This window comes from Intrasporangium sp. Soil_C_50 (assembly GCF_057656595.1).
Genome location: NZ_JBDGKB010000012.1, coordinates 1 through 55,702, shown reverse-complemented (window position 1 = coordinate 55,702; position 55,702 = coordinate 1). Strand labels below are relative to the sequence as shown.

Here is a 55,702-nt window from a genome sequence, read left to right as displayed (position 1 = left end):
AGCAGAGCCGGTCGACAACGAACATCACTGCACGGCCCAGACACCAGCGTCACGTGGCCACTTGAAGCGAGCATGCCGAAAGGGTGAACACCCCTGCACATCTCCGGACGTCACGCCCAGATGGTGCCGGATCACGCCGCGGTGCAGCATGGGTGACGCCTCGACCTCGGCATTGGAGTCGCCTGCACACACCGCGTCACCCACCAGGGGCCCATGGCCACTCTCGGAACACTCTGGCAGCTGCTGCACCTTCCCGCTCGAGCGCAGCGAGCACCTGGCGGCCACGGCAGGACGCATGCCCGAAGTGGGAGGCTCGCAGTTGCTTCGGTGGCTGCCGATGCGTGTACGTTGGAATGAATCTGGGCACGATGACGCACGGCACGAAACCCCGCACGGGGAGGCCGGTTCTCAAAGCGTGAGGAGTCGTGAAGGCATCCTCGAGCCATCTGGGACCGCCTGCCCTTGAGGAGGTACCTCCCATGACCGAAGCGCGCCCGACAGAACCAGCCAGCAGCATCCCCTCGAACCACGTCGAGGACGCCCTCGACCCCGGCCACGCCATGAGCACGATGCTGGAGGCCGCAGCCACGGTGATCCCGCACATCGACCACCTGGGCACGATGGTCCACCACACGTCCGCGCCGGTTACCTGCGCCGTCTCCGACCCGTTCGCCGCACAGATGCAGGCCCTGCACCTGGAACTCGGGGAGGGCCCGGGCTTCGAGGCGGTTGCAACCGGACTCCCGGTCATCAGCGACGACATAGCAGGCGACGCGCGGTGGCCCGCCTACGCGCGAGCCGCGGCCGCACGAGGCCTGCACGCCCAGCTCTCCGTGCCCCTGCTGTGGGAGGACCGGGCCCTCGGTGCCCTGTCCCTCTACTGGACCGAGCCTCACCTGCTGGACGCGGCCACGCTCACGCTCGCCCAGGGCTTCGCGGCTCAGACGGCTGCCGTCGTCGGCCTGGCGCGCGAACGTGAACACCTCACGTACGCGCTGAAAACCCGCCAGGTGATCGGCAACGCGGTAGGTGTGCTCATGGAGCGGCACCACCTCGAGGCGGCGGCGGCCTTCAGCGTGCTGCAGCGCATCTCCCAGGACAGCAACACGAAGCTGCGCGACGTCGCCGAGCAGTTCCTGGGGACCGGACAACTCCCGGAACCGACGCCCCGCCGCAGGTCCGCCGCTCGCTAAGACCCGCAGGCACCTGTCACGCCAGGTCGCAAGGGGTCCCGCCGCTCGTTCGGTCGGCTCAGAGGGGCTGGAGCGCACCCGGAGGATCGAGGGGGTGGGTCATAGGGGGCAGGTTCGCCCATTGGGGTGGGAGCAGGAAGCGGTCGCGGGGCTGGTGCTCGTAGTAGCCGGCTACTTGGGGCAGGGGCGTCTGGCGGGTCTGCCAGGTCCTGCCCTGGTCGAGACTGACGACAAGCTGGTCCGTGTCAGGGGTGACGCTCTGGTAGTAGGCGACCTCGCAGTTCGGTCCGCCTTCGGCCATGGAGATGGTGTTCGGGCCTGCTGGGATGTCGGCGCTGCTGAAGGAGCCGTCCCGCTGCTGGATGAGCAGCTGCGGCCTGGTGCCGGCCATGGCCAGGCCCCAGAGTCCGCAGCCGGGAGCGGTGGGGGTGGTCCAGCGGACGTCGGACGCCTGGGGGAGCGCGAGCCGCTGCAGGGTCTGCGCGTTCTGCTCGAGGGTGCACAGGCCAACCCCGTCAGGGCACTCGACGCTGGGCAGCCCGAACGTGCTGGCGGGCCGGGACAGCACGACGAGGCGCACCGGCTGGGTCATGGTTGCTGACAGCAGGTAGGGGCCCGGGTTCTGGTGGGCCCAGTACCAGAGGCCCGGACTGATCTCGCGGAGCAGGCCGCCCTGGGGCTGCCCGCCGAGCTGGCCTGCGTCGGTGACCGCCGCGAGCGTGATGAGCCGATGTCCGGCTCGGTCGGCGACGGCGATGGCTTCCCGGCCGAGGCAGTCGACGTGGTTGGGCAACGGGTGGACCTTGCAGCGTTTCCACACGGTGAGCACCGTGCCGGCGTCGGTGTGGGACTCGACCTGCTTGAGGACGAACGCGTCGGGGTGGCCGACGATCTGGTCGGCCCTCCAACTCGGGACGAGGAGCTGCGGGGCCGGCACGGCCGGGACCTCCTTGTGCCGCAGCTGGCTCAGGCCGGTGATGGCCAGCGCCAGGGCGAGCACCGCTGTGACGGCGGCCGCCACCGAACGTGCCGCGCGGCGTCGGTGCGCGTGGCGCTGCCTGGCGATCATGACCTCGAAGGGGGACTGCTCGATCGACCGCTCGGTCTCGCGGGCGAAGCTGCGAAGGTCAGACATGGTCGGCCTCCTCGTGGTCCTCCTCCTGCTCGTGGTGAGCGTCGCGGTGGGCGTCGTGCACGCCGAGCTGGTCTGCCATCTGGGCGCGGGCACGTGAGAGCCGCGCCTTGACGGTCCCTTCCGGCACGGACAGCTCACTCGAGATCTGGGCGACGCTCAGGTCGGCGATGTAGTGCAGCACAACCGTGACGCGCACGGGCATGCTCAGCCGGCCGAGGGCCTGCACCAGTGCGACATGGTCCTCAGGGGCGTGCGAGCCGAGGTCGACGCTCAGCTCGGACCGGAACTTCGGCAGGACTCGTTGGGCGACTCGGGCCCGGCGCCATCGATGACGCATCTGGTTGAGGGCCACGGTCCGCAGCCAGGCTTCCTTGTTCGCGGCCTCGGCGAACGCGGCTCGGTGTGTGAGCGCGGTCAGGAATGACTCCTGCACGACGTCCTCGGCCTCGAGGCGGTTGCCGCACACCGCCACCATCTGGGTGACCAGACGCCGGTAGGACACGTCGTACACCGCGCGGACCGCGTCGCCGTCGTCCTCCATGCGCTGACCACCTGCCGAGTCCCCCTGTCGATGCTTCCACTTCACACGAACCCGCCGCGGCGGTTTCGGTTGCATGCGCGTCGGCCTTCTCGGGTGCACCGTCCAGGCTGGGCATGCAACCGAAGCGCGGCTTGGGGGCTCGTGGGAGTCATGGGCCGCAACCGCGGCCACTGGAGCTGGATGCGGGGACGCGAGGGATCGGTAGGTGGATGGCATGGATGAGGAGGTTGTCCGAGCGGTGTACGAGCGGTCCTACCGGTCCCTCGTGACGCACTTCATCGCCCTCACGGGCAGTCGATCCGACGCCGAAGACCTCGTCCAGGAGACCTTTCTCGCCGCGGACGCGCACCGGTCCGACTTCGCCGAAGCCGCGGACAAGGACGCCTGGCTCCGAGCGCTGGGCCTTGCGCTGCTGCGACGTCGCCGGCGATGGTCCCGCCTGGCCGGGATCCTCGGGCCCAGGTTCCGGGCGGAGGCGAACATCGACCTCGGGCCCGAGGCCGCCGAGGACCACGTCGCGGTCATCGACACGCTCCATCGGCTCAGCCTTCAGGTGCGCAACACCGCCGCGCTCCACTACCTCGGGCACCAGAACGTCACACGGATCGCGCGCGAGCTCAGCGTTCCCGAGGGTGTCGTCAAGGGACGCGTCGCCCGAGCCCGGGCCGAGCTGGCGAGCCTGTCCGCGATCACCGGGACGCCGCCCTCGGCCGCCTTGTCCGGGTTCGCCAGCGACACGCAGCGGTTCCTCGACCAGCCGCCGTTCGCGGTCATGCTCGAACACCGTCGGAAGATTCGGCGTCGGAGGGCGGCCGTTGGTGCCACCGCCGCCACCGCCGCCGGGCTCGCCCTGGTGCTCGCCGTGGCCGGCCTGGGCCGGTTGCACCAGGTGCAATCCAGCACGGCAGTGCCTGCGCCGCTGCTCCTGCCCGACTGGACCGCGGCGCAGGTTGTCGCCGACCCGGATGCTTTCGTCGTGACCCAGCTCGAGTCCAAGGCCCACCCGTCGGTCGGGCTGACCGTGTGGAAGCGCTGCGCGATACCTCGAGCCGACCATGACTGCCTCGGACGCGAGGCCATCACCGTGTCCGACGGCGCCGGCCACCGCCTCGACACGTTGGGCGCCGTCACAGGCTCCAGCCAGCAGCCTGCCTATGGCGACGACGGCCTGTTCCGCGAGGTCGGTGACGGGCTCTGGTACTGGGCCCACCAGCACCCGGGCCCCTACCTGGTCTCGGCCGCCATGACCGAACCGGTGCCGCTGAAAGTCAGCGACCGCCCCGTTGCGAGCAGCTTCGGGGTGCCCAGCATCGAGTGCCCGGACCGGGTCGGACTGTGCACGCTGGACGTGAAGGCCCGGGCGGTGGAACGGCTCGCCCACCCCGACGTCCCCGATGCCCGCTGGGCCACACCCACCGCAGCAGGCTGTGGCCTGTGGGCGCTGGCCGGGGTCGGCGGAAACGTGCGACTGGTCATCCAGCAGCGCGACGGTGCATTCGCGACCATGGACATCCCGGACGACAGCGACGCTGTCGCGATGGCCGAGGGCGGCCCCGGCTGCGCGATCGGCTACTACCAGAGCATCGGACTGGACGCATGCGTGCTGGTCGTCAGCCTCGATGAGGGCCGCACCTGGCAGGCCCGGGAGACCCCGATGCCCCACGTCGGGGGGTACCTCGAGGTGAACCCCCGACCCAGGCTCCTGCTCCCGCCCCACTGGCAGAACCTCTTACTGATGAGCCGCCAGGTCGGGCTTCCCGGCCCGCTCCATCCCCTCTGACCCAGAGCCGGGTTCGGCGCTGAGGCTGCCGGCGCCGAGGCATCGATCGCGCACGGAGGCAGTCGCGAATGACATGCAACCGCAGGCCGCCCCTGGGGCTCGTCCACCATGACGGAAACGTTCCGTGAGAAAGGAACGGCCATGTCCCAGAACAGAACCCTCGGCGTGCCTGTTGCGGGCGGCCTCGTCGTCACCATCCTCGGCCATCGGGTACCAAGCTCCGCTTCATCGAGGGCGGCTCGACGCCCGGATGTCGCCAAACGAAGGTTGGATCGCCGATGAACAGCCGGCGCCGGCGCTGCGGGATCGCGGCCTTGGTGGATCGCGGCTCTGGCCGTCGCGGCCCTCAGCGCCTGTTCGACGGTCGCCGGTCCAGCACCGATTGTGACGAATCCGTCGACGGCGTCTCGCACCTTCGTACTTGCTGGAGCGCGGATACGTCTGTCGTCATTGCACGGGCGGATTCTGCTCCGCGCGCGAGTGGGCGCTGTCCGTCGAAACGCCTGAGCGGCGTGGGCGCGGCTCCACGTCACGTGAACAGGGCGTCCTGCCGCGTCATCCGCCGCCTGCCGCTCGCGCCACATGCGGCTGAGCGGATGTGTGAGAGCGTGCGCCTACTGGCCGCAGAAAGCCATCGCTGACAAGATCAGCGCCGTGAGCAGTGAGATCTCGCCAGGGGCAGAGAATCTGATCTCCCGGTTGCTGGATGAGCTCAAGACGTACCCGGGTGATGAGCACTCCAGGTACGCAGAGACGACACTTCCCGGCGGCGACGAGTCGGACATCCTGGATGTCCTGATCCAGACCGCCGAGTCGACCTCGACGTTCGCGCTCTGGTACGGCGAAGGCCTGCCGAAGTCGTGTGACGACAACGGATTTGCGGCTGTCGCACAATGCGTCCGCGCACCCGACGGCAGCATCATTGCGTGGTACGAGGAAGTGCGCGCCGACGAGAACGAAGAACCGTACGAGCGCGTCCGCATCCTTGTCGCTTTCCGGTCTGATGGCCTCGTCGTCACGCTGAACAGGTATGCCGATGCTGGACCCATCGCGCCCGTCGACCCGTGGGAGTTCGCTTCACTTCAGGCTCTCGCCCTCGCTCCGGCATGGGGGAACGCGGCCGGCTGAGCGCGCCATGCCCGGCGAATCGGACCTCGTGCCCGCTTGCCCGTCGCAACGGGAGCAAGCCCGCTCAGTGGCACGCCCGGTCGGCGGCATGACCAGACGTTGCTTGGTCGTGTCAGCGGGGAGCCTGAGGGGTCAAGTCCGAATCGGTCTTGACCTGCCCTCCATGCCCAACGATCAACAGGTTCAAGGGCAACGGAGGACGCGGTGAACGAAGCCGTCGCGCGGGTCGTGATCGGCAAGACCCGCAAACGGTGGCGGCCGAGCTCGTGGCGGACCTGGAACGGATCTATGCCCGGAAGAAGGCCGCCGACAAGGAGCTCAAGGACCTCGTGACTGCGACGGGGAAATCTCTGGACCTGCACGGCATCGGCCCGTCGGGGGCGGCGCGGTTGCTCGTCGAGGTCGGGGACCTGTCGCGGTTCCCGGACCGCAACCACTTCGCGTCCTGGACCGGGACCGCCCCTATCGACGCGTCCTCCGGCGACCACGTCCGCCATCGGTCTCACGTGGCGGGAACCGGCAGATCAACCGGGCGCTTCACATCATGGCCACCGTGCAGCCACGCACCCCGACCGAGGGCCGCGCCTACTTCGACCGGAAGAAGGCCGACGGGAAGAGCTCGATGGAAGCGATGCGCTGCCTCAAACGACGGCTGTCCGACCTCGTCTTCCGGACCATTCTCAGCGACTACGTCGCCAGCCGGATCACCACCGTGAAGGGCCAGGTGACGGGCCCGGGAGGGCACCGGGGCAACGTCTCTGACTCCAGTGTGACCGGCTCACAACCCCACGCCGGCTCTTCGGAGAAGCCACTTCCCGGACCCGTCACCACCCAGCGTAGAACGCCCCTGCCCACCGCGTCTTGACACAAAGGGAGCCATGACCGGGCGAGCGTAGCCGCCCTCAAGGCTCGTCACCGTGAGTTCTCCATTGCGCCGCGACGGTCATCGAACCTTGATGGGGGTGAGGTGTCTCGGTAGAGACCGCATTGCTCACTGACGCCCGGTTCTCTCCAAACAATGACGTCCAAGCAGCCCGCCAGAGGGCCCCCGACGTGTCGCGATACTCGGTGCGGCTTCAGCCAATGCGCTCGACCGAGCCGCACCGCGGAACCGACATGACAACCCCCGTTGCGTGTTCACGCAGCCTGATCGCGTGGCCCTACCTGCCGGGTGCCTCCACTGCTACGTTCGCGCCAACCTGAGCCGGCGGCGCAAAGTCGCCGGACGGGGAACTGCTAGGGAGTCGGAATGGTGTTTCGCAGATGGGCAGCCCTTGGGCTGGTTGGAGCGGCTTGCACGTTGGTGACAGGAGTCGGCCCTGCCTCGGCGGCCATTGACCCTGGCGGGGGTTCCGGTTGTGGAGACGTGGCGGTCAGCCAGTCATACACAACGGGTTACGTGAACATCTCCTTCCAGATCTACTGCTCTTTCGACGTTTACGGGATGGAGCACAACTTCACCGGTCAGCGTAACGGCGCCGCCGTTACAATCAAGAGCGCGATGACCTGCCGGTCGACGACGAACACGCTGAGAAACTGCACCAAGACCATCTCGATTCCAGATCCTTCGGGCACCCAGAAGTTTCAGGCGCTAGACGAGTGGATGGTGTGGCAGAACCCGTACACCAACAAGACGATTGCCTCGGGCAAGACGTTTTCCAACGTCTTCTATCACTAGGCGGTTCTTTCACCTCCAGGGACAATCAGGGAATCGTCTGGCGTTGCTTTGCTGATTCATCGCCAGACGGTTCCCTTTGTTCGATCTGGCCCCGCCCGGCTCGCGTCACCGCTATCAACCAGGTGCCTTCCTTAGGAGCGTCGCCCGCCCGGCACGAGGCATTGTCGGCCACAGCGGGCCGCAGTGTGCGGTCGATCTGGCAACCTTGGCCCTGCGCGACGGGCTGGTCATCGGGGTGATCGACCACGGTTGGCGTCGGAGCCGATGTCTTTCGTCAGCCTTTTGTGGCCCCGACCGCCCGCTCCTTGAGGGCCTTTCGGAGGTCGCCCAGATCAGACATGTTGCCTCGTCGTGGCGATGGAGGGCCGCGGCCCATTGACGCGGCCGGCTACGACTTCCGAAGAGGCGCTCCAGGGTCTGCGGGTTCGGCTGGAGTCCGAGGGCCTGTATCTGTTGTGCAACCGGTTCCCCCGCGACGCTTTCCTTTCCTCCATGTCCCGTCAGATGAGCAACGGCCTCAGCTGCTACCTCGTCCTCCCCGGGCGACCCGTTGACCCGGAGCGGATCGTTCGTTGCCTGGACCCGGCGGACGCCAGTGACGTGGTCTCGGCATCGGAGGCAGACAGCTTCATCGTGAAGTGGAAGGACTCCGCCGCCGCGCCGGCGCTCGTGCGATGCTCCATTCGAGGGTGCTGTGAGAGGTTCACTCGAAGGATCACGCGGTGACCGCACCTGCATCCAGCAGGCACACGCCACCGGTGTCGTCGTACACCAACGCTATGGACTCAACTCCCTCGCGGCTCGCAGATCCAGCGTCCTTCGCTGCTCGGCCGCATTCGCGTCCTATCGCCGCCTGTCGGGCGCGTTTCACCCACATAATGGCGAGCCGCTGACGCAGGGATGGCCGCGGGAGGGGCTGACTCAGGGCGTGAGGAATTTGGCGGCGATGTGGGCGAACTCGGCATGGTACTGAAAGATCGCGCCGTGGCCGGCATCGGGGTAGATGATCAGTTCACTGTCTTTGATTCGGTGGTGCAGGTCCTCGGAGAGGGCGCTGGGCACCATGCGGTCGTTGTCGCCATTGGCAAGCAGGGTTGGCTGCGTGAAGGTCGACAGGTCCGACGGGGCGGACCGGCCGAATGCCTTGATCGCCTTCAGCTGGGTCCGCAGGGCCGTTATGCTGACCGGCTTGTCGCGGTCGACGGTGCGTTCCTCGAGCCGATTGACGAAGTCCTTTCCGGCGGCCTTCCCGATCGTGTTGCGGTTGAAGAAGAGGAACTCCTTGGGGTCCGCGCGGGCCAGCGTCGCACGGAGGATGTCCCAGTAGGTGACGCCGACGACCTTGTCGATGTCCTTGCCGCCGCGAGGTCCGGTTCCGGTCAACACGAGCTTGCGGACCAGATCGGGATGTTTGACGATCAGATCCTGGGCGATGAAGCCGCCCATCGAGAAGGAGAAGATGTCGATCTCTTGGAGTCCGAGCGCCGCAAGGAACTCGTACGCATGGTCGGCCGCCTCCTCGATGGTCGTGGCGACCTCGCCGGTCGATGCCCCGACGCCGCGCTGGTCGAAGGTGATGACACGCCGGTTCCTGGCAATGGCGTCGACGATGCGAGGGTCCCAGTTGTCCAGGTTTGCAGCCAGGTGCACGAAGAACACCACAGGAATGTCGCCCTCGGGGCCCAGTTCTCGGTAGGCGTAGGTAGCCCCCGGTGCGGCGACGGTGCGGGTCGGGGCCAACGCGTACGAGGTGATCACGGGGTCGCCGGTGTTGGGAGTCATCGGGTGACCACGACCTTTCCGTGCGCCTTGCCTTGCTCGACGTACGCCATCGCCTCCGGGGTCTGGTCGAAGTCGAAGGTCCGGTCGAGCACGGGTCGCAGGGCGCCGTCGTCGTACAGGGCGGCCAAGGCCTTGAGCCGTGGTCCGTCGGCGCGCATGAAGAAGAACGTGTAGCGCACCCCGAGCTTTTTCGCCTGCCTACGGACCTTGCGGGACAGTACGGCCATGACCGGCGCGAGGACCGGGTGGCCGAGCTGCCTTGCGAAGGCGGGGTCGGGTGGGCCGACGACGCTGATGGCCAGGCCACCGGGCTTGAGCACGGTCAGGGACTTCGCCAGGTTGAGGCCTCCGAGCGAGTCCAGGACGACGTCGTAGCCGCCCAGCACGTCGGCGAAGTCCTCCTGGGTGTAGTCGATGACGTCGTCGGCGCCGAGCTGCCGGACCTTGTCCCGATCGTTGCTGTGAGCCGTGGTGGCGACGTGGGCGCCGAGGTGCTTGGCCACCTGGATGACCGTGGACCCGAGCCCACCGGCGCCGGCGTGGACGAGCACCTTCTGGCCGCGGCTCACGTGGGCGACGCCGACCATGGCTTGCCACGCGGCCAGCGCCACGAGGGGCACGGCGCCGGCTTCCGCGAAAGTCAGCGACCGCGGCTTCAGGGCGACGTCGTCGGCATCGATGGCAATGAACTCGGCGAAGGTCCCGATCCGCAGGTCACGCGGGCGGGAGTACACCTCGTCACCCACGGTGAACGTGCGCACGTCGGCCCCGACCTGGGTCACCACTCCTGCGACGTCATGACCCAGGACGAACGGCGGCTTGTACTTCAGGAGCTGTTTGAACTCGCCGTTGCGGACCAGCTTGTCGAGCGGGTTGATGCTCGCTGCACGGACATCAACGAGGACATCGCGTGGGCCAACGGTGGGGACCGGAACCTCGCTCGGCTGGAGCGTGTCGGGGCCATAGCGCGCGACGGTGAAGGCTTTCATTCGGGCTCCCAGGTCAGTGTTGAGGGCGGGGAACCGGAGGCTCCGGCCAGGCTCATCGCGTTCTCATAGGCGCACGAGAGGATCTGATGGGACAGGTCCGGATCGGTGACAGCCCGGGCCATCTGGAGCGAAGAGACCAGCAGTGCGAACAGGCCGATCGCGCGCACTCGTGCGCCAGGCGTGCCGGCAGCGTCGAGGTGGCGCTCGATCGCGTCGATGAGCGCCCGCGCACCGTCGGTGTAAGCCTGCCGGGTAACGATGTCCTGACGACCGATCTCATCGAGCAGCGCCGCCGAGGGGCAGCCGTTGCCAGGGTCGTCGCGGTGCTCGGGCGAGAGGTAGTTGCGCACAAAGGCCTGCAGGGACCCAAGCCCAAGAGGCAGTGCCTCGACCACCGCGACCTGGGCGGCGAGCTGCTCTGAGACAACGGTGGCGATCAGGGCATTCTTCGACGCGAAATGTCCGTAGAACGCGCCATTGGTCAGTCCGGCGTCGGCCACCAGTGCGGACACGCCCGACCCGTCGAACCCGTCGCGCTTGAACCGCCGTCCCGAGCTCTCGATCAACCGGCGCCGCGTGCCGTCTTTGTGGTCGGGGGCGTACCTGCCCATGCACCATCCCTTCTCGTCGGTAGAACTGGTGCGAGCATAGCATTACGATCGCTCTCCAACAGAGCCCGGGGACGGGAGGGACTGCCGCCGCCGCCACAGCCCGTGTCCGCCTTGGCGCTCGACCCGGCCGGGACCGCGAGGCGCGGGCGGTCGCACCCATCCGGGTCCCGAGGAACGCGACCGAGCGCGCGTCGGTGGCGTCGGTCTTGCGGCCCTGCCCGGTCGCGAAGACCCGGGCCCGCGCGGACAGCATCGGCGGTACGTCGACGACGTGCTCACCGGCGGGGTGAGCGGTTCGCGACGTGCCGCCCGATCCCGTTGCAGCCCCCCACGGCCCACGTGCGCATGGTCCACCCGCGCACGTAGGCGATCATCGCGGCGAAACCCTCGACGCCCCTGGCGAACCGGCGCGTGTTGCTGCAAGCTTCGGCCGCCCTGACTTCAGCAGAGGGGCCCAGGCGGTAGCGCGCCCATGTGTGGCCCGGTGGGCGCGCAGGAGTAACCGCTCTGTGTTTGCGGCGGTGTCTGTGCCTGTGGGCGGCTCAGGCGTCGACGATGACCGGGATGATGAGGGGGCTTCGGCGGGCCTGTCGGTGCACCCACGTGGACATTGCTTGCCGGACGAGCTCCTCGACCTGCTCGAGGTCCTCGATGCCTTCCTTGGTGGCGTTGGTGAGGGCCTTCTGGATGGCCGGGGTGGCCTTGGCGAAGTCGCCGGGTGCGTGTTCGAACCCGTGGGCGAGGTAGTCGGGCTCCTCGGTGAGCTTGCCGGTGTCGGGGTCGACGATGCACACGATGGTGATGACCCCTTCCTCGGCGAGGGTGCGGCGCACGTGCAGGGAGGCCTCGGTGGCGCCGCCGACGGTCATGGCATCGACGTAGACCAGTCCCGCGGGGACGGCGCCGGTAATGCTCGCCGTGCCGTCCACGAGGTCGATGACGGCGCCGTCATGGGCGATGAGGGCGCGCTTCGCGTCCACACCGGTGCGGATCGCGAGGTCGGCGTTGGCCCGCAGGTGACGCCACTCCCCGTGGACCGGCAGCACGTTCGAGGGCTGGACGATGTTGTAGCAGTAGGCCAGCTCGCCGGCACTGGCGTGGCCCGAGACATGCACCTTGGCGTTTCCCTTGTGCACGACTTTGGCACCCCAGCGGGTGAGCTCGTTGATGACCCGGTAGATGGCGTTCTCGTTGCCCGGGATCAGGGAGCTGGCCAGCAGCACCGTGTCGCCCTCGGTGACACGGATTGGGTGGTCCCGGTTGGCCATCCTCGACAGGGCGGCGAGCGGCTCACCTTGCGATCCCGTGCAGATCAGGGCGATCTGTTCGGGGGGTAGACGCTCGAGCTGCTTCAGGTCGACGACCAGACCCTTGGGGATGTCCAGGTAGCCGAGCTCGGCCGCGATACCCATGTTGCGCACCATCGAGCGGCCGACGAAGGCCACTTTCCGTCCGTGTGCACGGGCCGCGTCGAGCACCTGCTGGATGCGGTGGACGTGGCTGGCGAAGCTCGACACGATGACCCGGCCGGGCGTCGTCCGGAACACGGCTTCGATCGCCGGGGTCAGCTCGCCCTCGGATACGGTGAAGCCGGGCACCTCCGCGTTGGTCGAGTCGACCAGGAAGAGGTCGACGCCTTCCTGCCCGAGGCGGGCGAAGGCGCGCAGGTCGGTCACCCGGCCATCGAGCGGGAACTGGTCCATCTTGAAGTCGCCGGTGTGCAGCACGAGGCCAGCGGCAGTGCGGATGGCGACGGCGAGCCCGTCGGGGATCGAGTGGTTGACGGCGACGAACTCGCAGTCGAAGGGCCCGAAGGTGCGTCGGTCGTCCTCGCTCACCTGCATGGTGACTGGGGTGATGCGGTGCTCCTGAAGCTTCGCCTCGAGGAAGGCGAGCGTCAGGCGGGAACCGACGACCGGGATGTCCGGCCGCTCGCGCAGCAGGTAGGGCACGCCCCCGATGTGGTCCTCATGACCGTGTGTGAGCACGATGGCGTCGACCTTGTCGAGGCGGTCTCGGATCCACGAGAAGTCAGGCAGGATCACGTCGACGCCCGGCTGGTGCTCCTCAGGGAACAGGACACCGCAGTCGACGATGAGCAACCGTCCGTCATGCTCGAAAACCGTCATGTTCCGGCCGATCTCACCCAGGCCACCCAGGGGAACGATTCGCAGGCCGTCGCGTGGCAGGGCGGGAAGCTCCTGAGACCGTCGGGAGACGCGTCCCCGGCCACCACGGGCCCGCTGCCGGCGACCGCCATCCGCGCTCACAGGCGACCTCCGGGACCCGACGTGACGGCCTCGCGGACCAATCGGCCCGGGGCCCGCTCGGGCACTGACCGGCCGAGTCGGGTGTGCAACTGCGATCTCATGGTCATCCTCCTCGTACTTTGACAGCGGCCAGGCGGCGACGAAGCGAGGTGTCGCACGCCCACCTGTAGGCGCTGTCGTCAGGGCAGGTATGTCGCAGCGAGAGTAGTTCCAGGAGCCTCCCTGCTGCCTGTCGGCCGACGGGAACCCTTGGTCGTTGAGTCCTCACCCATCGGGGTGTCGACGACGTACAGACTCCGCGGGCGTGTCCCGGCGGTGAGGGAGCCGCCTCTGCTCCCGGTGCTTGTCACCTCGAGCGAGAGGCACTGTTCGTCGCGGCCGGCCCATTCATTGGGGATCAGCACGGGGCCTTCGATACTGCGGTGCGAGCGGCCAGCGCCGGAAGTCCACCCGCAGCAGCAGCCGCAGCGCCATAGTGGTGCAGTGAGGGAGAGCGCAACGTTCGAGGAGCTGATCGGCGACGTCCTTGATGCCGTCGAGAACGCCTCGCCCCTGGAGGCCGTCGAGGCGGTGACGGCCACGCTCGGGCACCGCCTCCGGGCGTCGGCGTCCTTCTTCCTCGTCGCCGACCTCGCCGGCGGCGCGCTGGTGCGCATGTCGCACGGCTCCTCCGACGGGGCGCTGGCGCGTCAAGGGCTCAGCGGAGCGGAGGGCGCGACCCGCACCCAGGATGGGGAGCAGTCGGTCAGCGTGCCGATCACTGGCCCGGTCGAGACGGCGATGCGCACCCAGACGGTCCAGGTCCTCCCGGCCGCCGTGGTGGATGGCGTCGACGACAGCCGCGGGCGGGTCGTGCTGGCCCCGGTCACCGAGCGCGGCGAAGCCTTGGGGCTGCTGCAGGTGGCCCTGCCCGAGGCACCGGACGCCAAAGGTGTGGCCGAGATCGCCCGGGTCGCGCACCTGCTCGCCTTCGTCGTCATCGCCAACCGGCGGCACACCGACCTGTTCGAGCGCGCCGAGCGCAGCACCCTGTTCTCGCTGCCCGCCGAGATCCAGCGGCGGCTGCTGCCGTCGGCGTTCACGTGCGAGGCGGCGGCCTTCACGCTGGCGGCGTGGCTCGAGCCAGCGGCCTCTGTCGGCGGTGACACGTTCGACTACTGCCTGGCCCGCGACACGCTGCACCTGTCACTGACCGACGCTGTCGGCCACGGCGTGGGCAGCGCGCTGACCGCGACCCTGTGCGTGGGGAGCCTGCGCAACACCCGCCGCATGGGCGGTTCGCTCGAGGACCAGGCGAGCGAGGCGAACTCCATCCTCTTTCAGCAGACGGCCGGCTCCGGCGCGGAGCACTTCGCCACCGGTCTGGTGGGCCGGGTAGACCTGGCCACCGGGACCCTCGCCCTCATCAACGCCGGGCACGTGTCCCCGTACCTCTGGCGGGACGGCCGCGCCTCCGCAGTCGAGCTCACCCCCGACCTCCCGTTCGGGATGTTCCTCGAGACGCAGTACCGCCGTACCGACCAGACCTTGCGCCCCGGGGACCGACTCGTCATGGTCACCGACGGCATGCTCGAACGGAAGGCTGCCTCGCTCGACCTGCGCGAGGAGATCACCCGCACCCGCGAGCTGCACCCCCGGGAGGCCAGCCGGCGCCTGACCGCGATGGTGCTCGAGCGCTGCAACCAGGTGCTCGCCGACGATGCCACCGTCATGGTGCTGGACTGGTACGGCCGGCACGGGCAGCCCCGCCGGACGAGTGCCGGAGCCGAGACGTGGCGAGCGAGCGCCAACCGCGACGGGAGCGAGACGCAGCGCTGAAGGCCGACACCCCGCTGCGGATACGCCCCGCTGCGGAGACGCGGCGGTGCGGCAGCGCGGTGGCGCCCAAAGCCCCTTCCTGACGACTAGACACCCCGACGAGCACCATCGCCCCAACCAGTCACAACGCGCAATCTGTCAGGAGTGAGATGGGTCTTGTAGCCGGTCGCTTCATGGTGCGGTCGATTCGCAACCGGGGCCGATGTGGTGGTCGGCTCGAGGGGCTGAGTCACAATGGACAGGCGCGACCTACCGCGCGTGGAGGTGCAAGAGATGCCGACCAACCCCAGCTCGGACTCGAGCGGCCCCCTTCCTCCGGACTGGGCCCTGGCGCAGGCGATGAAGGACCGCGACGACGACGACTCCGCGGGAGCCCTGCAACGAGCGTGGGACCTCGTCCAGGACTTCGAGGACGAACGCCACGACGAGGATGACGACCCCGACCAGGGTGGCGAGGGGTGACGTCGCCAAGTACCGGTCCGTGGAGCGCCTCGCGCACCGGCCAGCCGTGCGCGCCGGGGCGGACCGTAGCGGCGATCCAGTTGGCCGGTGACGAGATCGGCTTGCCGCTCGAACGCCTGGCGACCTTCTCCGCCACCGTGCGCAACGCCGCACAGGCCCTGAGCCGCCGGCTCTGAGGCCCACGCGACGGGACGCCGGTGAAGGGGCCGGACTCCTTCCTGGTCCGGCCCCTTCAGCCTGCCCGACGCCACCGGCTCCGCGCGAGCGCCCGTGCGCCGCTGCGGCGTCAGTGCGTGGGAACCGCCGCCGCGAGCGTCCGCCTCTCGGCCGGCGTCGGCGTGAAGCCCGAGCTGAGCTCCGAGCGCAGGGTCTGGGTGTTCAGGGCGCCCTGCCAGCGGGCCACGGCGATGCAGCACACGATGTTGCACAGGGTGCTCGTCAGGGCGCGGGCCTCGCTCATGAACCGGTCGATGCCCACGATCAGGGCGACGCCGGCGACGGGCACGCTCGGCATCACCGTCAGGGTGGCCACGAGGGCGACGAACCCGCTTCCGGTGACTCCGGCGGCGCCCTTGGAGGTCAGCAGCATCATGCCGAGCATGAGCAGGATCTGCCCCCACCCGAGGTGGATGTCGCACGCCTGGGCGATGAACATCGACGCGAGCGTCAGGTACACGGCGGTGCCGGTGAGGTTGAACGAGTAGCCGGTCGGGACGACGAGGCCGACCACGCCTCGCTCGCAGCCGAGTCGCTCGAGCTTCGTGAGCAGCCGGGGCAGGACGGGCTCGCTCGAGGAGGTGGCGAGGACGATGAGGATCTCGTCGCGGAAGTACTTCAGCACCTGCACCAGGCTGAAGCCGGTGGCCCTGGCGACGATGCCGAGGCCGACGACGACGAACACGACGCACGCCGCGTAGAACGCGAGGATGAGCAGGCCGAGGTTGCCGATGGAGTGCGCCCCGTACTTGCCGACGGTGAAGGCCATCGCCCCGAACGCGCCGATGGGGGCCAGCTTCATCAGGAAGCCGAAGACGACGAAGAAGACGCGGCTGAAGCTGTTGATGACGTCGAGGGCGAGCGCGCCGGCCGGCCCCAGGCGGGTGAAGGCGAAGCCGCACAGCAGCGCGATGACCAGCACCGGCAGCACCTCGCCGTCGGCGAACGCCCCGACGAACGTGTTGGGGATGAGGCTCATGAGGAACTCGGCCGGGCTGGTGTCGCCGACCTGGCTCGAGTACTTCGCCGCGACACTGGCGTCGAGGTGGGCGGGGTCCACGTGCATGCCCGTGCCGGGATGCAGGATCAGGACCGCGGCGAGGCCGAGGGCCAGCGCGAGTGCCGTGAGGGCGTAGAAGAGCCCGAGCGAGCGCAGGAGCGTGGGCCCCACCCGCTTGGCGTCCGACATCGAGGTGATGCCACTGACGATGGTGCAGAACACGATCGGCGCGATCATGAACTTCACGACCTTGACGAACGCGTCACCGAGAGGTTTGAGGCCGGCGCCCAGGTCGGGCCACAGCGCGCCGACGAGGATTCCCAGCGCGACACCGATGAGGACCTGCACGTACAGGTGCCCGAGGATTGACTTGATCTTCATTGAACAACTTCCTGGGTCTGCTCCGCGGCGTGCACGGAGGTCTTTGATGGTAGGCGGATCCGTCACGCCACGGCGCCGGCGACCTCGATGGTGGCGACGGCCAGGCGGCGGGCTGCTCGGTCGAGCGCGACCTCGACGACGCGGCCCTCGGCGTCCGTCACGACCTCGGTCGTGACGACGCCGGCGGGGGTGCCGATGCGCAGCCGGCGGATCTCGCCGGCCGCACCGCTCGGAAGGCTCGAAGCCACAAGGGAACCCGGCACGGTCGCTGCAGCGGACAGGGCCACGGCCGAGGTCAGCCCGATGGCCGGGTGCGGCGCCAGCATCGACAGCATGCGCACCCGCAGGTCGTGCGTGTCCGCGGGGACGACGGTCCCGTCCGTCGCGGTGAAGGTGCCCGGTGGGGCGACGATGCCGACCTTGGGGATGGCGTTCTGCGGTGGGGAGTCCGGGGTGCAAAGGCCCATGGCGACGCCGGCTGCCGCCCTGGCCGCGAGCAGCGAGGGCAGCTGCGCGCCCAAGGGGTCCGCCATCGAGGAGAGGTCGACGTGGAGGTCTGCGGCGTCGAGGAAGAGCGCAGGGGCGCCGGCGTCGACCATCGTCCCCTCGAGCGTCCGGCCCCCGACGACCAGGGCGTCACGAGCGTGGCCGGTCGGCAGCAGCTCTCCGGCCGTGAGTCCCCACGGGGCCTGGAAGGCCAGACCGACGGGGACGCCCAGCGCGGTGCTGCCGGGAACCCGGGCCTGGCCGGAGGTGGGGATGCGGCGCCTCGGCGTCGCGATCGATCCCGTGAGCACGGCACCGGTGTTGACGTTGCGCATGCTGACCCGCGTCACGACGTCACCGGCGGGCACGAGCCCGGCCTGGACGGCGTACAGGGCGACCGCCGTGGCGCAGTTGCCGCAGTTGGAGCCGAGCTCGATGGTGGGTTCACCGATGCCGACCTGGGCGAAGAGGTAGTCCAGGTCGGCCGGCCCGTCGGGGGTCGCGGTGATGATCGCCGCCTTGGACGTCGTCGACGTACCGCCGCCGACGCCGTCGAGCTGCCGGGCATCCGCGGCACCGAACGCGTCGGCCACGAGGCGGAGCATCTCCTCGCGACTGGAGGCGTGCCGGGCGACGTCGTGGGCGTCGAAGAGCCAGCACTTGCTCGTGCCGCCTCGGTACCAGTGCCCGCGCAGTTCCACGGTTGTCTCCTTCGGGGATGTGGCCGGCCGGGTGGCCCGCTCCTCCTCCACGATCGCCCGCTCATGCATTCAGCACAATCGAAGGAAAGTCGACCAGTGTCTATCTTTGCTAAAGTCTGCGGATGGCTGACCTGGACCTGCGACGGCTCCACGTGCTGCGCGAGGTGGCCCGCCTCGGCTCCCTGACCGCGGCCGCCACCGAGCTGTCGTTCACGACGTCGGCGGTGTCGCAGCAGGTGTCCAAGCTCGAGCACGAGATGGGAGTGCCCCTCCTGGACCGGCACCCGCGCGGCGCGGTGCTGACCGAGGCCGGCCAGGCGCTGCTGCGCTACGCCGAGGACATCGACAGGACCGTCGAGGCCGCCCGCGCGGAGATGGAGGAGTTCGCGCAGCTGCGTCGGGGACAGTTGCGCATGGGCACGTTCCCGACGGTCGGCGCGTCACTGCTCCCGGACGTCGTCCTCGCCTTCCGCGCGCGCCACCCGGACGTCGCGGTGACCGTGGTGAGCGCCCGGCGCGCCGGCCTCGTCGACCGCCTGAAACGGCGCGAGATCGAGCTGACGCTGCTCTGGGACTACCCATGGCAGCCGATCAGGGACGCGGGGCTCGCGACGGTCACCCTCATGAGCGACCCGACGCTGCTGCTGCTGCCGCGAGACCATCCCTTCGCCGGCGCGGATGCCGTCCCGGTGGCAGCGCTCGAGGACCAGATGTGGATCGTGCGTGACGAGCATCCGGTGGCCGACGTGCTGCGACGCGTCTGCCGCAGTGCAGGATTCGAGCCCGAGGTGGCCTTCGCGGCGAACGACTACCAGGAGACCCAGGGGATGGTCGCGGCCGGCATCGGGATCGCCCTGGCGCCTCAGCTCGCGCTCAGTGCGCTACGCCCGGACGTCGTGGCCGTGCCGCTGGAGAAGGCACCGAGCCGGCGAATCCTGCTGGCACACTTGGCCGGTCGGCAGCTCAGCGCTGCCGGGCGCGAGGCGACGGCGGTCTTCCGCTCGGTCGCGAAGACGCGAGAGTCCTCCCAGAACCCTGCCTGAACCGATCTGAAGAGGCGCGTCAGGGAGCTGCGTGCCAGCGGACCGGGCCGGCGACGATCGGCGGCCGGCCGACTACGCGGTCGTTGCCCCGTCGTTGCCGTGGCCTCGGGCGTGCCGCAGCGGCCTGCTGGTCGTACGCGGCTCTGCGGACAGGGTCATGCAGCACCGCATAGGCGGCGAGGACCTGCTGCAGGGTCGTGTCGGACGACACGCGTCCCTGCTCGTCACCCGGGTCCCGCGTGTCCGGGTGGTGCCGCCGAAGCAGGACGCGGTAGGCACGGCTGATCTGGGCCTGGGTCGCGGTCGGTGACAGCCCCAGGGTGGCGTAGAGGTCGGGCTCCGGTGAGGGCATGATCCTTCCGCTCATGGGCGAGATCGGGGTGATGTCGATGTCGTGGCCCCGGCCAGATGCAACGGCCGGGGCCACGTGTGCGAGATGAGTTCGTCCGGCCCGCCGAAAGGGTGCCATGAGGCGCGCGCCGGGCTTCGTGCGTCAGACGCTCTCGGTTCGGATGTGCCGGCGGGGCGAGCGATCACCTCGTGGGGATTGACTCACGTGTGCCGATCACCTGCCTTCCCTGTCATGGTCCGTCCGGGTTGGGTCTCGTGGTTCTCGGTGGTTCTCGGTAGTTCTCGGTGGTTCTCAGTGGTTCTCGATGGGTCTGCGGCTGACAGGCGGGGGTCCGCGCTCCCGCGCCGAGCGGTCGATGTCGCCGTCCCGTGCTGGCGGGCCGAGGCCGGGCGAACCGCCGGCTGATCGGCGGGCTCGGCCGCCGCCTCGCCACCCGCCGGCGTCACGACCTCGGGGCACTCGGGCCGGCGGCTCGGGCCATTCTGCGGCGATGATCGCGTCGAACTCGGCCGCGACCAGGTCCGCGTCGGCGCAGATCAGGTCGTAGAACTGCTCGTCGACCGTCGGCGCTGCGCGGTCACCAGTGAGGGGTGCGGTGGGCATGACCGGTCCTCTCGCTCACCGGGTCAGGCGTTGATGGCCCGCCGGTCCTCGCCCTTGGTCGCAACGGCGATCTTGCGCGGCTTGGCCTTCTCGGCGACCGGGATCTGCAGGGTCAGCACACCGGCGTCGTAGCTGGCGCTGATCTTCTCGGTGTCCAAGTTGTCGCCGAGGATCAACTGCCGGCTGAAGATCCCGCGCGGTCGTTCGGCCGCGATGAGCTCAGCGTCGCTGGCTCGGGCCGGGCGTTCGGCCTTGACGGTGACGACGTTGCGTTCGACATCGAGGTCGATCGAGTCCGGGTTGACCCCGGGCAGGTCGAACTCGACATGAAAGGTGTCCCCGTCGCGCCAGGCGTCCATCGGCATGACCGATGGGCGGGCGAGGGTGCCGTTGGTGCCGAAGACCTGCTGGGTGAGCCGGTCCAGATCACGGAACGGGTCGGTGCGCATCAGCATCGTGTCCACCTCCATCACTCCTGTTCTCTCGGATGCTCCGTGGGCCACAGACCCCATTCAGGATCTGTGGCGTGCGCTATAGATTTGATATAGCACCTGTGGGATGCTGATGCAAGAGGTGGATTCAGAAGAGTTCAGCGGAAGGACAACTGGTCGTGGATGTCGCGGGTGCTCCAGCACCGGACCCGGCCCGCGGCGTGTACGGGATCTCGGTCGCCGCGGAGCTCGCGGGCACCGGGCTGCAGAACCTGCGCGCCTACGAAGCGCGCGGGCTGTTGAAGCCGGAACGCACCGCGGGAGGTACCCGCCGCTACAGCGCCGACGACATCGACCGGCTCCGACGCATCGGCGACCTGCTCGAGGCGGGGCTGAACCTGGCCGGGATCGCCATGGTGATCCCGCTGCAGGACGAGAACACCCGGCTCCGCTCGAAGTACAAGAGGCAGACCGCGAAGGAGGAAAAGCCATGACTGCCAATCGCATCCGACGCACCGACGACATCGGGCAGGTCAGACACCCTCGCCTCGCCGAGGCCATCGAGCCGATCCCCGAGTCCGACCGGCTCGCCGGCTCACCCCCGTCGATCCGGCGGCCAGCCCAACGGAGGACCCAACGGCCGACGACGAGGACTACCCACCCGACTTGAGCAACTCCCAGTAGCCGCAGTCCCCGACCAGCAAACGATCTCGCTGACCGCAACTCCTCGAAGGAGACGTCGACGATGACCATCACCGTCCATAAGCCCGAGGCCGATCAGGCGGCGCTCGGCTCGATGAGCATCCGTGAGCTCGTCATCGAGCTCGCTGCCCTCGAAGACGACCCGACCGCACCTGCCGGCGTCACCGATGGCACGCACGCCCGCCACGCCGCGGCCCCTGCGGACGGAGCATCCGCTCGCGAGCGCGCGATCAGGGACGAGCTGCGGCAACGCCGGCTCGCACTACGCGACCGAGCCTGAGCCGACCAGCGCGGCCGTCTCCGCGCTCGTCACGCCCGTTCACTTCGCCGCCAGCCGCCCGTGCCGTCCGCGGCGCGACGAACGGAGCGAGCATTCGGCTGTCCTCACGGCCGGGGCAGGGCAAGGTCAACCAGCAGGCCGGGGTGATCGGTGGTTCCCTGCATCTCGAGGACGGAGCGAGATCGCACCTCGGCACCCGGGCTTGCCATGACGTTCTGGACGGCATCGTCGTCAGCGCGCTGGTAGCCACCGGGCAGGCATGCCAAGGCGCTCGGCAGACCACGTGCCGGGAGGTTGAGGTCGGCGCCGACAACGGTCAGTGCGCCGCGGCGGCTGATTGCCGGCACCACCGATCCGAGCAGGTATCGGCACTGCTCCAGCGCGACGGTCGGGCTGGTGCTGGCCGTGTGCGTGCTGCAGGCCGAGAACCGTGCCATATCGAGGCACGCCCAGACTCGTTCCTCCACATCGCCGGGGTCTTGCACCGGGTAGACGCCGCTGAGGCTACGGGCGTCAGAAGCCGACAAGGGCACCACCACCAGCACGGCGTCACCGAAATCCTGGCCGTTCTGGCACAGGACGGGGGCGTGGCTGTTTCGGTCCTCGGCGGACGCGAACGCCGAGGCGATAGCGGCACCGGGCCGGGTAGCCGCCATCGCCGGCTTCAGGACGCGAAGGTCGTCGCGGCACACCTCGTTGACGCTGACCATGTCCGGCCGATGCTGACGGACCAGCGCCGCCGCCAGGCTTACCGCCCGCCCCCCGGTGTAACAGGCAGCGCGCCCGCTGTTGCACAGGTTCATCTGCAGCACGCGCAGGTGCGTCGCCAGCGGACCCGTCGTCGCCCGGCTCGTGCCGGCCGGGCTGCTCGCCGCGTGGCCAAGGTCGCATCCGGCGAGGCCGCTGACGGAGAGAGCCAGGAGCCACGCCACAGCGACTCGGGCCGGGCCGCGGCTGAGCTCCACGGGCATACCCACCATCGAACCCGGCGGTCGCGGGGCGCGCAATCGCGCCTATTCGCCGCGAGCAAGGCGCGGACGCGACGTGGGCGGAGCGGACACACCTACGCGGGTGTCGTGATCTTGGCCTGGAGTCAGCACGACACCAAGGCAAGTGTTCCCAGTGGATGGCTCAGCCTCCCGACTCGATGTCGACCAGAACGAACCCGTCCTGGGTGCTGGCGACCAAGCGCCCCTCTCGATCAGCGCCCAAGGCCTCGACAGCGTTGGGAACCAGCCCGTCGGCGTGACTACACGATGTACTGCCTTTGAGCAGGCGCAGGCGCCCACCCACGGGGGTCCTCGCCAGCGGCCTGGTTCGCGATTCCGAGGACGCACAGCCCGGCTGAGTGCAAGTCTGGGCTCTGGTTCAAGGACCGGTCGAGTCCAGGGGTGGTGGCGCGTTGAAGCAACAGCGCGTCGGCCTCGACCGCGGTCGTCGAGCCCAGGTGTGATGGGGGCCGGTCCGGGACGCAGCACGTTCGGGTGCACCGTCCCGGATGACGGCGATGGCTCCGGCGCGTCGGCAGCGCGGCGAGCGGGCGTTCACATCGCAGAGACCGTGATCCGACGCATTGCCATCAGCGCGGAGTGGTCGCACAATGAAACGCGCCGCCGCGCGGGCCGCGTGTTTGGAGCTCCGAGCGGCGGCGCTTGCCACCCCCTACCCGGTGGGCTGGGCGCGAGACCGATCCCTGTAGTGGGTGGGTGCGGTTCCACGAATCAGGACGTCAGGCGACGTCTGAGACAACGTCATCCCGCCACCAGCGGTGCGAAGCCAGATCCTCGGCTGCGGGCAGAGACTCCGAGCGCCGACGCGAGTTCAGCTGGTTGAACCGGGCATCCACCTGCGTACCTCTGCTGCCAGTGGCACGTCCGCCTCGAGCTGGCACAGCACGCCGGTGGTGCCGGCTGCCACGCGCTGCAGCAGGAGGTAGGGGATGGGGATGTGCAGCTGCCGCTGCACGCGCGAGGTGGGTGAGCGGGGGTCGGAGAACCGGGTGGCCACCGAACGCATCCACGCCGGGGTGAACGTGAAATGTTCGCTGCGCAAGGGCTCCACGATCGGATCGAGCGCGTCGAGGAGCGCAGGCCCGGGGACGTCCTCGCCGCGGACGAGCCCGGTGCGCCGCGCTACGTGCGCCAGTTCCTCGGCGTCCCTGTCGCGCGCGGCGCGCAGCAGCGCCTGCAAGCTCGGCGACCAGCCGCGTGCGGGCAGCGTCGCACCGAAGTCGAGGACGGCGAGCCGACCGTCATCCAGGAGTCGGAAGTTGCCCGGGTGCGGGTCGCCGTGGATCCGGGCCGCCCGGGGCGGGCTGGACAGCAGGAACCGGGACAGCAGCAGACCTGCCCGGTCCCGGTCGGCCTGGGTGCCATGGCGGGCTACGCCGGCCACCGACCGCCCGTCGACCCATTCCGAGATGAGCACGTGGCCGGCGACGTGCACCACCGCGGGGACCGTGATGTCAGGGTCGCCACGAAAGGCGGACGCGAAGGCGTCCTGGGCTTCGGCTTCCTGCGCGTAGTCGGTCTCGGCCATGACACGGGTGCTGAGCTGATGGAACAGCTCGTCCGCGTCGAGCGCGGGCACCACGACACGCAGCAGCGGTGCGAGCCGGTCGAGCTGTCGAAGGTCCGCGGCCAACGCCTGCCCGGCTCGCGGGTACTGCACCTTCACGGCGACCCGCCGGCCGTCGTGCCACATGGCGTGGTGCACCTGACCGATGCTGGCGGCCGCGGCCGGCATGTCCTCGAACGTGAGGAACTGCTGACGCCACGCCGGGCCGAGATGCTCGGCGAGCACGTGATGCAGGGTGCTGGTGGGCATGGCGGGGGCGGCTTCCTGCAACTTCGTCAGCGCTTCCCCGTAGGGCCCGGCGAGGTCGGGCGGCAGAGCTGCCTGCATGGTGGAGAGCCACTGCCCGCCCTTCATCGCACCGCCCTTGAGCTGCCCGAGGACGCTGAACAGCTGCTCGGCGGTCCGGGCCTGCACCTGCGCAGCAATGATCTCGGCGGGTTGCCCGCCCAGTCGTCGGCCCAGTCCCGCGTCGCGCCTGCCGAGGAACCCTGCCGGAACCGCGGCCAACCGGGCCCCGCGGACCAGAGCGCGCGTGGGGAGATCTGCCACGTTCCAGTCTGCGTTCGGAGCGGCACCGGTGTCCAAGCCCGAGCCTGCGCTGCCTGGTCGGCGCCCGGCCGGGCCACGAGGGCCTCGCACTCCGGCTAGTGAAGCTGAGCCCCCTCGGTTGCCAACAGAGGTTCCACGGTTCGCAACCGCGTGGGTGGGTACTCACCCTTCGTTCCGTTTGCGACGTAAGGGAGCAACAACCATGAACAACCTGAGTTCGACCTGGTCGGACATGTGGCACTCCGTGGTGCTGTTCGTGCCGAAGTTCATCGCCTTCCTGGTGATCCTGCTCGTGGGCTGGTTCATCGCCAAGGCCGTCGGCCGAGTCGTCGACAAGGTCCTCGAACGCGTCGGTTTCGACCGAGCGGTCGAACGTGGCGGCATCAAGAAGGCCCTGGCCCGCAGCCAGTACGACGCGTCGGCCATCGTCGGCAAGCTCGTCTACTACGCGCTGCTGCTGTTCGTGCTGCAGCTCGCGTTCGGCGTATTCGGGCCCAACCCGATCAGCACCCTCATCACCGACGTCATCGCCTTCCTGCCCAAGGCCATCGTGGCGATCATCATCGTCGTCGTGGCCGCCGCCATCGCCGCGGCGGTGCGCGAGCTGATCTCCAACACCCTCGGCGGGCTGTCCTACGGCCGGGTCCTGGCCAACATCGCCAGCATCTTCATCCTCGGCCTGGGCATCATCGCCGCCCTGAACCAGGTCGGCATCGCCACGACCGTGACGACGCCTGTCCTCATCGCGGTTCTCGCCACGATCGCGGGCGTCCTCATCGTCGGTGTCGGCGGCGGTCTGATCCGCCCGATGCAGTCGCGCTGGGAGCAGTACCTCGAGCGCATGTCGCAAGAGTCCGATCGCATCCGCGAGCAGGTGCAGCAGGCCCCGAGCGTGGCTGAGCAGGCCCGCGCGGCCAAGGACCGGTTCGACGGCAACGGCCACACCAGCGACGTCGGCCGCACCGTCCCGGCGGCTGCCGAGGCTCGCGCGAGCGACGACTTCTACCACGACCGCCCGGCAGGTGACGCGACGCAGGTGATGAACACCGAGGGCGGCTACGGCTACGACCCTCGCACCTGAGTTCGACTGCGGGACAAGGTTGGCCGCGCCATCTGGCGCCGCACCAACGCGCACCACCAGATCGACCAGATCACCAGCACCTCATCGGACGACGAGATCAAGGAGACGGGATGCAGATCGACAAGCAGCAGGTCATCGAGTTCCTCAAGAGCCGGGGCGACCAGGCCAAGGCGCAGCAGGCGGAGGACCAGCTGCCCGACCAGGTCGACACGGACCAGCACGCAGACCTGCTCGGGCAACTGGGCATCAACCCGCAGGAACTGATCGGTGGCGCCGCCGGGCTCGGTGGCATCGGCGACAAGCTCGGTTTCTAGCTCACGCCGAAACGAACGGGCCTGGACCTACAGGTGAGGGCGGGTCATCGGCGGCTGCCGGTGGCCCGCTCTCCGCATGCGCCCCGGCGCGCAAGAAACCCCGCTGTTCCGGTCCGCCGCCTGACGACTTCGCCATACGTCGCAGCGCGAGGAAGCCACGCCGGCTGGGGAGCGTCGTCGGGTGCGGGATGTCAGTCATGGGGGTGTTCCTTTCCGCTGGCGCGACCTGGCCCGGCGCGGTGTCCTGCGGGGTTTCGCCGCTGCGGTGACTGACTCGAGGTCAAGAGTCTTGACATGTGCCGACAGACGGGCGAGCAGATCAGTCAACTGCTCCCGCTCTTCGGCGGTGAAGATCGAGAATTCTGCGGCGTGCAGCGCGGTCACCTCGGCCAGAGCCCCCACGACATGTCCACGCCGACGTCGCAAGATGCCGCCCGAGCACCGAGGGCACCTCTCGCCCGAGAGTTGCCAACGCTCGGAAGAGCCGCTATGAGACGGGACTGGTTCCTGGCCAGAAGATGAGCAGCACGGCCCAGATCGCGCCGCCCACAAGGACGCCCAGCACTGCCCCCCTGCCGACGGCGGCGGCCCAAGGGCGATTGCGACCCAAGGCAAGCAGCAGCCCGCCCGCAGTGAGGGCCCCCGCCGCCACGAGCACCGTGTTGCCCACCAGGACCAGCCCGCCCCGCTCGTACGGCAAGTCGTTCCGGGCGGCCAGAAACGGCGCGCAAACGGCGAGCGCAGCCAGGGCCGTGGCGGCCATCACCTGGGTCCGATGGTGACGGGCGCCTCGGCAAGCGGGCGCGCCGCGTTCGGAGTCATGCCCGGTCTCGGTGCCGTTGCCCACGTTCGTCATGATGGCACGCTGTCTTCGGGCAGTACGGCGGTTGCCGACCCCGTTCATGAGGCCGGTTCCGCGCGCGCAACGGGCTGTCCCCAGGCTCACCGCCGGGCGGGCGCCGCGGCCGCGGGGCGAGAGCGGGCACCACGATCGTGTGTACCGGTCAGGTGGCCCTGGACCACGCGTCAGCTGGCCCGGGCGCTCAGGCGTTGTCGCAGGCCTGTGGCCATGGCAGCGACTGTCACGACGTCGATGAGTTCCCCGGCTGTCTCGGCCAGCCACCGACGGCGGACGGGGGCCATTCTCAGTCGGAGGAAGACTCGGGTGCCGGCGCCGGCCGGTTCCAGGGTGATGGACCAGGTGACCCTGGTGGCGCCGCGCCGCGAGGTGTAGACGATCGCGGTTGGCGGTTCGATGTGGGCGACCCGGAATGTTTCGTTCTTGCCGCCGTAGTCAGGAACGGTGTCGCCGACCTGCAGGTGCTGCCAGCGGTCTTGAATCTCCCAGGCGGCTCGCCTGGCGGCCGGTAGGAACCGTTCAAGGCCGACCGGCAGGTACCACCCGGCGCGCCTCTTGCCCAACTGGGCCAGCCAGGGCCACACCTGCAACGGCGGAGCGGGCAGCGTGAAGGCGCGGTCCATGACGACGTCGGCCGGGGCGATCAACTCGTCGCCGCGTCGCGGTGCGGCCCTTTCCGCGGCCGTGGCCGCGATGAATGCGAACATGCCTTGCCTATCGACGATGGTCGGCGAGCAATGACTCTTTCCGTACTCACCATCTTCCGGCCGCCTCCCGACCTGGCGCGATCCGCTCACACAGAACCCGCGTCACGCCTCCGCAAGGCGACCTTGCCGGCCTCGGCCCATGTCGCTGCAACCCCCACACGCCAACCGAGGAGTCCCCATGAGCATGAAGAAGACGCGGACCGTCGCAACCGCGGCGGTGCTCGCCATACTCGGCACGACCGCGGGCGCTGAGGCCGCAGGCGCGAGCGACTTCACCTTCGATTTCCCGGCCGGCACCGCGTGCGCTTTCCCGTTGCAGGTCGAGGGCACCTTGGGCAACACGATCGACCGCACGTTCACGGACGAGGCCGGAAACCCAGTACGCACGCTGTCGACAGGAACGGGTTCCGCCCTGACGTTCACGAATGAAACCACCCGCGCAACAGTGTCCCTGCCGTCGAACGGTGCAGTGACACGCACCACCTACCTCGCGGACGGCTCGACATTGAACGTGCTGAACGGCCACAACGTCCTGTTCCTGTTCCCGACCGACGTGCCTGCGGGTCCTTCGACGACCCTCTTCACTGGCCAGGTTGTGTTCACCGCAACACCGACCGGTGACTTCACGCTGCTCAGCACGCACGGCACCTCACGCAACCTCTGCGCCGAGCTGTCTCGATAGGTTCATCGACAGTACGGCTGAGCCGCCGAACTGCCCTCGCTCGCCCGGCGACATCGGCGGACCCAAAGGGCGCCAAACCACCGGTTTCGCTTTCTGTGCATCGGGACTACCGTCGAACCGAGATCGCGCCGAGCGCATCGTCGAGCCGACGGCGTGCGAAATGGGGTGCAATGGCTCGCTACCGGTTTCAGACCGACGACGTCGCCGACGCGGACGCCCGCCTGCGGGAGCAGCTCGACGCCACCATCACCCACGGCGCACCGCCCGTCCTGAACCCGGACCACCCCGTCTCCGCCGAAGCCGCCGCGAAGTGGGCACGCACGCTGGCCTTCGTGCAGGACCTGCTCGAGGAGCCGGACCTGGGCGAACTCGTCGCTGCCGCCGCCCGGCGGCTGCTCGCCGCGGTCACCCTCTCGGCCTTTCCGAACGATGCACCGCTGGACCCCACCACCGAGGACCGTCAGGACGCCCACCCGGACACGGTGCGCCGCGCCATCACGTTCATCGAGGCCGACCCGAGCGCCGACCTCACTGTCAGCGACATCGCCCGCGCCGCCTCGGTGACACCACGCGCACTCCAGCTGGCCTTCCGACGTCATCTGGACACCACCCCGATGGCCTACCTTCGGCGCGTCCGCCTCGATCTGGCCCGCCGGGAGCTGCAACAGGGGGATCCAGCCAGCCTGACGGTGACGGCAGTGGCAGGTCGGTGGAGATTCACCAGCTCGCGCTTCGCGCAGCTCTACCGGGACCTGTACGGGGAGTTCCCGAGCCAGACACTGCGCCCCGGACCGGCGGGCCGCGCGTCGTATTCCGGCGACGTGCCAGGTCCGGCTGGGTCGCAGGCGCAGTCCGACGACCTGCGTGCCGCGCTGGAGACCGCCCGCGTGGTCGGCATCGCCGTCGGCATCCTGATGGGACGTCACGGGATCACCGCCGAGGAGGCCTTCGCCCGCCTCGCACGGGCCAGCCAGAGCCGCAACACCAAGCTGAGCACGCTTGCCTCGGAGTTCGTACGCAGCGGGGAAGAGCCCCAGCCGGCCGACAGGAAGGGGTGACGGAGTCGAAGGCCGAGCTCGCTTGCCCTCGTCGGCCATCAGCGAGCGGATCCGCGTCACTTCGTCGCGAGGCGCCCACCGCGGCGCGGTGAGGGCAAACGAGGGCCGGCATGGGTCTCCCGGTCAATCGCTTCTCACCGGGTTCGCGGAATCGCCATCAGCGGTCAAGGCTGCGGGTGACAATGCGAGGTCAGATTCGCGGGCCTGGGCCCAACGGGTGAAAGGGTCCGGCCGACTCGTGCAGCTTCGCTCGATCTCAACCACCCCCGAGGGGGTACGCACCGGACTCTGGCGATCACCCCGGGCCATCGGCTGGGCCAGCGCCGTCCTCCTGGTCGTGACATCGCTGTCGGATGTGGCCACCAACCCGCAGGTCGCGGTGCTGACCCCCTTCCTCGGATTGGCGCCGCTGCTGGCCGCGTCTGCGTTGACGCCGCGGTCGACCACCGGATTTGCAGCCGCGGCGGTGGTCGTCGCGGCCGCGTCCGGACTGTGGAACGACTTCAGCGTCCAGTACGTCGTCCGGCTGGCCGACGTCGTTCTGGTCGGCGCGCTGTCGGTGCTGGTAGCCGTGGTGAGGGCGCGCCGCGAGGCGGATCTTCGGGACTCGCGCCGCATCGCCGGCGTGGCGCAGGAGGCGTTGCTGCCCGTGCTGCCCGCTCAGGTCGGCACTGTCCGACTCGCGACCCGCTACCACTCGGCCACGCGCACCGCCCAGGTCGGCGGCGACTTCTTCGACTTCGTCGCGGACGGTGGCCGACTCCGCCTCGTCCTGGGCGACGTCAGCGGCAAGGGCATCGGCGCCGTCACCCAGGCCGCTCGCGTGATCCGCGCCTTCCGCCAGTACGGCGCCAGCGAAGCTGACCTGCTAGCCGTGGCCCGCCGGGTCCACGACTACGTCACGCCCTTCTGGGACTCCGAACGCTACGCCACGGCGGTCTTCGTCGAGATCACGGACGCCGGCAGCCTGACGGTCGTCTCGGCAGGCCATCCTGCGCCCCTTCTCGTGTCCGCCACGAGCGTCCGCGAGCTTGCCGTGCAACCTTGCCTGCCCCTCGGGATCGGGCCGGCGGACCGCGCCACGATGCACCGGTGGAACACGACCGACCGGCTTCTGCTCTACACCGATGGGCTCGTAGAGGCCCGGAACGCGGCCGGCGGTTTCGTGGCGCGGGCCTCCATCGAGACGGCCCTGCGAGAGGTGGACCCCGATGCCTGCCTGGACCAGCTCCTGCACCTCGTGCAGGCCCACGCCGGCCGGTTCGACGACGACCTCGCCTTGCTCCTGCTGACCTATGCCTCGAGCGCCACCGCGGTCAGCGTGCCGGACGCATCCGACTCCCGGCCCTGACGCCCCGGCCTGGAGCAGCTCTCAGGGGAGCGGACCCTTGGGCCCGTGGTCCCTCTGGAACTGCACGGCCTGCTCGACAGGGTCCTCCGCGTTCTCCTGGCGCGAGTCCGCGGCACCGCCGTCGGTAGACCCCGAAACGGCGGAAGCGACCTTGTCGGTTGCGGTTCGGGCGGCATCGGCCACCTTGTCCGCCACGACCGGCCCTTGCTCGCGCACGAGCTGGGCACCCTGGTGCGCCTTCGCCTGCACGCGGGGGTCGTCCTTCAACTGGCCGATCGCGCGCATGAACTGCTCGTAGGGCGCCCGACCGGCCCGCGAGCCGAGGAGGAATCCAACCGCGCCGGCGGTGACGATGAGCAGTCTCTTCATGAGGCCTCCGTAGGTGGGGTCGGTCGCCCCAGGGGCGCCGACGGTCTCCCTCAGCCATACCCACCACAGCCCGGTTCGACCACCAAGGCCCTGCCGGGTCACTCCGCTGGGCGAGATCTTCGGGCTAGGGCACTGGCTGCACCTCGCCGGAATCGCCGACGACAGCAGACCCGGCGGAATACCGTTGTCGTGCAGGGCCCTTCGAGCGCCCACGTATCTGCGGGGCTCTTGGGGCCTCTGACTGGTGGTCCAGCCCCGGGGGCGGCCGCTCCACGGGGAATCTCCTCCCGGATTGGAGTCCCTCATGCCCCGCCACTCTCTCGCCTGCATCGTCCCGCCCGACCTGCTGGCCGCCATCGCCCGCGAAGCCGATCCCGAGCAGCGTCAGGCGTTGCTCGACACGCTCCAGCTGGACCACAGCTTCCGTCTCGTCCGGGCAGAGACCGCTGCTCGGACCATCGCCACGGGACGGGCCGTGGTCCCGCGCGTCGGGGCCGGCACCCCGAACCGCGCCATCTACAACCAGAACCACTCGACGGCAGGCACTCCTGGGACGTTGGTCAGGGCGGAAGGCCAAGGGCCGGCCGCGGACGGGTCTGTGAACCAGGCGTATGACAACTTCGGTCACACCTACAAGCTGTACTGGGACGTCTTCCACCGTGACTCGATCGACGACCAGGGCATGCAGATCGAGGGACTCGTCCACTTCGGCACCAACTACGACAACGCCTTCTGGGACGGCGCCGGGCACATGTTCTTCGGCGACGGCGACGGCAAGATGCTCACCGACACGACCAAGGGCACCGATGTCGTCGGTCACGAGCTCACCCACGGGGTGACCCAGCACGAAGCCAACCTGCTGTACTCCGGACAGTCCGGCGCGCTCAACGAGTCGGTGTCCGACGTCTTCGGTTCACTCGTCAAGCAGTACCACCTTGGCCAGGACGCAGCATCCGCTGACTGGCTCATCGGCGCCGACATCGTCGGCCCGCAGCTGGCCCCCGCGCTCAGGTCGATGAAGGCGCCCGGCACCGCGAACCCGTACGACACGCAGCCCTCGACCATGGGCGGCTATGTGCACACCACGTCCGACAACGGCGGCGTCCACACCAACTCGGGCATCCCCAACCATGCCTTCTACGTCATCGCGACGAGCATTGGCGGTAACGCCTGGGAGGCGGCGGGGCAGATCTGGTACGACACGCTCGTGGACCCGAGACTCAGGCCGAACTCCACCTTCGCCAAGTTCGCCTCGCTCACGCTCCGCTCCGCCCGCGCTCGCTACGGCGCGACGAGCACCGAGGCCGCGGCGGTCAAGGCCGGGTGGGACGCGGTCAAGGTGAAGGTTCGCTGATCTGCGGCCGGTCTGCGGCTGACCTGCGTCCGCGCTGGCCGGTCCGCCGACCTCCTGAGACATCAGGCTTTGGTGCGACCTCGGCCCGCGCGCGGGCAGTCTCTTGACGCAGCGCCTGAGAACGCGCACTCGTCTCGCGCGCCGACATCCGCACCGCCTGGGAGTTGAGCGCGGCCACTTGAGCAGCGCGCTTCACCTCGTGCACGACGCGCGCCGACGAGCGGAACGACCTCTCCACACGGTCGAGCTACCCAGTATCCGGGGGCGCAGACAGGCGCCAGCGAATCCCTGCAGTTCTGGCGGCACTCCGCGCATTGTGGGACATGAGCCGGTGGGCATCCGGTGCGCGCCGGTCCTGGGATCACATGTCCTGGTCGGGCGTCTCCTCCGTCGCGATGACGTGCATGACGGCGTTGATGAGGGCGAGGTGGGTGAACGCCTGCGGGAAGTTGCCGAGATGGCGCCCGGTGTGCGGGTCGATCTCCTCGCCGTACAGCTCGAGGGGACCCGCGAACGACAGCAGCTTCGCGCACAGCTCGTGGGCCCGTTTCGTCTCGCCGATCTCTGCCAGCGCTGACACCAGCCAGAAGGAGCAGATCGTGAAGGTGCCCTCCTCGCCGGTGAAGCCGTCGTCGGTCTCGTCGACGCGGTAGCGCAGCACCAGTCCGTCCACGGTGAGCTCGTCCGCGACCGCCAGCACGGTCGCCCGGATCCGCGGGTCGTCGGCCGGCAGGAACCGCACCAGCGGCGCGAGCAGCAGCGACGCGTCCAAGGCGTCCGTGTCGTAGTGCTGCACGAGCACCCCTCGCGCGTCGACGCCGTGGGCGAGGATGTCCTCCTTGATCTCCTCGGCAGCCATCTGCCACTCGGCGGCCTGCGAGTCGTGGCCGATCATCGAGGCCAGGCGTGCTCCGCGGTCGACGGCGACCCAGCACATGATCTTCGACGACGTGAAGTGCCTGAGGTCCCCGCGCACCTCCCAGATGCCGGCGTCCGGCTCGCGCCAGTGCTTCAGCGCCGCCTCCACCTGCTTGCCCAGGATCGGCCAGATGCGCCCGTCGAGGTGGTCGGCCACCTTCGAGTGCAGGTACACCGAGTCGAGCAGCGCCCCCCACACGTCGTGCTGCACCTGGCTGTGCGCCGCGTTGCCGATGCGCACGGGTCGCGACGCGGCGTACCCGGGCAGGTGGTCGAGCGTCGACTCCGGTAGGTCCCGCTCCCCACCGATCCCGTACATGATCTGCAGGTCGTCGTCCCGCTCGGCCACGTCGGCGATGAACGAGAAGAAGTCCACGGCCTCCCAGTCGAACCCGAGGGAGTAGAGCCCCCACAGCGCGAACGTCGCATCCCGGATCCACGTGTAGCGGTAGTCGTAGTTCCGTTGCCCGCCAGGGGTTTCCGGCAGCGACGTCGTCGCGGCAGCGGCGACCGCGCCACTGGGGCTGTACGTCAGTCCCTTGAGGGTCAGAGCACTTCGCTGCAGGTAGGTGCGCCACGGGTGGTCGGGGAAGCGGCCCCTCGCAAGCCAGTGCTGCCAGTGGTGTGCCGTCCACTCCAGGCGGTCGTGCGCCTGCGCACTGGTCATCGGCGGCGGCACCGCACCCCACGACAGGGCGACGAACCGCTCGTCCCCTTCCTTCAGCAGGGTGCGGGCGGTGGCCTGACCGCCCTCGAACCCGAGACGGAAGTCCGTCGTGAGATGCAGCGTCACTCCCGCACCTTCGGCGTTGCCCCACCCCTCGTGGTAGCCGGCGTCGCCGTAGTCCCACCGCACCGGCGTGCGCCCGTAGTCGAGCACCGGCTCGCACGCCATCACCGTCTGGACCTCGCCCGACACGCAGCGGACCGTCCGCAGCAGGGTGTGCTCGGCGTCGTAGTCCATGGGCGTGCGGTGGTGCTTCTCCGACACGCCGTCGTCGTGGTGCCACGGACCGATGAGCAGGACGTCGCGCACGATGATCCATCCCGTCGAGGTGCCCCAGCTGGTCTCGAGGATGTTCGTGCCCGGCAGGTACCGCCGCGCCGTCGGCACGCTGACGTCGGACGGCCCCAGCCGGAAGCGTCCCGCGTGCCGCCCGAGAAGGGCCCCGAACATGCTCGGCGAGTCCAGCCGGGGGATGCACATCCAGTCGATGTCGCCGCCCGGCGCGACGAGGGCTGTCACCTCACCGTCCGACAGGAACCCGTAGTCGGCGATGGGCACCGTCTTGACGTGGCCCTCCGGTGGAGTCTGTGCCAGCGCGTCGACCGATGCGTCCATCACCACAGAGTCCCCCGGCGCCGAGAGACGGACAAGAGCCTCGGCTCACCGGCCTTCGTTTCGACCGCCGACGCGTACACCTTGGTGACCCTCATGGCGAAGGAGCCGGACCGACGGCCTGCGCGATTCGGCCCGCCTTCCCATCGCAGGCGGTCACACAGCGTTCGCGCTCACAGCAAGCCGCCGAACAGCGCGACTATGCTTTTCAGCCCACGATACGTGTCGGCGTCGGGACGAGGTGGTGTCCTCATGTGCCCCAATCCAGAATCCAGCCCGGCCGCGGCCACGGTGCCTCAGCTCGCAGCAGCACCGGTGGAATCCGAGGAGCTGGCCTCCCTGCGCCATCAGGTCAGAGATCTGCACCATGCGCTCGAGACGTCCCGCGTCATCGGCATCGCCATCGGCATCCTGATCGAACGACACGAGTGCTCGGTGAACGAGGCGTTTGACGTGCTGGTGGCGGCGGCCCGGACTCGAGAGGTCAAGGTGCGCGATCTGGCGGCCGATCTCGTGTTTCGCGGCGAGAAGCTGCTCGGCCGATAGAGGGCGGACAGGGCCGGCGCCCCTGCACAAGAGCCTGAGCCGGCTGCGCGGCTGCCCCGGCTGGAGCCGCTCCGTGACGCTTCGAGACGCTTCGAGACGCTTCGATCGAACGCGAACGCGGCGACGTTCGACCCGGTCGGCTCGAAGGTCGAGAGATAGGATTGCGAGAGTCGATCACGAGCCGATGCGAGATGCACGTCCCCCCTGTGCGGCGGGTGGGCGCCGCGATGGAGAGTGGGATGGATGGCCGTATCAGGTCCAGCGGCGTCGCCGCGGACTTCGAGCTGCTGAACGAGTTCCTGGGCTCCGGGGTGGATCGCACAACGGCGCTGGGAAGGCTGGTCACGCTCGCCGTCTCGAACGTGCCGGGCTGCGACTGGGCAACCGTCACGTCGTGGCCCGCCGAGCGGGAGCCTCGCAGCCTGGCCAGCTCGGACTCGGTGGCCCTCGGCGTCGACGAGCTCCAGTACGCCTTGGGAGAAGGCCCCTGCGTCGACGTCTTCGCGCGGGACGAACCCGTGTGCATCCCAGACCTGATGCGCGAGGCGCGGTGGTCGCGTTTCTGCGAGGCAACGTTCGACCAGACCCCGGTCCGCGGCGTCCTCTCGTTCCACGTGGCCGACCCGCCGCACCGCGTGACGCTCAACCTCTACAGCTCACGTCCGGCGGTCTTCGGTACCGAAACCCTCAGCCTCGCAGCGCTCTTCGCGGCGCACGCGCGTGTCCTGCTCCACGACGTCAGTCGCGCGGACGCGGCCGCCAACCTCAAGCAGGCCCTCACCACGAGCCGCCAGGTCGGCGTGGCGATCGGCATCATCATGAACACCCACAACGTCACCGAGGACGCGGCCTTCATCATGCTGCGACGCACCAGTCAGGCCCTGAACCTCAAACTGCCCGACGTCGCAGCCGATGTGACGAGAACCGGCGAGCTGCCGAGGTAGCCGGACGTCGCGGCGGGAGGGGCTCAGCTGCTTGCGTCCCGTTCCCGTTCCCACCAGATCTGCGCCAGGACGCGCCGTTCGGGCAACGGCATGGCCCACAGCCCGTTGAGGTAGGCGTCGAACTCCCAGAAGTCGCACCGGCCGCCGTAGCTCGCGAAATCGAGCCACAGGTCGTTGCCGGTGCAGCGTCCCTCACGCACCGACACCAGAAGTCGACCCCCGAGGGACGCGCCCTCATCGTCGCTGAGTCGCTCCGGCAGCTCGCACCGGTCCTCGTCGATCGGGCCGCCGCCCGCAACCCGATCCACATGCAGTGAGCGCACCTCGGCAAGGCGCCGTTCGGCGGCCTGCGCGCGAGACGTCGCCGCAGCGAGGCGCTCGTTGGCTCGCCGGACGTCCTCCTCGTCCAACGAGGAGGCGCCTTGCAGACCGACGAGCCGCTCACGACACTCCACCGCCCGCGCCTCTGCGGCGCTGGCGGCCAGACGCAGCTGCTCGATGCGGCTGGGGAAGCCCACGGCTCCAGTATGACGGAGGAGCGGTCGAAGTGTCTGTGCCTGCGCCGCGCGTGCGCGACTAGGCTGGGCGGTAAGAGGCGGAGTGGTGGAGCAGCGCGGTGGCCCCGTCCCGGTGGACTACCTCGAGGAGCAGTTGATGGCGGACCGGGAGTCATCCCAGACCAAGCGCGACGTCGTCGTGGTCGGCGCATCGGCAGGGGGCGTCGAAGCGCTGCGTGCCATGGTCGCGAGCCTGCCACCAGACCTGCCCCTCACCGTGATCGTGGTGCTCCACGTGCCGGCCTACGGACGAAGCGTCCTGCCCGACATCCTCAGCCGCTCGGGCCCGTTGCCGGCGCGACACGTCGCCGCTCCGACGGAGCTGGTACCGGGCGAGATCCTCGTCGCACCACCCGACAGGCACCTGGTCGTCAGCGGAGGCCACGTCGTCCCGACGAGCGGGCCCACCGAGAACGGCCACAGACCGGCGATCGACGTGCTCTTCAGGTCGGCTGCCCGCGTGCTGTCCCAGCGGGTCGTCGGGATCGAGCTCTCCGGAGTGCTCGACGACGGGGCCGCGGGAATGTGGGCGATCCGCAACCGCGGGGGGCTGGTCGTCGTCCAGGACCCGGCCGACTGCCTGTATCCGGAGATGCCCCAGAGCGTCATGGAGGCCGTCGGGGCCGACCACGTCGTCCGCGCCTCGGAGATCGGCGCGCTTCTCGACGTCGTCAGTCGACAGCACGTGTCGGTCGTGTCGATGTCCCCGCCGTCACACCTCATGCTGGCCGAGACGGACATGGCACAGATGGAGGAGCACGTCATGGATGTTGCTGACCGTCCCGGAGAACCTGCCGGGTTCTCCTGTCCCGACTGCGGCGGCACGCTCTTCCAGCTACGCGAGGGCGAGATGGCGCGCTACCGATGCCGGGTCGGACATGCGTGGACGACGAAAGGCCTGATCGGTGAGCAGTCGGTGCAGGTCGACAATGCCCTGTGGATCGCCTTGAGGACGCTGGAGGAGAAGGCCGCCCTGGCCGACCAGCTGGCCGATCGCTCCCTCGAGAGCGGCAGCGTGCTGACGGCGGGACGCTTCCGCGAGCAGGCCGACGACTCTCGCGAGGCGGCGAAGCAGGTGCGCCAGCTCATCGAGGCACGACCGACGCCGGCGATGGAGCTCGTCGATGAGTGAGCGCTCCCAGCATCCGCGGGACGAGGTCGCCGACGGCGTCGAGGTCGAGGGAGCGGACGGGGTCGAGGCGACCGACACCTCGGACGCGGAGGCGTTCGAAGGTCTGCTCGTCTACCTCAAGGAGGCGCGCGCCTTCGACTTCACCGGCTACAAGCGTCCGAGCCTGCTGCGACGGGTGCGGCACCGCATGCAGGTGGTCGGCTTCGACTCGTTCGACTGCTACCAGGACTACCTCGAGGCCAACCCCGACGAGTTCGTCGCGCTCTTCAACACCATCCTCATCAACGTCACGAGCTTCTTCCGGGACCGCGACTCGTGGGAGCACCTGAGCAACCGCCTCGTTCCGGCCCTGCTGGAGTCCTCCGATCACGACATCCGGGTCTGGAGCGCCGGATGCGCCAGCGGCCAGGAGGCGTACTCCCTGGCGATGGTGCTGACCGAGGCCATGGGCCTGGAACAGTTCCGCGAGCGGGTCAAGATCTACGCGACGGACGTCGACGAGGAGGCGCTGGCCTACGCGCGGGCGGCGACGTACACCGAACGCGAGATGAGCAGCGTGGACCCCGAGCTGCGCCAGAAGTACTTCGAGCCCGGCCCCCAGGGGATGGTGTTTCGGCAGGACCTGCGTCGCAGCGTGATCTTCGGCCGCAACGACCTCACCCGCGATGCACCCATCTCCCGGATCGACCTGCTGACCTGCCGCAACACGCTGATGTACTTCAACGCCGAGACCCAGTCGCGCATCCTGTCGCGGCTCGCCTTCGCGCTGAAGCCGGAGGGCACCTTGTTGCTCGGCAAGGCAGAGATGCTGCTCAACCACGCCGACAGCTTCATCCCGGTCGACCTCAAGCGCCGCCTCTTCCGTCGCAGCACCGTACCCGCGACGGACCCGGCCATGATGGCCCGCCAGCCGGTGCCGGTCATGCGATTCGCGATACCCGACGCCCTGCACAGCCTGCGCAGCGATGCCTTTGCCGTGGCGCCGGTGGCTCAGTTCGTCGTCGACGTCCACGGCACCCTGGCGATGGTCAACGAGTCGGCCAAGAGGTTGACCCGGCTCGCGGACTCCGACGTGGGTCGCAAGTTCGTGGACCTGGACCTGTCGTTCCGCCCGGTGGAGCTGCGAGCGGCATTGCAGGAGACCCGCGAGAGCCGGCAGCAACGCCGGATCCCGGACGTTCGCTGGCCCCGCTCCGACACGGCGCGCTACGTCGACATCGACCTGATCCCGCTCCTGGACCACCGCGAGGGGTACGCCGGCACGCTGATCACCCTGACCGACGTCACGCGCTACCACCAGGTGCACCACGAGCTCGAGCAGACGACCAAGCAGCTGCAGGCGGCGTCGGAGGAGCTCCAGTCGACGAACGAGGAGCTGGAGACCACCAACGAGGAGCTCCAGTCGACCGTCGAGGAGCTGGAGACGACCAACGAGGAGCTGCAGTCGACGAACGAGGAGCTCGAGACCATGAACGAGGAGCTCCAGTCGATGAACGACGAGCTCCAGGGCGCCAACGAGGAGCTGCGCGAGCGAAGCACGCAAGTTGCGGAGCTCAACGACTACATGGAGTCGATCCTCGGCAGCATGCGCTCGGCCGTCATCGTGCTCGACCGGCAGCTGACGATCCGGACCTGGAACAAGAACGCGCAGGACCTCTGGGGGGTTCGCGCCGACGAAGCCGTCGGTGTCCACCTGCTCACGCTCGACATCGGCCTGCCGATCAACGAGCTCAAGCCGTTGCTCCACGCGGTGCTGTCCGACAGCGCCGACTCCCAGCACATCGGGCTGGACGCCATCAACCGGCGAGGGCGACCCGTACGGCTCAGCATCACTGCGACACCTCTCGTGTCACCCGAGGCCAAGCCGACCGGCATCCTCCTCGTCATGGATGCGGAGCCGATCGACTGATCGACGACAAGGCCAGCTCGTCGCGTGGTCAGAGCTCGGCGGCGTGCTCGCGTTCGAGACGCGCGGCCCGCCGGTCTCCCGCTGCGGCCTCGCGGTGGGCCTGCGCCTCCTGACGGAGGAGAGCAGCATGCACCTCGTCGACGCGGACCGCGAGCGCCTCCTTGGCGGTGGCCGCGTGATCGTGTGCATCGGCCGCACGCTCGTGCGCAAGGCTGGAACGCGTGTGCGCCAAGCGGGCCCGGTGCATCGACTGCTCGGCCGAACGCTCGGCGTCCTTGACGTCGTCCTCGGTGGTGGGCGCACCCGCCATGAGGCGCTGGCGACGTGCGATCAGCTCCCGAATTCGCTGGGCGGCGGCGGCGGCGGCCACACGAGCCGAGTCCTCCACGTAGCCAAGTTTATCGTCGACGCGCCGTCTCGGCGGGCGGGCCTCACACGAAGGCAGGTTTCCGTCGGCCCGACGATCACCTGAACCGAGTCTGGCCAGACACCGGTCCCAGGGTCGGGCCGCCGGCCGACCCTGCCGGACCGAGCCAGGCCGTATGCTGCGCTCGTTCCGTGCGTCCGACAGGGGGGACCCGTGTTCTCGTATGCCCGTGCGCGTGGCCGGCTGGCCGCGCTCCTCGCCATGGGGGTCGCGGCGACCACCGTCGCCATGACCGCGCCCACGGCCCAGGCCGCGGACGACGTCGTCGCGCCGCGGCTGGACGCGATCACCTTCACGTCGCCGTCGACCGTCCGGCCCGGCGACCGGGTGACGATCTCCTACTCCGTCACCGACGCGTCGCCGACGGTGTCGGTCCTGGCGTCCTTCCTCGACGGGGCGCAACGCCGCACGGAGTGGGCCTTCGGTCGCGACCTGCCGCTCAGCGGGTCGGCGTCGACGACGGTCCCCGACGGGATCGCCAACACGACGGCCTACCTCTCCGAGGTCACGGTGACCGATGCGTCGGGCAACCGGGCGACCTACAGTCAGTTCGGGGTGACGTGCGTGCCCGACTGCCCGGGTGCCGCCGCGGTCAGGCTCGATCACTCGCTCGTCGTCACCGGTTCGACTCCCGACACCACGGCTCCCGTTCTGACGTCGCTCGCCGTGCCGACGCCGTCCGTGGCCGTCGGGCAGGTCGCCCGCCTCGAGATCGACGTCGACGACGCCAACCCGCCCGTCGGACCCACGGAGTCCGCGGCGGAGGCCGTCCTCACCAACGGGAGCCAGTCGTTCGGGCTGCTCGCCGACCCCACCGACCGCCGCGGCGTGGTGGGGGTCGTGCCTCCGACGGTCCCGAACGGCACCTACTCGCTCAGCTACGTCGTGCTGCGCGACCTCGCCGGCAACTCCTCGACGTACCGCAGGTCGGGGTCGGTTCAGGTGAGCCCGGCCGGCACCACCGGGCCGACGACGCACACGCTGCCCTTCGCGACGACGACCATCACCGTGACGGGGTCGTCCGCGGACTACACGCCACCGGCACTGACCTCCATCGGGTCACCGCAGACCTACTTCGTCGCCGGGTCGACGGCGACCGTGTCGTACACGGCCGCCGAGGAGTCGCTCGCGTCCGTGACAGTCCAGTACTACACGAGCTACGCACCGGACGGTCCCACCTACTGGGACCTGGTGGCGACGCCGACGTCCGCGGGTGTCGCGTCCGGACCCGTGCCGTCGGGAACGGCGAACGCCTGGTACGTCCACGCGGTCGTGCTCCGCGACAAGGCGGGCAACTGGACCGAGTACGACCGGGCCGGTCACGTGAGCTGCAACCGGAGCTGCGCGTCCAGCCACGGCATCGACCTCGCCGCCCTCGACCGCACGGTCGCCACGGTGCCCGCCGCCCCGTCGTGGACCGGCGCGACGGGACTCAGCGGCTCTGCCCGGGTGCAGTGGAACCAGCCGGACTCCGACGGCTGGAGCGCCGTCACGGGCTATGTGGTCACCGTGTCGCCGGGTGGCAGGACCTACACGGTGGCGGCCGGCGCCCGCTCGCTCACGGTGCCCGGTCTCGCGAACGATGCGGCGTACAGCTTCTCGGTGCGAGCCCGCAACGCCGTGGGGCTCGGTCCGGCCCGCGTCGCCAAGACCACCCCGCGGACGCAGCGCCGCCTGTTCCTCACCGTCGACGTCAGCAACGACAGGCGCGCCGACATCATCGGCGTCACCCGTGGCAACGTCGCCTACATCTACCGCGGCAACGGCGTCGGGGGCATCTCGGGCGGCACGCGCGTCGGGGGGAGCCTCGGCGACCTGCGCACGCTGCTGCCCGCCCTCGCCCGGCCGAACGACGACTTCTTCGGCGGCAACCTGCTCGCCGTCAGCTACTCGGGTTACGACGAGGCCTGGTGGGCCTACAACGGCAACCGGCTCGCGCCCGCGAACTCGATCTTCGTCTCGAGGTTCAACGCCTACCGGCAGGTGGTGACACCCGGCGACTTCAACGGCAACACCCGCGCCGACGTGCTGACGATCGCCGACAACGGTGACATGTACCTGTGGGTGAACAAGGACTGGACCCACTTCTACAGCCCCAAGAAGGTCGGCAGCGGCTGGCAGTCCTACCCGATGGTCGTCGGTGTCGGTGACCTCGACGGCGACCGCCGCAACGACCTCGTCGCCCGCCGCACCGACGGCACGCTGTGGCTCTACAGCGGCAACGGTGCCGGAGGCTTCCGCTCCCGCAAGCAGATCGGCACGAGCACAGGGTGGAAGGGCTACACGCAGCTCGCCGGCATGGCCGACCTCACCGGCGACGGGCGGGCGGACCTGCTCGCCCTCGCACCCAACGGCTACCTCTACGTCTACAAGGGCAACGGGCGGGGCGGCTTCGCCACCAACCGAGTTCGCGTCTCCACCGGCTTCGGCGCGTTCGTCTGAACGGTCCGGCCGTTCGAGGCCGGCCGGACCGGCGGCGCGAGGTGACCGCCGCGTGCTTCATCCACCGCAGTCCGCTCGTGGCGAGATCTGCCGTGGACGGGTCGGGCCGCTAGTAACGCAGGTGGCGCAGGTAGCGCTCCGGCGCCTCGAGGAAGCGGCGGTAGTGCTCCACGACGTCGAGATCGTCCCACCTTCGTTGGTGGACGCCTTCCGCGTCGAACTCGAGGATCAACGCCCCTGGGAGCCTCGCCACGATAGGCGAATATGTCGCGAGACGAGGACTTGGACGCCTGGCTGTGAGACGAGCTGGATGAGGGCCCCGACCAGGGCGAGCTGCGCCGTGACGGAGAGCCCGGCCCGGGCGAGGTCGAGTCCGTGCCCGAGAACGTGGGCGATCGGCGCGAGCGTCGCCGGCCACTGCTCCTCAGCCAGCGTGGCGCCTCGTGACCGCACGACACGACGGACCGGCAGCGGTGCCGTCCAGTCGTCGCCCACGGAGCCGAATATGGGACCGGTCAGCGAGCCGGGCCACGATCTCCTCGCTGGTGAGCGCATCAGACGCTGCGAGTCCGGATATCAGTCCGCGACGGGTTCCCAGACGAGCTCCGCCACGTCCATGACGAGATCAGCTTCGCCGGCGTCAACCGCCGGCGCCCTGACCTCACCGACGCAGACGCACACGACGTCGTTGAGGCGGCGGTACCGGTCATCGTCACTCAGATGCGTGACCGAGCCGACGATCTGTCGACGCCCCGCCGGGTATGCGCGTCCGTACCCGTGGCACTCCATCATGATCGTCGCACCGTCGTCGGTCTCGATGACCGCCCGGATGTCAGGGCAGAAGGGGCCTTCGGGGGTTCGTCGACGCGGGTAGTTGGATCCTCGGAAGAGGCCCGTGAGGCCGCCTTCGCAGCGGCCCTCAGCGATGAAGAAGAACTGCTGCCAGCCACCTTCGAGCTCGATGCCCCAGCCGTCGGGATAGGTGAACCGGACCCGGTACAAAGGCTCGAGTCTCATCAGCGTCCGCTCTCCTGCTCGGCACTCACCTGGCCCCCCGGTCCATGCTCGTCCCTCCTTCGCATCGACACGCGGAATTGTCGCGACGCACTGGCGCAGGCCTTCGGCCCGACCGGTGGGACGAGACACGCATTTCGGATCGCCGCGCCTTTTCGCCCAGCGATGGTCCCGATAGCGCGCAACACCATCGAGGCACGCCGCAGGCTCAGCCGGCAGCGTCCCGGTGGCGGACCAGCTCCACCACCCGGCCGATGTTCAGCGTCCAGCCGACGCCGAACACCCGCGGGTTGATGACGTGCACGTTGTCCGGGTTCCACATCCGCTCCTTGATTCGAGCGAACGTGGGCATTCGAAGGTCGTAGGGCACGAAACCGAGGGAACCGTGCCACTGGCGCTCCTGGGCGGGCGTTCGTAGCTCTTTGACGACAGCCGCGACCGCGAGGCCCACCGTGGCCAGGCGGATCAGCTTGATGAGGTTCAACTGGGTCTTTCCCTCGCGGTGCGATGTCATCCCGACTCCCTGGTGCGCGGCGGTCACCTCTATCGTCCACCCGTCGGCCGTCGATCACGTGGGATCTCGTCGTCAGATCCTCTGTGGCTCCCCCCTGAAACAACTACCTGCTCCCGCGGTTCCATGCAGAAGGACTCTGACGCAAGCAGATTCGGGAGGATGACAGCCCCTCTGGTGTATCGGCAGCACGAGCGACGGGGATGCCCGTACGGCGCTGCTCGACCCTCGCCGTAGAGTTGCGGGGTCGGTTCCAGTCGAGAGGATCGCGCCATGACCGGTGCCAGCTCGGTGAGTGAGGCAGTCAGGACCGCGTTGAACCACAGCCAGGTCATCGATCTCACGACCACTGGTCGCCGGACTGGTCTACCTCGGCGTATCGAGATCTTCTTGCACCACGACGATGACGAGCTGTTCATCACGGGGATGCCTCGGGCTGATCGCACCCGTGACTGGATCTACAACGTCCAGGCCGATCCGCACGTCGTGCTGCACCTGAAGCAGTCAGAGGTTGTCGATGTGCCTGCGATAGCGCGAGTCGTCACCGACCCTGACGAGCGCCGTCCGTACATCGAGGCCGCCGCCAGGCGTTGGCGTCGCACGGATGTCCCGGAGATGATGCAACACAGTCCGCTCATCGTGCTCACGGTCGACGACACCAGCGACACCCAGCCGAGCCTGTAGCGGCTTTGCAGGAAGGCGCAGTGAGGCACCACGCCCCCTGACGACCTCGCCAGTCCGCCGCAGACCCGGGCGTACGCGCAAACGTGTTCACCATCGAGTGGCACGGTTTGGGGCTCGTCGAGCTGGGATCGTCAGCCAGAGCTGTGTCCGCGCAGCGACCGTCGAGCGACAACCGCAATGAAGGCCTTGTCGGTCAACGCGTAAACGACTGCGGCCGCCACAATCTGCAACGCAAGGCTCAGCGGTCCAGCACTGACGTGTTGAACGATGCCCATGGCCACCAGCGCCAAGCCGTAGGCGGGCACATAGATTTTCCACCTCAGCGTCCGCTGAGCAGTGCTGCGCGCGTGGAGCTCCGCCGGCATGAGGCAAACGCTACGTGGTGGACCGCATCAGGACCGGCTTATCGTGCAGGCTCGGTCACCGGTTTGGAGCCACCGGCCGATCGCTCACGGGTGTGATCTGGCACGTCGTGACGCCGGCGCCCGGCTTGAGAAACGCCTGCAGGTGCGCGACGTCGTCGGTCTCGACCACGAGGTAGGTCGTGTGTTGGGGAAAGGCCAGCCAGTAACCGTGAATGGTCACGTCGGGATGGTCGCCGTCGAACAAGGAGCGGGAGCCGCCCTTGCCGTACGGGCAGTCAGCCGGGGCGTGCGATTGCGTGATGTGGAACAGCATGGCACTCCTCCGTCGTCCCTGCGCCCAGTCGGACGCGGCCCGAGGAGTCGAGTCTAGCCGCGGCTCTGTGCCGCTGGGCGCGCTCGAACGAGGATCCGTCGGCGCTTCGCGCGCGGGCGCCTGCACCTCCAGCCGACGTCTGCACAGCCGCCACCGAGGCGAAGTCGGTGCTCGTGCAGATGCCGTCTGCGGGAGCATCCACACCCCGGGTCACGGTGACGTCAGCGTTCGGGGCCGCATCGTGGCTGTTGACCTTGACCTGGGCGACGAACGTCCCCTGGCCGGCACTTGTCGGGGAGACGATGACGCGGCCGGTGCCCTGCCCCGTTGCGGCGGTCAGCACGCTCTGCGCGCCGCCCTCAGGCAACAAGGGCTGTTGTGTGGTCATATTTCCGGCTGACTGCGAATCTTCTGCCATTTCAACCGAATTCACCTTCATCGATGACACGCTGCAACCGCAGTGTCGCCGCGGGCGAGGCTTCGGCTGGTCCCGCCGTCGAAAGTCAGCCCCGACGGCTGAGCCCTCGTGGTGGTGCCGCGGCCAGCATGGTCCGGGGGCGTGGTGGTTGCACGGGGGTGGTCGCGCAGGCGAGGAGGCGGAGATGACCGCGGTGATCTGCGTCTTCGCGCTGCTGGTGATCGTGTTCGTCAGCCTTTCGGCTCGGTTGACCCGGGCCGACCTGACCGGACCGCTCACCTTCCTGGTCGCGGGTGGCGCCCTCACCGTCTCGTCCTGGGCCGGGCTCGGGGGTGAGGGTGCGGCGATCCGGTCACTGGCCGAGGTGACCCTGGTGCTCGTGTTGTTCCACGATGCCGCCGACCTCCAGCCGCGGGAGCTCCGTTCGGATTCTGCGTTCACCGTGCGCCTGCTTCTCGTGGGGCTTCCCTTGACCATCGGTGCTGGGTACCTGGTGGCGCGTGCCTTGTTCCCGCAGGTCGGTGTGTGGCTGACCCTGCTTCTGGCGGCCGCGTTGGCGCCGACCGACGCCGGGCTGGGCGCCGCGACGGTCCTCAACCCCGTGGTGCCGGCGCGGGTGCGTCGGATCCTCAACGTCGAGAGCGGCCTCAACGACGGCCTGGCTACCCCGGTGGTCCTGTTCGCGATCGCTGCGGCCTCCGGGTCGGCGGGCGGCGCACATGAGCCTGGCCTCGCGGCCGCAGCGCTGGAGATCGCCGTTGGCACACTCGTCGGGGCGATGGTGGGCTACCTCGCCGGCCGGCTGGTGGAGCTGGCCCGCAGCCGCACGTGGGCGGACCGTGCGCTGCTTCCCCTGGCGACAGTGGCGGTGCCGCTGCTCTGCTACTACGGTGCGCACGGCCTCGGAGGCAACGGTTTCATCGCCGCCTTCGTGGCCGGGACCGCCTACGCCGCGAGCCAGGCGAGTGCCACCGATGTTCACGACACGGTCGGCTTCACCGGGCTGACGTCCACGTTCATGGCCTTCGGCGTCTGGATGGTCTTCGGTGCCGTGGCGGCGAGGCACCTCGCACAGGTCGTCACGTGGCAGAACCTCACGTACGCAGTGCTGTCGTTGACGCTCCTACGCATGGTCCCTGTCGCCCTGGCGCTGCTCGGATCCCGACTTCGACCTCAGACCGTCGTGTTCGTCGGGTGGTTCGGCCCCCGAGGGCTCGCGTCGATCATCTTCGCCCTGATCGCCTACGAGTCGCTCGATGCAGACCCCGCGGTGGCCACGGTCCTGGGCACCATCGCCACGACGGTCGTCCTCAGCGTCGCCGCGCACGGCATCACGGCGTCGCCCTGGGCGCAGCGTTACGGGTCGTGGGCGGGGAGGACCCACCCAGCCGTCGAGTCGGCCGCTTCGGTCGAGCCGGTACGCCGCCACGGGCACGTCGGTCCGCACTCCACGGCAGCTGGCCCCGACCGCGGTGGGTCTGCCGCGCCTGAACGCCCAGACGTTGAGCGCCGATAGGTCCGGCCGAGGGGATGCCCCGGTCCGCCACGCCCACCGGCCGCGCGCCACCTCGAGGGCAACGGTCCACAATCGCTCGCAGGGAGTGATGCCCGGGCATCCTGGCGCGGAGAGCGTGGGTCAGGCCCCGTGCTTGGAAGGAGCCCGGCCATGACCGACCGCCCTCGCTCGTCCCTGCCGATGCCCGACCCTGCCGCGGCGTCCGCGCCGGTTCTGGATGCCAAGGACCCCGCCGGGACGTTTCCACCGATCCACCCGTTGTACCCCCCTGCCGGGGCGCCCAACGTGCTGGTGGTCCTCATCGACGACTCGGGGTTCGGCGCGTCGAGCACGTTCGGCGGGCCGATCCGCACGCCGACCTTCGACCGGCTCGCCGCGGCGGGGCTGCGGTACACGCGGTTCCACACCACAGCGCTGTGCTCGCCGACCCGGGCAGCGTTGCTCTCCGGCCGGAACCACCACACCGTGGGGATGGGCGGCGTCACCGAGATCGCGACGTCGGCCCCGGGATACTCGTCGCTGCGCCCCAGGAACTGCGCGCCCCTTGCGGAGACCTTGAAGCTGAATGGCTACTCGACGGCCCAGTTCGGCAAGTGCCACGAAGTCCCGGTCTGGCAGACCAGCCCGATGGGGCCGTTCGACAACTGGCCGACCGGCGGAGGCGGGTTCGAGCACTTCTACGGGTTCATCGGCGGCGAGACGAACCAGTACGCACCCGCGATCTACCGGGACACCGTGCCCGTCGAGCCCGACCGCAGCCCGCAGGAGGGCTACCACTTCACCGAGGACATGACCGACCACGCCATCGACTGGGTGCGTCAGCAGAAGGCGCTCATGCCCGACCGCCCCTTCTTCATCTACTACGCGCCTGGCGCGACCCACGCCCCGCACCATGTCCCGACCGAGTGGTCGGACCGGTATCGGGGTCACTTCGATGCGGGCTGGGACGTCCTGCGCGAGCAGACCCTGGCACGGCAGAAGGCACTCGGCGTCGTCCCCCCAGAGGCGGAGCTGACCGCCCGGCCGGCGGAGATCCCCGCCTGGGACCACATGCCTGATGACCTCAAGCCGGTCCTGGCCCGCCAGATGGAGGTGTACGCGGGCTTCCTGGAGCACACCGACCACCACGTCGGGCGTCTGGTCGACGCCCTCGAGGAGCTCGGCGTGCTCGACGACACACTCGTCTACGCCATCACCGGCGACAACGGCGCGTCGGCCGAGGGCACGACGGAGGGATGTTTCAACGAGCTGGTGGTGCTCAACGGCGCCAACGCACTGCAGACCACGGAGTTCATGGCCTCGCGCATCGAGGACTTCGGGACCCCCGCGGCGTACAACCACTACGCCGTCGGATGGGCGCACGCCATGGACACCCCGTACCAGTGGACCAAGCAGGTCGCGTCCCACTGGGGCGGCACCCGAAACGGCACGATCGTCCACTGGCCGAGGGGAATTCAGGCCAAGGGCGAGATTCGGCACCAGTTCCACCACGTCATCGACGTCGCGCCGACCGTGCTCGAGGCCGCAGGGCTGCCGGAGCCGGCCTTCGTGCACGGCATCCAGCAGCGCCCCTACGAGGGCGTCAGCATGCGATACAGCTTCGACGCGCCCACCGCCGAGGACCGGCACCGTACCCAGTACTTCGAGATCTTCTGCAACCGCGGCATCTACCACGAAGGATGGACCGCCGTGACGCGCCACTCGACCCCATGGATCGTCGAACCGCTGCCACCTTTCGCCGACGACCACTGGGAGCTCTACGGGCCCGACGACTGGACCCAGTCCCGCGACCTCGCGGCGGAACGTCCCGACCAGCTCGCGCGGCTGCAGTCGATGTTCCTGCTCGAGGCCGCGAAGTACAACGTCTTCCCGCTCGACGACCGCCGCGTCGAGCGGTTCGACCCGGGCATGGCCGGGCGACCCTCCCTCATCGCGGGCAAGTCCCAGGTGCTCTTCGGCGGGATGGGCCGGCTCACCGAGAACTCCGTCCTCAACGTCAAGAACCGCTCGCACGCGGTGACGGCCGACGTCACGGTTCCGGACGGGGGTGCACGCGGCGTCGTCGTCGCCCAGGGTGGAGCGTTCGGCGGCTGGTCCGTGTACCTGCACGACGGCGTCCTCGCGTACTGCTACAACCTCTTCGGAATGCGGACGTTCAAGGTGTACGGCGAGCAGCCCGTCCCAGCGGGCGAGCACCAGCTCCGGGTCGAGTTCACCTACGACGGCGGCGGACTCGGCAAGGGTGGCTCGATCGCGCTCTTCGTCGACGGACGAGCGACGGGCGGCGGTCGGGTCGAGGCCACCGTCCCGCTCGTCTTCTCCGCGGACGAGACCATGGACGTGGGGAGCGACAGCGCCACCCCGGTCAGCGACGACTACGACCTGAAGACGGGAGTCTTCACGGGCCGCATCCACCGCGTCCAGATCGACCTCGACGAGGACGCCGAGGACCCCGACCACCTCATCAGCCCCGAGGAACGGATGCGCATCGCGCTGACCCGGCAGTGAGCCGCGCAGTCCGGGAAGCGGCAGAACCTCGCATCGTCCGGCGGTACGCGCTCATCGGCGGCTCGCCCCGGTGACGGTGCTCATCACGCCACCGCTGGCGCTCCACCTTTCGGCGATGTGACAGGGTTATTGCCATGTCGTCCGAGCCCACTATCGAGCTTTCGCGCAGTGACGAGCCGTCCCGGTATGAGGCGCGTGTCGACGGTCGCCTCGCGGGGTTCGCGGAGTTCATCGTCGCCAAGCAGCTGATCGTGTTCACTCACACCGAGGTGGACCCAACCTTCGAGGGCAAGGGTGTCGGCTCCGCACTCGCCCGGTTCGCCTTGGACGACCTTCGTGGAAATGCCGTCTCGGTCCTTCCCCTCTGCCCGTTCATCAAGGGATGGATCGAGCGCCACCGGGAATACGCGGACCTCGTCTACGGAGTCCGGCCGAGCACCGTGACGGACTGAGATCCATCCTGCTTCGCGTAGACGCGACGACCAGGGACCAGTGCGTGTTGCAGGTCGGTCCCGCGGCGTCACAGCGGTCTCGCCGCTGCTCGCGCGACCCGGTGGCAGATACGTGCACCCGGCGAACAGACGTGGCCCCTGGCCTTCTGGCAACCCGTCGGTGCTCGGTCAGCTCCGGGACGAGTTCGCACGGCTTGACGCGACCGTCGAGGCGCCGTCGGACTTGAGGTTTGCGGTCATCACCGTCTCGGTCGCGCACGGTTTCCCCACCATCGAACGCGCCGTCGAGAGGGCCACCGGTGGGGCGGTCGAGTGGCACTTCGGGAACGTCTACGACGACCACGACGAACCCTTGAACTGGTGGGCGTAGACGACCCACGCGGACCCACGCGCGCGATCGTCGCCAGACGGGTCGGTCGCTCCGCGCCCATCACTGCCTGACCGCGGCGGACCTCTCACCTCCCCGGGCCATCGCACCGGGTGGTCGGTTTGGCCGGATTCTCAGCGTGGCTTCAGCAGTGGTCGTGGAGTCTTCGGGGCGACCGTCCGACTCGACTCAAGAGGAATCCGCATGCCTGACACCGTCCCCACCGTTCTCGACCGCGGGAGGAGTGGCTTGCCGAGCGCCTCGTGGCTCAACAAGGTGCCGGCCATCACCGCGACGTTCTGGCTCATCAAGATCCTGTCCACCACGATCGGTGAGACCTTCGCCGACTACCTGGCGGTGCAGGTCGGGCTGGGCACGGCCGTGACCGACGGCGCGATGATGACCCTGCTCGCTGTCGCGCTCGTCGCCCAGCTGCGGGCGCGGCGGCTCGTCCCATGGCTGTACTGGCTCACCGTCGTCCTCGTGAGCATCGTCGGCACGCAGATCACCGACTTCTTCACCGACACCCTCGGCGTCAGCCTCTACGTCAGCACGGCCGTGTTCACCGTCATCCTCGCCGTGGTGTTCACGGTGTGGTGGCGACAGGAGCGCACCCTGGCGATCACGGCCATCGACACCCCGCGGCGGGAGCGGTACTACTGGGGCGCGATCCTGACGACCTTCGCGCTGGGTACTGCCGGTGGCGACCTGGCCACCGAGGCACTCTCGCTCGGCTTCCGCAACGGCGCCCTCATCTTCGGCGGCCTCATCCTTGCCGTCTGGGGCGCCCGCCGTCTGGGCCTGAACGGCGTGCTGGCGTTCTGGATCGCCTACGTGCTGACCCGGCCGCTCGGCGCCTCGCTGGGTGACCTGCTGACCCAGGACCGGTCCTTCGGTGGCCTCGGCCTGGGCGCCAGCCTGACCAGCCTGCTGTTCCTGGCTGTCATCGTCGTTCTCGTGGCGCGCGAGCAGGTCAACGCCACCCGGCACGGGATCCGTGCCAAGGGTGAGACGCCGGCGGTCCATCCGCACCGGGACTACGCCTGGGCAGCCGTCGCCGCCGTCGCGGTCGTGGCGGCAGCCGTCGTGCTCGCACCGGCGCCGACGCCCGCTGCCGCCGTCCCGGCGACAGCCACGACGCCGAAGGGGGCGCACGTCAACCCCATCGAGACGGACCCGACCTCGCCGATCGGTGACCTCCGCCCCTTCGCCGTCATCGTCGACGACGTGACGGCGAAGACGAAGAAGGGGGACCTCGCGGCGGCGACCGCGCGCGTCAAGGACCTCGAAGTGGCGTGGGACAACGGTGAGGCGGCGATGAAACCCGCCTCGCCGGACGACTGGCACACCATGGACTCGGCCATCGACGGTGCCCTCACCGCGCTACGGGCCACCCCGCCGACCAAGGCGTCGAGCCTGTCGGCCCTGACCGACCTGCAGTCCACGATCGCCACCCTGGAGAAGAAGCAGTAGTCGACCCCCGGGTCCCACTGCGGTGGCCGGGGACAATCGGGGTGGCCGCGCGACCCGCGGCCACCCCACACCCGGGTGGGGCGCATCCGGGCCACCTCGAAGGAGCTGAACGGATGGCCGGCCCCCGCCCCCGCCCGGGAGTGCGTCGACAGGCGACGATCGCTGCCGCGGCGGTCGTGGCCGCAGCGCTGCTTCTCGGAGGCGCCGGTCTGGTCCTGGTGCTCCAGCGCGCACTGACCCAGACCCTGCAGGACAGCCTCACCGGGATCCTCGACGAGGACGCCGCCGTGCTTGCGACGCGGGGCACCGCGGGCCTCGAACTCAGTGAACGCAACGAGGGGCCGGACAACGTCCTCGTGCAGGTGATCTCGCGACGCGGGGACTCCGGTTCCGTGGTCTACACCTCACGACCGGGCGCCAGCACGCCGACCACGAGCCTGTCGCCGCGGGAGGGCCAGACGCAGGTCATCGGCCGCTCGCTGCTGCCGCGGCCATCGTCGTTGCAGGTCCCGCTCGTGGCGGCGCGGGGCGTCGACCATGCGGGCACCCCGTACGTCCTCGTCGCCTCCGCATCGCAAAGCTCCCGGCAGCAGGCGGTGCTCACCACCGGGACGCTGCTGTCGGTCGCGGTGCCGTTGCTCGTCGCCCTGACGGCCTTCGTCACCTGGTGGCGAGTCGGGCGAGCCCTGGCCTCGGTGGAGGCGATCCGCGCTCAGGTGGAGCGGACGAGCGCATCGCGACTGCACGACCGCGTGCCGGTCCCGCAGACCGACGACGAGATATCCCACCTGGCCGAGACGATGAACTCCATGCTCGAGCGCCTCGAGCACGCCCAGCGCACCCAACGCCGGTTCGTCGCCGACGCGAGCCACGAGCTGCGCTCGCCCCTGGCGACGATCCGCACCTCGCTGGAACTGGTCGACCCCGAGGACGCGGAAACCTCCTGGGACCAGCTGAGCCCCATCGTCCGCTCGGAGTCCGAGCGGATGGGCCGCCTCGTCGACAACCTGCTGCTGCTCTCACGCGCCGACGACGCGTCGATCGCGCAAGTCCGCCGTGAGGTCGACCTCGACGACCTCATCGACACCGAGGCCCGACGCGTCCGACGACTCGGCAGCGTCGCCGTCCATGTCCACAACACCCCGGTACGGGTCATCGGCGACGAGCACCAGCTGGAACAGGTGTTACGCAACCTCCTGGAGAACGCGACGCGCCACGCCCGCTCGACCGTCGAGATCACCGTGACGCCCGACGCCCGACGCGTGCTGGTGCGGGTCGACGACGACGGATCCGGCATCCCGCCGGACGACCGGGAACGCGTCTTCGAACGTTTCGTGCGCCTCGACGCGAGCCGGTCGCGGACCTCCGGTGGCGCCGGCCTCGGCCTCGCGATCGCGCGGGAGCTTGCCCTCGCTCACGGTGGCACGTTGCTCGCGGCAGTATCGCCGCTGGGCGGGGCTCGGTTGGAGCTGGCCCTCCCGCTCGCGCCGGATGCTGAGGACGATCAGTCGTGACCGGCACCCCGCTGGGCCGTCCACCGTTGGGTGCACGTGGTCAGCGGTCAGAGACGAGCCGGTAGCCCGCACCGCGGACGGTTTCGATGGTCGTCACGGAGAACGGCGCGTCGATCTTTCGACGCAGGTAGCCCACGTAGACCTCCACGATGTTGACGTCGCCGTCGTAGGCCGGGTCCCAGACGGCGTCGAGGATGGCGGTCTTGGTGACGACCTCGCCCGCGTGCTTCATGAAGAACGTGAGGACCGCGAACTCCTTCGTGGTGAGCGGGATCTCGGTGTCTGCACGGTGTGCCCGCTGGCGGGTCGGGTCGAGCGACAGCGATCCCACCCGCAGGACGACGGGCCGCTCAGGGGCGCCACGTCGGATCAGGGCGTGCAGCCGCGCGACGAGCACGACGAAGCTGAACGGCTTGGCCAGGTAGTCGTCCGCCCCCAGGTTGAACGCCTCGGCCTGGTCGAGATCGCCGTCCATCGCGGTCAGCATCAGGATCGGCGTCCAGACGCCGGCGTCACGAAGCCGCTGGATCACCTGGTAGCCATCCAGGGACGGCAGCATGATGTCGAGCACGATCGCGTCGTACGCCGACTCTGACGCTGCCCACAGACCGTCCTGACCGTCGTGGTACACGTCGACGACGAACCCTTCCCGAGACAGGCCTCGGCGGACGACCTCCGCCAGCGGTCGCTCGTCCTCCACCAGGAGAATGCGCACCGCTCACCCGCACCCGTGCGAGGAACACGAGGCGTCTCGGCAACTGACAGTGTTCCGGCAACTCACGTCGCCACCGTACGACGCCCCACCTGAAGCCACCCTGAGTGAACCCGAGCGGGCGTCCCCTTCAGATTTGTGCGCCCGAAGGCGTCCGCACTCGGGCGCGCCGGCTAGCGAGAGCTCACCCCGCGAGGGCTCTGCAGAAGGCGTCCCGGCCACGGGTCGTGCCCACGTCAGGAATGGCGACGAACGAGACTCCCGACGCCAGCACGTCGGCTCGTCCGGCGGAGAAGAAGGTCGAGCCGTCGGGCAACGGGACCCTCACCAGGCCGCCCTCGGTCGTCTGCTGCACGACGTTGCCCTGCAGGTCTTCTTCGCCGGTGAAGTGGTAGACGACCGGGCTCGACGTCAGACTCACCCCGTGGGCTGTGAACGTGGCCACTTCGTGGGCGGTCACCTGGAACAGCGTCCCGTGTGCGGTCTGACGGATCGAGACCGTGCCCTCGTCGTACTGATGGACGGCGATCGGGAACGGGCAGATGTCGGTCGTGACGACGTCGGTGGTGTCGGAACCGTGGATGACCGTGGCGTTCGGCTCCCCGACCGCCGCTGCCGGGGCGGCGAGGAGCAGCGCCACGGCACCACACCCGAGGGTGAGTGTGCGGGCAGAGTGCTTGGACGAGCTGAGCTTGCGCATGTCCACCTCCATGGACCAGTCGCACGCACTCCGGCTCCGGTTGCTCACCGGCGTGCGCAACGCTTCAACGCTCCCGCAACCAGCCAGCGTAGATCGAATCCGTCAGCCCCACAGGCGAATCGGCATGGCCGCCGACAGAGCGCTGTCGCAGCGGGTCTGGTTGGCAGGCAAGTCCGGGTCGCCCGATCTGCCGGCCTTGTCGGAAAGCCCACGTGTTCAACCGAACTGCGTTGTCAGCCTTCCGCCGCGTCGAGAACGCCTCCTTGGGTATCCCTGCGCCCAGCCGGACGCCGCCCGAGGAGTCGAGTCCAGCCGCGGTTCTGTGTCTTAGGTGTGCTCGGACGAGGACCCGTGGGTGCCCCCCTATCGACCAGCCCCCGGGCCTAGCTGTACTGACCCGACAGGTTGGTCAAGCGGGTGATGGGTGGCTTGTTCCCGCAGGCGGTGTGGGGTCGGTG

At 69.2% G+C, this 55,702-nt stretch carries 55 protein-coding genes and 1 pseudogene; 30 read left to right on the top strand and 26 right to left on the bottom strand.

The features are described from left to right. Positions 1–479: 479 nt before the first annotated feature. Complete coding sequence (locus tag AC3A5R_RS18705; protein ID WP_487622274.1) at positions 480–1,193, top strand: GAF and ANTAR domain-containing protein; 714 nt, start codon at positions 480–482, stop codon at positions 1,191–1,193. Between the two features lie 58 nt (positions 1,194–1,251). On the opposite strand, the gene AC3A5R_RS18700 is transcribed toward AC3A5R_RS18705, so the two are convergent. Next, on the bottom strand, positions 1,252–2,328 hold the full coding sequence (locus AC3A5R_RS18700; protein WP_487622273.1) for a hypothetical protein: 1,077 nt from the start codon (positions 2,326–2,328) through the stop codon (positions 1,252–1,254). Continuing rightward, the gene (locus tag AC3A5R_RS18695) at positions 2,321–2,869 is read right to left on the bottom strand and encodes an RNA polymerase sigma factor (RefSeq protein WP_487622272.1); all 549 of its coding nucleotides are present in this window, start codon (positions 2,867–2,869) and stop codon (positions 2,321–2,323) included. Before AC3A5R_RS18695 ends, AC3A5R_RS18700 begins: the two co-directional genes overlap by 8 nt. A 214-nt stretch (positions 2,870–3,083) precedes the next feature. On the opposite strand from AC3A5R_RS18695, the gene AC3A5R_RS18690 reads away from it, so the two are divergent. The 5 genes and pseudogenes from AC3A5R_RS18690 (at position 3,084) to AC3A5R_RS18670 (ending at position 7,455) form a co-directional block, all read left to right on the top strand. Then, complete coding sequence (locus AC3A5R_RS18690) at positions 3,084–4,649, top strand: RNA polymerase sigma factor (RefSeq protein WP_487622271.1); 1,566 nt, start codon at positions 3,084–3,086, stop codon at positions 4,647–4,649. Positions 4,650–5,303: 654 nt separating this feature from the next. Then, positions 5,304–5,777, top strand: a complete 474-nt coding sequence (locus AC3A5R_RS18685; RefSeq protein ID WP_487622270.1) for a hypothetical protein — start codon at positions 5,304–5,306, stop codon at positions 5,775–5,777. A 251-nt stretch (positions 5,778–6,028) separates the two neighbouring features. After that, positions 6,029–6,226: pseudogene (locus AC3A5R_RS18680) on the top strand (transposase); the annotation flags it as partial. Positions 6,227–6,321: 95 nt separating this feature from the next. Then, entirely contained in the window at positions 6,322–6,642 is a 321-nt protein-coding gene (locus AC3A5R_RS18675; protein WP_487622342.1) for a hypothetical protein, read from the top strand. 534 nt (positions 6,643–7,176) lie between these two features. After that, positions 7,177–7,455, top strand: coding sequence for a hypothetical protein (locus AC3A5R_RS18670; protein WP_487622269.1), 279 nt, complete (start codon positions 7,177–7,179; stop codon positions 7,453–7,455). A 921-nt stretch (positions 7,456–8,376) separates the two neighbouring features. Here AC3A5R_RS18670 and AC3A5R_RS18665 read toward each other — a convergent pair. The 4 genes from AC3A5R_RS18665 to AC3A5R_RS18650 form a co-directional block, all read right to left on the bottom strand. Next, a complete protein-coding gene (locus tag AC3A5R_RS18665) occupies positions 8,377–9,237 on the bottom strand; it encodes an alpha/beta fold hydrolase (RefSeq protein ID WP_487622268.1) in 861 nt (286 codons plus the stop codon). Next, positions 9,234–10,226, bottom strand: a complete 993-nt coding sequence (locus AC3A5R_RS18660) for an NADP-dependent oxidoreductase (protein WP_487622267.1) — start codon at positions 10,224–10,226, stop codon at positions 9,234–9,236. Before AC3A5R_RS18660 ends, AC3A5R_RS18665 begins: the two co-directional genes overlap by 4 nt. Next, positions 10,223–10,837: a TetR family transcriptional regulator gene (locus tag AC3A5R_RS18655; protein ID WP_487622266.1), complete on the bottom strand. Its 615-nt coding sequence runs from the start codon at positions 10,835–10,837 to the stop codon at positions 10,223–10,225. Before AC3A5R_RS18655 ends, AC3A5R_RS18660 begins: the two co-directional genes overlap by 4 nt. 542 nt (positions 10,838–11,379) lie before the next feature. Continuing rightward, a complete protein-coding gene (locus tag AC3A5R_RS18650) occupies positions 11,380–12,966 on the bottom strand; it encodes a ribonuclease J (protein WP_487622265.1) in 1,587 nt (528 codons plus the stop codon). 624 nt (positions 12,967–13,590) lie between these two features. On the opposite strand from AC3A5R_RS18650, the gene AC3A5R_RS18645 reads away from it, so the two are divergent. From AC3A5R_RS18645 to AC3A5R_RS18635, 3 genes are all read left to right on the top strand, one after another. After that, on the top strand, positions 13,591–14,925 hold the full coding sequence (locus AC3A5R_RS18645; protein ID WP_487622264.1) for a PP2C family protein-serine/threonine phosphatase: 1,335 nt from the start codon (positions 13,591–13,593) through the stop codon (positions 14,923–14,925). Between the two features lie 273 nt (positions 14,926–15,198). Continuing rightward, positions 15,199–15,387 carry a hypothetical protein gene (locus AC3A5R_RS18640; RefSeq protein ID WP_487622263.1) on the top strand — a complete coding sequence of 63 codons (189 nt, stop codon included), beginning with the start codon at positions 15,199–15,201 and terminating at the stop codon, positions 15,385–15,387. Continuing rightward, positions 15,384–15,563, top strand: a complete 180-nt coding sequence (locus tag AC3A5R_RS18635; protein ID WP_487622262.1) for a hypothetical protein — start codon at positions 15,384–15,386, stop codon at positions 15,561–15,563. Before AC3A5R_RS18640 ends, AC3A5R_RS18635 begins: the two co-directional genes overlap by 4 nt. A 110-nt stretch (positions 15,564–15,673) precedes the next feature. On the opposite strand, the gene dctA is transcribed toward AC3A5R_RS18635, so the two are convergent. Continuing rightward, entirely contained in the window at positions 15,674–16,984 is a 1,311-nt protein-coding gene (dctA, locus tag AC3A5R_RS18630; RefSeq protein ID WP_487622261.1) for a C4-dicarboxylate transporter DctA, read from the bottom strand. Between the two features lie 62 nt (positions 16,985–17,046). Then, positions 17,047–18,171, bottom strand: coding sequence for a PrpF domain-containing protein (locus tag AC3A5R_RS18625; protein WP_487622260.1), 1,125 nt, complete (start codon positions 18,169–18,171; stop codon positions 17,047–17,049). A 122-nt stretch (positions 18,172–18,293) separates the two neighbouring features. Here AC3A5R_RS18625 and AC3A5R_RS18620 point away from each other — a divergent pair, with 122 nt between their 5' ends. Then, positions 18,294–19,214 carry a LysR family transcriptional regulator gene (locus AC3A5R_RS18620; protein ID WP_487622259.1) on the top strand — a complete coding sequence of 307 codons (921 nt, stop codon included), beginning with the start codon at positions 18,294–18,296 and terminating at the stop codon, positions 19,212–19,214. 19 nt (positions 19,215–19,233) lie between these two features. On the opposite strand, the gene AC3A5R_RS18615 is transcribed toward AC3A5R_RS18620, so the two are convergent. The 3 genes from AC3A5R_RS18615 to AC3A5R_RS18605 all read right to left on the bottom strand — a co-directional run bounded on the left by AC3A5R_RS18615 (position 19,234) and on the right by AC3A5R_RS18605 (position 20,624). Continuing rightward, complete coding sequence (locus tag AC3A5R_RS18615) at positions 19,234–19,581, bottom strand: J domain-containing protein (RefSeq protein WP_487622258.1); 348 nt, start codon at positions 19,579–19,581, stop codon at positions 19,234–19,236. Positions 19,582–19,857: 276 nt separating this feature from the next. After that, on the bottom strand, positions 19,858–20,169 hold the full coding sequence (locus AC3A5R_RS18610) for a hypothetical protein (RefSeq protein WP_487622257.1): 312 nt from the start codon (positions 20,167–20,169) through the stop codon (positions 19,858–19,860). A gap of 23 nt (positions 20,170–20,192) precedes the next feature. Continuing rightward, on the bottom strand, positions 20,193–20,624 hold the full coding sequence (locus tag AC3A5R_RS18605; RefSeq protein ID WP_487622341.1) for an Hsp20/alpha crystallin family protein: 432 nt from the start codon (positions 20,622–20,624) through the stop codon (positions 20,193–20,195). A 155-nt stretch (positions 20,625–20,779) separates the two neighbouring features. Here AC3A5R_RS18605 and AC3A5R_RS18600 point away from each other — a divergent pair, with 155 nt between their 5' ends. Next, positions 20,780–21,094, top strand: a complete 315-nt coding sequence (locus AC3A5R_RS18600; RefSeq protein WP_487622256.1) for a MerR family transcriptional regulator — start codon at positions 20,780–20,782, stop codon at positions 21,092–21,094. A 251-nt stretch (positions 21,095–21,345) separates the two neighbouring features. Then, on the top strand, positions 21,346–21,582 hold the full coding sequence (locus AC3A5R_RS18595; RefSeq protein WP_487622255.1) for a hypothetical protein: 237 nt from the start codon (positions 21,346–21,348) through the stop codon (positions 21,580–21,582). Between the two features lie 104 nt (positions 21,583–21,686). On the opposite strand, the gene AC3A5R_RS18590 is transcribed toward AC3A5R_RS18595, so the two are convergent. Then, a complete protein-coding gene (locus tag AC3A5R_RS18590; RefSeq protein ID WP_487622254.1) occupies positions 21,687–22,547 on the bottom strand; it encodes an endonuclease/exonuclease/phosphatase family protein in 861 nt (286 codons plus the stop codon). 856 nt (positions 22,548–23,403) lie between these two features. Beyond that, positions 23,404–24,744, bottom strand: a complete 1,341-nt coding sequence (locus AC3A5R_RS18585) for an ABC1 kinase family protein (RefSeq protein WP_487622253.1) — start codon at positions 24,742–24,744, stop codon at positions 23,404–23,406. 166 nt (positions 24,745–24,910) lie between these two features. Here AC3A5R_RS18585 and AC3A5R_RS18580 point away from each other — a divergent pair, with 166 nt between their 5' ends. Both AC3A5R_RS18580 and AC3A5R_RS18575 read left to right on the top strand, forming a co-directional pair. Then, complete coding sequence (locus tag AC3A5R_RS18580) at positions 24,911–25,789, top strand: membrane protein (protein WP_487622252.1); 879 nt, start codon at positions 24,911–24,913, stop codon at positions 25,787–25,789. Positions 25,790–25,899: 110 nt separating this feature from the next. After that, positions 25,900–26,103: a hypothetical protein gene (locus AC3A5R_RS18575; protein ID WP_487622251.1), complete on the top strand. Its 204-nt coding sequence runs from the start codon at positions 25,900–25,902 to the stop codon at positions 26,101–26,103. A 487-nt stretch (positions 26,104–26,590) separates the two neighbouring features. Here the strand turns inward: AC3A5R_RS18575 and AC3A5R_RS18570 are convergent, their stop codons facing one another. Both AC3A5R_RS18570 and AC3A5R_RS18565 read right to left on the bottom strand, forming a co-directional pair. Continuing rightward, positions 26,591–26,959, bottom strand: coding sequence for a hypothetical protein (locus tag AC3A5R_RS18570; RefSeq protein ID WP_487622250.1), 369 nt, complete (start codon positions 26,957–26,959; stop codon positions 26,591–26,593). Between the two features lie 170 nt (positions 26,960–27,129). Further along, positions 27,130–27,669 carry an SRPBCC family protein gene (locus tag AC3A5R_RS18565; RefSeq protein WP_487622249.1) on the bottom strand — a complete coding sequence of 180 codons (540 nt, stop codon included), beginning with the start codon at positions 27,667–27,669 and terminating at the stop codon, positions 27,130–27,132. Positions 27,670–27,847: 178 nt separating this feature from the next. On the opposite strand from AC3A5R_RS18565, the gene AC3A5R_RS18560 reads away from it, so the two are divergent. From AC3A5R_RS18560 to AC3A5R_RS18550, 3 genes are all read left to right on the top strand, one after another. After that, positions 27,848–28,351 (top strand): hypothetical protein, encoded by a 504-nt coding sequence (locus AC3A5R_RS18560; RefSeq protein WP_487622248.1) that lies wholly within the window; start codon positions 27,848–27,850, stop codon positions 28,349–28,351. Between the two features lie 170 nt (positions 28,352–28,521). Further along, the gene (locus AC3A5R_RS18555) at positions 28,522–29,409 is read left to right on the top strand and encodes an ANTAR domain-containing protein (protein ID WP_487622247.1); all 888 of its coding nucleotides are present in this window, start codon (positions 28,522–28,524) and stop codon (positions 29,407–29,409) included. A gap of 22 nt (positions 29,410–29,431) precedes the next feature. Further along, positions 29,432–30,760: a PP2C family protein-serine/threonine phosphatase gene (locus AC3A5R_RS18550; RefSeq protein WP_487622246.1), complete on the top strand. Its 1,329-nt coding sequence runs from the start codon at positions 29,432–29,434 to the stop codon at positions 30,758–30,760. Positions 30,761–30,781: 21 nt separating this feature from the next. Here the strand turns inward: AC3A5R_RS18550 and AC3A5R_RS18545 are convergent, their stop codons facing one another. Beyond that, complete coding sequence (locus tag AC3A5R_RS18545) at positions 30,782–31,129, bottom strand: YtxH domain-containing protein (RefSeq protein ID WP_487622245.1); 348 nt, start codon at positions 31,127–31,129, stop codon at positions 30,782–30,784. A gap of 304 nt (positions 31,130–31,433) precedes the next feature. On the opposite strand from AC3A5R_RS18545, the gene AC3A5R_RS18540 reads away from it, so the two are divergent. Beyond that, complete coding sequence (locus tag AC3A5R_RS18540) at positions 31,434–32,483, top strand: M4 family metallopeptidase (RefSeq protein WP_487622244.1); 1,050 nt, start codon at positions 31,434–31,436, stop codon at positions 32,481–32,483. Between the two features lie 361 nt (positions 32,484–32,844). Here the strand turns inward: AC3A5R_RS18540 and AC3A5R_RS18535 are convergent, their stop codons facing one another. Continuing rightward, a complete protein-coding gene (locus tag AC3A5R_RS18535) occupies positions 32,845–34,743 on the bottom strand; it encodes a glycoside hydrolase family 15 protein (protein WP_487622243.1) in 1,899 nt (632 codons plus the stop codon). A gap of 312 nt (positions 34,744–35,055) precedes the next feature. Between AC3A5R_RS18535 and AC3A5R_RS18530 the strand changes: the two genes are divergently transcribed. Both AC3A5R_RS18530 and AC3A5R_RS18525 read left to right on the top strand, forming a co-directional pair. Further along, positions 35,056–35,286 carry an ANTAR domain-containing protein gene (locus tag AC3A5R_RS18530; RefSeq protein WP_487622242.1) on the top strand — a complete coding sequence of 77 codons (231 nt, stop codon included), beginning with the start codon at positions 35,056–35,058 and terminating at the stop codon, positions 35,284–35,286. Positions 35,287–35,501: 215 nt separating this feature from the next. Continuing rightward, positions 35,502–36,230 carry a GAF and ANTAR domain-containing protein gene (locus AC3A5R_RS18525; RefSeq protein WP_487622241.1) on the top strand — a complete coding sequence of 243 codons (729 nt, stop codon included), beginning with the start codon at positions 35,502–35,504 and terminating at the stop codon, positions 36,228–36,230. Positions 36,231–36,253: 23 nt separating this feature from the next. Here AC3A5R_RS18525 and AC3A5R_RS18520 read toward each other — a convergent pair whose 3' ends face one another. After that, positions 36,254–36,748 (bottom strand): hypothetical protein, encoded by a 495-nt coding sequence (locus AC3A5R_RS18520; protein ID WP_487622240.1) that lies wholly within the window; start codon positions 36,746–36,748, stop codon positions 36,254–36,256. A 136-nt stretch (positions 36,749–36,884) separates the two neighbouring features. Here AC3A5R_RS18520 and AC3A5R_RS18515 point away from each other — a divergent pair, with 136 nt between their 5' ends. Together AC3A5R_RS18515 and AC3A5R_RS18510 are read left to right on the top strand one after the other, a co-directional pair. Next, positions 36,885–37,919, top strand: a complete 1,035-nt coding sequence (locus AC3A5R_RS18515) for a chemotaxis protein CheB (protein ID WP_487622239.1) — start codon at positions 36,885–36,887, stop codon at positions 37,917–37,919. Then, positions 37,912–39,828: a CheR family methyltransferase gene (locus AC3A5R_RS18510; RefSeq protein WP_487622238.1), complete on the top strand. Its 1,917-nt coding sequence runs from the start codon at positions 37,912–37,914 to the stop codon at positions 39,826–39,828. Before AC3A5R_RS18515 ends, AC3A5R_RS18510 begins: the two co-directional genes overlap by 8 nt. Before the next feature lie 28 nt (positions 39,829–39,856). On the opposite strand, the gene AC3A5R_RS18505 is transcribed toward AC3A5R_RS18510, so the two are convergent. Further along, a complete protein-coding gene (locus AC3A5R_RS18505; RefSeq protein WP_487622237.1) occupies positions 39,857–40,198 on the bottom strand; it encodes a hypothetical protein in 342 nt (113 codons plus the stop codon). A 210-nt stretch (positions 40,199–40,408) separates the two neighbouring features. On the opposite strand from AC3A5R_RS18505, the gene AC3A5R_RS18500 reads away from it, so the two are divergent. Further along, on the top strand, positions 40,409–42,697 hold the full coding sequence (locus AC3A5R_RS18500) for an FG-GAP-like repeat-containing protein (protein ID WP_487622236.1): 2,289 nt from the start codon (positions 40,409–40,411) through the stop codon (positions 42,695–42,697). 109 nt (positions 42,698–42,806) lie between these two features. On the opposite strand, the gene AC3A5R_RS18495 is transcribed toward AC3A5R_RS18500, so the two are convergent. From AC3A5R_RS18495 to AC3A5R_RS18485, 3 genes are all read right to left on the bottom strand, one after another. Further along, entirely contained in the window at positions 42,807–42,950 is a 144-nt protein-coding gene (locus tag AC3A5R_RS18495) for a hypothetical protein (RefSeq protein WP_487622235.1), read from the bottom strand. Positions 42,951–43,273: 323 nt separating this feature from the next. Further along, complete coding sequence (locus AC3A5R_RS18490) at positions 43,274–43,843, bottom strand: DUF3237 family protein (RefSeq protein ID WP_487622234.1); 570 nt, start codon at positions 43,841–43,843, stop codon at positions 43,274–43,276. A 76-nt stretch (positions 43,844–43,919) separates the two neighbouring features. Then, positions 43,920–44,252: a DUF5808 domain-containing protein gene (locus AC3A5R_RS18485; protein ID WP_487622233.1), complete on the bottom strand. Its 333-nt coding sequence runs from the start codon at positions 44,250–44,252 to the stop codon at positions 43,920–43,922. A gap of 243 nt (positions 44,253–44,495) precedes the next feature. Here AC3A5R_RS18485 and AC3A5R_RS18480 point away from each other — a divergent pair, with 243 nt between their 5' ends. Then, complete coding sequence (locus tag AC3A5R_RS18480; protein WP_487622232.1) at positions 44,496–44,906, top strand: nitroreductase/quinone reductase family protein; 411 nt, start codon at positions 44,496–44,498, stop codon at positions 44,904–44,906. Between the two features lie 131 nt (positions 44,907–45,037). On the opposite strand, the gene AC3A5R_RS18475 is transcribed toward AC3A5R_RS18480, so the two are convergent. Both AC3A5R_RS18475 and AC3A5R_RS18470 read right to left on the bottom strand, forming a co-directional pair. Then, positions 45,038–45,271: a hypothetical protein gene (locus AC3A5R_RS18475; RefSeq protein ID WP_487622231.1), complete on the bottom strand. Its 234-nt coding sequence runs from the start codon at positions 45,269–45,271 to the stop codon at positions 45,038–45,040. A gap of 55 nt (positions 45,272–45,326) precedes the next feature. Continuing rightward, entirely contained in the window at positions 45,327–45,584 is a 258-nt protein-coding gene (locus AC3A5R_RS18470) for a DUF3303 domain-containing protein (RefSeq protein ID WP_487622230.1), read from the bottom strand. Between the two features lie 167 nt (positions 45,585–45,751). On the opposite strand from AC3A5R_RS18470, the gene AC3A5R_RS18465 reads away from it, so the two are divergent. From AC3A5R_RS18465 to AC3A5R_RS18440, 6 genes are all read left to right on the top strand, one after another. Continuing rightward, the gene (locus AC3A5R_RS18465; RefSeq protein ID WP_487622229.1) at positions 45,752–47,518 is read left to right on the top strand and encodes a cation:proton antiporter; all 1,767 of its coding nucleotides are present in this window, start codon (positions 45,752–45,754) and stop codon (positions 47,516–47,518) included. A gap of 150 nt (positions 47,519–47,668) precedes the next feature. Next, positions 47,669–50,026 carry an arylsulfatase gene (locus tag AC3A5R_RS18460; protein ID WP_487622228.1) on the top strand — a complete coding sequence of 786 codons (2,358 nt, stop codon included), beginning with the start codon at positions 47,669–47,671 and terminating at the stop codon, positions 50,024–50,026. 134 nt (positions 50,027–50,160) lie between these two features. After that, on the top strand, positions 50,161–50,478 hold the full coding sequence (locus tag AC3A5R_RS18455; RefSeq protein WP_487622227.1) for a GNAT family N-acetyltransferase: 318 nt from the start codon (positions 50,161–50,163) through the stop codon (positions 50,476–50,478). A gap of 160 nt (positions 50,479–50,638) precedes the next feature. Beyond that, entirely contained in the window at positions 50,639–50,848 is a 210-nt protein-coding gene (locus AC3A5R_RS18450; protein WP_487622226.1) for a hypothetical protein, read from the top strand. A gap of 201 nt (positions 50,849–51,049) precedes the next feature. Continuing rightward, on the top strand, positions 51,050–52,318 hold the full coding sequence (locus AC3A5R_RS18445) for a COG4705 family protein (RefSeq protein ID WP_487622225.1): 1,269 nt from the start codon (positions 51,050–51,052) through the stop codon (positions 52,316–52,318). Between the two features lie 113 nt (positions 52,319–52,431). Beyond that, on the top strand, positions 52,432–53,832 hold the full coding sequence (locus tag AC3A5R_RS18440; RefSeq protein WP_487622224.1) for a HAMP domain-containing sensor histidine kinase: 1,401 nt from the start codon (positions 52,432–52,434) through the stop codon (positions 53,830–53,832). Positions 53,833–53,872: 40 nt separating this feature from the next. Here AC3A5R_RS18440 and AC3A5R_RS18435 read toward each other — a convergent pair whose 3' ends face one another. Both AC3A5R_RS18435 and AC3A5R_RS18430 read right to left on the bottom strand, forming a co-directional pair. Continuing rightward, positions 53,873–54,547, bottom strand: a complete 675-nt coding sequence (locus tag AC3A5R_RS18435; protein WP_487622223.1) for a response regulator transcription factor — start codon at positions 54,545–54,547, stop codon at positions 53,873–53,875. Between the two features lie 181 nt (positions 54,548–54,728). Then, positions 54,729–55,244, bottom strand: a complete 516-nt coding sequence (locus AC3A5R_RS18430) for a hypothetical protein (RefSeq protein ID WP_487622222.1) — start codon at positions 55,242–55,244, stop codon at positions 54,729–54,731. Between the last annotated feature and the right edge of the window lie 458 nt (positions 55,245–55,702).

What these genes read in the sequence shown, in the direction of transcription:
- AC3A5R_RS18610 (WP_487622257.1), bottom strand. Translation starts at nt 20,169, where the DNA reads ATGCCCACCGCACCCCTCACTGGTGACCGCGCAGCGCCGACGGTCGAC.
- AC3A5R_RS18665 (WP_487622268.1), bottom strand. Translation starts at nt 9,237, where the DNA reads ATGACTCCCAACACCGGCGACCCCGTGATCACCTCGTACGCGTTGGCC.
- AC3A5R_RS18555 (WP_487622247.1), top strand. Translation starts at nt 28,522, where the DNA reads ATGGCTCGCTACCGGTTTCAGACCGACGACGTCGCCGACGCGGACGCC.
- AC3A5R_RS18445 (WP_487622225.1), top strand. Translation starts at nt 51,050, where the DNA reads ATGCCTGACACCGTCCCCACCGTTCTCGACCGCGGGAGGAGTGGCTTG.
- AC3A5R_RS18575 (WP_487622251.1), top strand. Translation starts at nt 25,900, where the DNA reads ATGCAGATCGACAAGCAGCAGGTCATCGAGTTCCTCAAGAGCCGGGGC.
- AC3A5R_RS18695 (WP_487622272.1), bottom strand. Translation starts at nt 2,869, where the DNA reads ATGGAGGACGACGGCGACGCGGTCCGCGCGGTGTACGACGTGTCCTAC.
- AC3A5R_RS18440 (WP_487622224.1), top strand. Translation starts at nt 52,432, where the DNA reads ATGGCCGGCCCCCGCCCCCGCCCGGGAGTGCGTCGACAGGCGACGATC.
- AC3A5R_RS18535 (WP_487622243.1), bottom strand. Translation starts at nt 34,743, where the DNA reads ATGGACGCATCGGTCGACGCGCTGGCACAGACTCCACCGGAGGGCCAC.
- AC3A5R_RS18460 (WP_487622228.1), top strand. Translation starts at nt 47,669, where the DNA reads ATGACCGACCGCCCTCGCTCGTCCCTGCCGATGCCCGACCCTGCCGCG.
- AC3A5R_RS18615 (WP_487622258.1), bottom strand. Translation starts at nt 19,581, where the DNA reads ATGAGCGGAAGGATCATGCCCTCACCGGAGCCCGACCTCTACGCCACC.
- AC3A5R_RS18545 (WP_487622245.1), bottom strand. Translation starts at nt 31,129, where the DNA reads ATGAAGAGACTGCTCATCGTCACCGCCGGCGCGGTTGGATTCCTCCTC.
- AC3A5R_RS18660 (WP_487622267.1), bottom strand. Translation starts at nt 10,226, where the DNA reads ATGAAAGCCTTCACCGTCGCGCGCTATGGCCCCGACACGCTCCAGCCG.
- AC3A5R_RS18565 (WP_487622249.1), bottom strand. Translation starts at nt 27,669, where the DNA reads ATGTTCGCATTCATCGCGGCCACGGCCGCGGAAAGGGCCGCACCGCGA.
- AC3A5R_RS18560 (WP_487622248.1), top strand. Translation starts at nt 27,848, where the DNA reads ATGAGCATGAAGAAGACGCGGACCGTCGCAACCGCGGCGGTGCTCGCC.
- AC3A5R_RS18705 (WP_487622274.1), top strand. Translation starts at nt 480, where the DNA reads ATGACCGAAGCGCGCCCGACAGAACCAGCCAGCAGCATCCCCTCGAAC.
- AC3A5R_RS18475 (WP_487622231.1), bottom strand. Translation starts at nt 45,271, where the DNA reads ATGCCGGCGGAGCTCCACGCGCGCAGCACTGCTCAGCGGACGCTGAGG.
- AC3A5R_RS18455 (WP_487622227.1), top strand. Translation starts at nt 50,161, where the DNA reads ATGTCGTCCGAGCCCACTATCGAGCTTTCGCGCAGTGACGAGCCGTCC.
- AC3A5R_RS18510 (WP_487622238.1), top strand. Translation starts at nt 37,912, where the DNA reads ATGAGTGAGCGCTCCCAGCATCCGCGGGACGAGGTCGCCGACGGCGTC.
- AC3A5R_RS18675 (WP_487622342.1), top strand. Translation starts at nt 6,322, where the DNA reads ATGGCCACCGTGCAGCCACGCACCCCGACCGAGGGCCGCGCCTACTTC.
- AC3A5R_RS18595 (WP_487622255.1), top strand. Translation starts at nt 21,346, where the DNA reads ATGACCATCACCGTCCATAAGCCCGAGGCCGATCAGGCGGCGCTCGGC.
- AC3A5R_RS18655 (WP_487622266.1), bottom strand. Translation starts at nt 10,837, where the DNA reads ATGGGCAGGTACGCCCCCGACCACAAAGACGGCACGCGGCGCCGGTTG.
- AC3A5R_RS18700 (WP_487622273.1), bottom strand. Translation starts at nt 2,328, where the DNA reads ATGTCTGACCTTCGCAGCTTCGCCCGCGAGACCGAGCGGTCGATCGAG.
- AC3A5R_RS18430 (WP_487622222.1), bottom strand. Translation starts at nt 55,244, where the DNA reads ATGCGCAAGCTCAGCTCGTCCAAGCACTCTGCCCGCACACTCACCCTC.
- AC3A5R_RS18570 (WP_487622250.1), bottom strand. Translation starts at nt 26,959, where the DNA reads ATGACGAACGTGGGCAACGGCACCGAGACCGGGCATGACTCCGAACGC.
- AC3A5R_RS18605 (WP_487622341.1), bottom strand. Translation starts at nt 20,624, where the DNA reads ATGCTGATGCGCACCGACCCGTTCCGTGATCTGGACCGGCTCACCCAG.
- AC3A5R_RS18515 (WP_487622239.1), top strand. Translation starts at nt 36,885, where the DNA reads ATGGCGGACCGGGAGTCATCCCAGACCAAGCGCGACGTCGTCGTGGTC.
- AC3A5R_RS18580 (WP_487622252.1), top strand. Translation starts at nt 24,911, where the DNA reads ATGAACAACCTGAGTTCGACCTGGTCGGACATGTGGCACTCCGTGGTG.
- AC3A5R_RS18480 (WP_487622232.1), top strand. Translation starts at nt 44,496, where the DNA reads ATGACCGGTGCCAGCTCGGTGAGTGAGGCAGTCAGGACCGCGTTGAAC.
- AC3A5R_RS18470 (WP_487622230.1), bottom strand. Translation starts at nt 45,584, where the DNA reads ATGCTGTTCCACATCACGCAATCGCACGCCCCGGCTGACTGCCCGTAC.
- AC3A5R_RS18650 (WP_487622265.1), bottom strand. Translation starts at nt 12,966, where the DNA reads ATGACGGTTTTCGAGCATGACGGACGGTTGCTCATCGTCGACTGCGGT.
- AC3A5R_RS18690 (WP_487622271.1), top strand. Translation starts at nt 3,084, where the DNA reads ATGGATGAGGAGGTTGTCCGAGCGGTGTACGAGCGGTCCTACCGGTCC.
- AC3A5R_RS18640 (WP_487622263.1), top strand. Translation starts at nt 15,199, where the DNA reads ATGCCGACCAACCCCAGCTCGGACTCGAGCGGCCCCCTTCCTCCGGAC.
- dctA (WP_487622261.1), bottom strand. Translation starts at nt 16,984, where the DNA reads ATGAAGATCAAGTCAATCCTCGGGCACCTGTACGTGCAGGTCCTCATC.
- AC3A5R_RS18540 (WP_487622244.1), top strand. Translation starts at nt 31,434, where the DNA reads ATGCCCCGCCACTCTCTCGCCTGCATCGTCCCGCCCGACCTGCTGGCC.
- AC3A5R_RS18620 (WP_487622259.1), top strand. Translation starts at nt 18,294, where the DNA reads ATGGCTGACCTGGACCTGCGACGGCTCCACGTGCTGCGCGAGGTGGCC.